This window comes from Nocardiopsis endophytica (assembly GCF_027706725.1).
GTDB lineage: Bacteria > Actinomycetota > Actinomycetes > Streptosporangiales > Streptosporangiaceae > Nocardiopsis_A > Nocardiopsis_A endophytica.
On record NZ_JAQFWQ010000033.1, the window covers coordinates 1 to 57252 of the forward strand.

Annotated in this window: 52 protein-coding genes (1 of these 52 only partly in view); 29 read left to right on the plus strand and 23 right to left on the minus strand. The window is 71.3% G+C overall.

Annotation, left to right across the window (positions count from 1 at the left end; genetic code table 11):
• Positions 1-48: 48 nt before the first annotated feature.
• The 6 genes from pgl to tkt form a co-directional block, all read right to left on the minus strand.
• Entirely contained in the window at positions 49-834 is a 786-nt protein-coding gene (gene pgl / locus O4J56_RS13370; RefSeq protein ID WP_270686080.1) for a 6-phosphogluconolactonase, read from the minus strand.
• Complete coding sequence (locus tag O4J56_RS13375; RefSeq protein ID WP_270686081.1) at positions 831-1808, minus strand: glucose-6-phosphate dehydrogenase assembly protein OpcA; 978 nt, start codon at positions 1806-1808, stop codon at positions 831-833. Before O4J56_RS13375 ends, pgl begins: the two co-directional genes overlap by 4 nt.
• A 37-nt stretch (positions 1809-1845) precedes the next feature.
• Positions 1846-3375: a glucose-6-phosphate dehydrogenase gene (gene zwf, locus O4J56_RS13380; protein ID WP_270686125.1), complete on the minus strand. Its 1530-nt coding sequence runs from the start codon at positions 3373-3375 to the stop codon at positions 1846-1848.
• A gap of 53 nt (positions 3376-3428) precedes the next feature.
• Positions 3429-5069 carry a glucose-6-phosphate isomerase gene (locus O4J56_RS13385; protein ID WP_270686082.1) on the minus strand — a complete coding sequence of 547 codons (1641 nt, stop codon included), beginning with the start codon at positions 5067-5069 and terminating at the stop codon, positions 3429-3431.
• Positions 5070-5159: 90 nt separating this feature from the next.
• On the minus strand, positions 5160-6266 hold the full coding sequence (tal, locus tag O4J56_RS13390; protein ID WP_270686083.1) for a transaldolase: 1107 nt from the start codon (positions 6264-6266) through the stop codon (positions 5160-5162).
• 77 nt (positions 6267-6343) lie between these two features.
• Complete coding sequence (gene tkt / locus O4J56_RS13395; protein WP_270686084.1) at positions 6344-8437, minus strand: transketolase; 2094 nt, start codon at positions 8435-8437, stop codon at positions 6344-6346.
• 432 nt (positions 8438-8869) lie between these two features.
• Between tkt and O4J56_RS13400 the strand changes: the two genes are divergently transcribed.
• The 3 genes from O4J56_RS13400 (at position 8870) to O4J56_RS13410 (ending at position 12536) form a co-directional block, all read left to right on the plus strand.
• A complete protein-coding gene (locus O4J56_RS13400; protein ID WP_270686126.1) occupies positions 8870-9829 on the plus strand; it encodes a heme o synthase in 960 nt (319 codons plus the stop codon).
• Positions 9830-9969: 140 nt separating this feature from the next.
• Positions 9970-11331, plus strand: a complete 1362-nt coding sequence (locus O4J56_RS13405) for a PrsW family intramembrane metalloprotease (protein ID WP_270686085.1) — start codon at positions 9970-9972, stop codon at positions 11329-11331.
• A gap of 137 nt (positions 11332-11468) precedes the next feature.
• Positions 11469-12536, plus strand: a complete 1068-nt coding sequence (locus tag O4J56_RS13410) for a COX15/CtaA family protein (protein WP_270686086.1) — start codon at positions 11469-11471, stop codon at positions 12534-12536.
• A gap of 377 nt (positions 12537-12913) precedes the next feature.
• On the opposite strand, the gene O4J56_RS13415 is transcribed toward O4J56_RS13410, so the two are convergent.
• Positions 12914-13270 carry a hypothetical protein gene (locus O4J56_RS13415; RefSeq protein ID WP_270686087.1) on the minus strand — a complete coding sequence of 119 codons (357 nt, stop codon included), beginning with the start codon at positions 13268-13270 and terminating at the stop codon, positions 12914-12916.
• The gene (locus tag O4J56_RS13420; protein ID WP_270686088.1) at positions 13270-13641 is read right to left on the minus strand and encodes a hypothetical protein; all 372 of its coding nucleotides are present in this window, start codon (positions 13639-13641) and stop codon (positions 13270-13272) included. The genes O4J56_RS13415 and O4J56_RS13420 overlap by 1 nt, the downstream gene beginning before the upstream one ends.
• Before the next feature lie 238 nt (positions 13642-13879).
• Between O4J56_RS13420 and O4J56_RS13425 the strand changes: the two genes are divergently transcribed.
• The 6 genes from O4J56_RS13425 (at position 13880) to O4J56_RS13450 (ending at position 18901) form a co-directional block, all read left to right on the plus strand.
• Positions 13880-14725 (plus strand): helix-turn-helix domain-containing protein, encoded by an 846-nt coding sequence (locus O4J56_RS13425; RefSeq protein WP_270686089.1) that lies wholly within the window; start codon positions 13880-13882, stop codon positions 14723-14725.
• Between the two features lie 9 nt (positions 14726-14734).
• Complete coding sequence (locus tag O4J56_RS13430) at positions 14735-14926, plus strand: DUF397 domain-containing protein (protein ID WP_270686090.1); 192 nt, start codon at positions 14735-14737, stop codon at positions 14924-14926.
• A gap of 41 nt (positions 14927-14967) precedes the next feature.
• Entirely contained in the window at positions 14968-15168 is a 201-nt protein-coding gene (locus O4J56_RS13435) for a DUF397 domain-containing protein (protein WP_270686091.1), read from the plus strand.
• 349 nt (positions 15169-15517) lie between these two features.
• Complete coding sequence (locus O4J56_RS13440) at positions 15518-17089, plus strand: TROVE domain-containing protein (RefSeq protein ID WP_270686092.1); 1572 nt, start codon at positions 15518-15520, stop codon at positions 17087-17089.
• A 312-nt stretch (positions 17090-17401) separates the two neighbouring features.
• A complete protein-coding gene (locus O4J56_RS13445; protein WP_270686093.1) occupies positions 17402-17974 on the plus strand; it encodes a DUF1062 domain-containing protein in 573 nt (190 codons plus the stop codon).
• Between the two features lie 177 nt (positions 17975-18151).
• Entirely contained in the window at positions 18152-18901 is a 750-nt protein-coding gene (locus O4J56_RS13450) for a hypothetical protein (RefSeq protein ID WP_270686094.1), read from the plus strand.
• A 90-nt stretch (positions 18902-18991) separates the two neighbouring features.
• Here O4J56_RS13450 and O4J56_RS13455 read toward each other — a convergent pair whose 3' ends face one another.
• The 3 genes from O4J56_RS13455 to O4J56_RS13465 all read right to left on the minus strand — a co-directional run bounded on the left by O4J56_RS13455 (position 18992) and on the right by O4J56_RS13465 (position 21098).
• Positions 18992-19681, minus strand: coding sequence for a maleylpyruvate isomerase N-terminal domain-containing protein (locus O4J56_RS13455; RefSeq protein ID WP_270686095.1), 690 nt, complete (start codon positions 19679-19681; stop codon positions 18992-18994).
• 104 nt (positions 19682-19785) lie between these two features.
• Positions 19786-20961, minus strand: coding sequence for a methyltransferase domain-containing protein (locus O4J56_RS13460; RefSeq protein WP_270686096.1), 1176 nt, complete (start codon positions 20959-20961; stop codon positions 19786-19788).
• Entirely contained in the window at positions 20958-21098 is a 141-nt protein-coding gene (locus tag O4J56_RS13465; protein ID WP_270686097.1) for a hypothetical protein, read from the minus strand. Before O4J56_RS13465 ends, O4J56_RS13460 begins: the two co-directional genes overlap by 4 nt.
• A 198-nt stretch (positions 21099-21296) precedes the next feature.
• Here O4J56_RS13465 and O4J56_RS13470 point away from each other — a divergent pair, with 198 nt between their 5' ends.
• The 4 genes from O4J56_RS13470 to O4J56_RS13485 all read left to right on the plus strand — a co-directional run bounded on the left by O4J56_RS13470 (position 21297) and on the right by O4J56_RS13485 (position 23363).
• Positions 21297-21524: a hypothetical protein gene (locus O4J56_RS13470; protein WP_270686098.1), complete on the plus strand. Its 228-nt coding sequence runs from the start codon at positions 21297-21299 to the stop codon at positions 21522-21524.
• Between the two features lie 206 nt (positions 21525-21730).
• Positions 21731-22576: an SAM-dependent methyltransferase gene (locus O4J56_RS13475; RefSeq protein WP_408639115.1), complete on the plus strand. Its 846-nt coding sequence runs from the start codon at positions 21731-21733 to the stop codon at positions 22574-22576.
• A gap of 119 nt (positions 22577-22695) precedes the next feature.
• Positions 22696-23109 (plus strand): hypothetical protein, encoded by a 414-nt coding sequence (locus O4J56_RS13480; RefSeq protein WP_270686099.1) that lies wholly within the window; start codon positions 22696-22698, stop codon positions 23107-23109.
• A 2-nt stretch (positions 23110-23111) separates the two neighbouring features.
• A complete protein-coding gene (locus O4J56_RS13485) occupies positions 23112-23363 on the plus strand; it encodes a helix-turn-helix transcriptional regulator (protein WP_270686128.1) in 252 nt (83 codons plus the stop codon).
• Here the strand turns inward: O4J56_RS13485 and O4J56_RS13490 are convergent.
• Together O4J56_RS13490 and O4J56_RS13495 are read right to left on the minus strand one after the other, a co-directional pair.
• Positions 23315-24028, minus strand: a complete 714-nt coding sequence (locus O4J56_RS13490; RefSeq protein WP_270686100.1) for a DUF4386 domain-containing protein — start codon at positions 24026-24028, stop codon at positions 23315-23317. The two genes, O4J56_RS13485 and O4J56_RS13490, sit on opposite strands and share 49 nt — an antisense overlap.
• Positions 24029-24157: 129 nt before the next feature.
• Positions 24158-25951 carry a stealth family protein gene (locus O4J56_RS13495; protein WP_270686101.1) on the minus strand — a complete coding sequence of 598 codons (1794 nt, stop codon included), beginning with the start codon at positions 25949-25951 and terminating at the stop codon, positions 24158-24160.
• Positions 25952-26338: 387 nt separating this feature from the next.
• Between O4J56_RS13495 and O4J56_RS13500 the strand changes: the two genes are divergently transcribed.
• From O4J56_RS13500 to O4J56_RS13520, 6 genes are all read left to right on the plus strand, one after another.
• The gene (locus O4J56_RS13500; protein ID WP_333563797.1) at positions 26339-29215 is read left to right on the plus strand and encodes a LamG-like jellyroll fold domain-containing protein; all 2877 of its coding nucleotides are present in this window, start codon (positions 26339-26341) and stop codon (positions 29213-29215) included.
• A complete protein-coding gene (locus O4J56_RS32040; RefSeq protein ID WP_333563798.1) occupies positions 29200-29763 on the plus strand; it encodes a LamG domain-containing protein in 564 nt (187 codons plus the stop codon). The genes O4J56_RS13500 and O4J56_RS32040 overlap by 16 nt, the downstream gene beginning before the upstream one ends.
• Positions 29764-29923: 160 nt before the next feature.
• Positions 29924-36379 (plus strand): RHS repeat-associated core domain-containing protein, encoded by a 6456-nt coding sequence (locus O4J56_RS13505; RefSeq protein WP_270686102.1) that lies wholly within the window; start codon positions 29924-29926, stop codon positions 36377-36379.
• Positions 36380-36386: 7 nt separating this feature from the next.
• A complete protein-coding gene (locus O4J56_RS13510) occupies positions 36387-36932 on the plus strand; it encodes a hypothetical protein (protein ID WP_270686103.1) in 546 nt (181 codons plus the stop codon).
• A gap of 195 nt (positions 36933-37127) precedes the next feature.
• Positions 37128-37379 (plus strand): hypothetical protein, encoded by a 252-nt coding sequence (locus tag O4J56_RS13515; RefSeq protein ID WP_270686104.1) that lies wholly within the window; start codon positions 37128-37130, stop codon positions 37377-37379.
• Positions 37380-37700: 321 nt separating this feature from the next.
• Entirely contained in the window at positions 37701-38099 is a 399-nt protein-coding gene (locus tag O4J56_RS13520) for a hypothetical protein (RefSeq protein WP_270686105.1), read from the plus strand.
• Positions 38100-38163: 64 nt separating this feature from the next.
• Here the strand turns inward: O4J56_RS13520 and O4J56_RS13525 are convergent, their stop codons facing one another.
• Positions 38164-39147 (minus strand): EamA family transporter, encoded by a 984-nt coding sequence (locus O4J56_RS13525; RefSeq protein ID WP_270686106.1) that lies wholly within the window; start codon positions 39145-39147, stop codon positions 38164-38166.
• A 122-nt stretch (positions 39148-39269) separates the two neighbouring features.
• Here O4J56_RS13525 and O4J56_RS13530 point away from each other — a divergent pair, with 122 nt between their 5' ends.
• Positions 39270-40502: an arginine deiminase gene (locus tag O4J56_RS13530; protein WP_270686107.1), complete on the plus strand. Its 1233-nt coding sequence runs from the start codon at positions 39270-39272 to the stop codon at positions 40500-40502.
• Here O4J56_RS13530 and O4J56_RS13535 read toward each other — a convergent pair whose 3' ends face one another.
• From O4J56_RS13535 to O4J56_RS13550, 4 genes are read right to left on the minus strand one after another with little or no spacing between them, the layout of a single operon-like run.
• Positions 40503-40718: a type II toxin-antitoxin system HicB family antitoxin gene (locus O4J56_RS13535; protein WP_270686108.1), complete on the minus strand. Its 216-nt coding sequence runs from the start codon at positions 40716-40718 to the stop codon at positions 40503-40505.
• Positions 40715-41110: a hypothetical protein gene (locus O4J56_RS13540; RefSeq protein WP_270686109.1), complete on the minus strand. Its 396-nt coding sequence runs from the start codon at positions 41108-41110 to the stop codon at positions 40715-40717. Before O4J56_RS13540 ends, O4J56_RS13535 begins: the two co-directional genes overlap by 4 nt.
• Before the next feature lie 3 nt (positions 41111-41113).
• Positions 41114-41908 carry an ABC transporter permease gene (locus tag O4J56_RS13545; protein ID WP_270686110.1) on the minus strand — a complete coding sequence of 265 codons (795 nt, stop codon included), beginning with the start codon at positions 41906-41908 and terminating at the stop codon, positions 41114-41116.
• On the minus strand, positions 41905-42849 hold the full coding sequence (locus O4J56_RS13550; RefSeq protein WP_270686111.1) for an ABC transporter ATP-binding protein: 945 nt from the start codon (positions 42847-42849) through the stop codon (positions 41905-41907). The genes O4J56_RS13545 and O4J56_RS13550 overlap by 4 nt, the downstream gene beginning before the upstream one ends.
• 266 nt (positions 42850-43115) lie before the next feature.
• Here O4J56_RS13550 and O4J56_RS13555 point away from each other — a divergent pair, with 266 nt between their 5' ends.
• The 8 genes from O4J56_RS13555 to O4J56_RS13590 are packed head-to-tail and all read left to right on the plus strand — an operon-like array spanning position 43116 to position 49754.
• Positions 43116-43898 carry a helix-turn-helix transcriptional regulator gene (locus tag O4J56_RS13555; RefSeq protein ID WP_270686129.1) on the plus strand — a complete coding sequence of 261 codons (783 nt, stop codon included), beginning with the start codon at positions 43116-43118 and terminating at the stop codon, positions 43896-43898.
• A complete protein-coding gene (gene sufB, locus O4J56_RS13560) occupies positions 43898-45310 on the plus strand; it encodes a Fe-S cluster assembly protein SufB (RefSeq protein WP_270686112.1) in 1413 nt (470 codons plus the stop codon). Before O4J56_RS13555 ends, sufB begins: the two co-directional genes overlap by 1 nt.
• On the plus strand, positions 45310-46479 hold the full coding sequence (gene sufD, locus O4J56_RS13565) for a Fe-S cluster assembly protein SufD (RefSeq protein WP_270686113.1): 1170 nt from the start codon (positions 45310-45312) through the stop codon (positions 46477-46479). The genes sufB and sufD overlap by 1 nt, the downstream gene beginning before the upstream one ends.
• On the plus strand, positions 46472-46801 hold the full coding sequence (locus O4J56_RS13570; protein WP_270686114.1) for a non-heme iron oxygenase ferredoxin subunit: 330 nt from the start codon (positions 46472-46474) through the stop codon (positions 46799-46801). The genes sufD and O4J56_RS13570 overlap by 8 nt, the downstream gene beginning before the upstream one ends.
• Before the next feature lie 12 nt (positions 46802-46813).
• Positions 46814-47581 carry a Fe-S cluster assembly ATPase SufC gene (gene sufC / locus O4J56_RS13575; protein ID WP_270686115.1) on the plus strand — a complete coding sequence of 256 codons (768 nt, stop codon included), beginning with the start codon at positions 46814-46816 and terminating at the stop codon, positions 47579-47581.
• The gene (locus O4J56_RS13580) at positions 47578-48867 is read left to right on the plus strand and encodes a cysteine desulfurase (RefSeq protein WP_270686116.1); all 1290 of its coding nucleotides are present in this window, start codon (positions 47578-47580) and stop codon (positions 48865-48867) included. The genes sufC and O4J56_RS13580 overlap by 4 nt, the downstream gene beginning before the upstream one ends.
• A 12-nt stretch (positions 48868-48879) precedes the next feature.
• Positions 48880-49377, plus strand: a complete 498-nt coding sequence (sufU, locus tag O4J56_RS13585) for a Fe-S cluster assembly sulfur transfer protein SufU (protein ID WP_270686117.1) — start codon at positions 48880-48882, stop codon at positions 49375-49377.
• Positions 49374-49754 carry a metal-sulfur cluster assembly factor gene (locus O4J56_RS13590; RefSeq protein ID WP_270686118.1) on the plus strand — a complete coding sequence of 127 codons (381 nt, stop codon included), beginning with the start codon at positions 49374-49376 and terminating at the stop codon, positions 49752-49754. The genes sufU and O4J56_RS13590 overlap by 4 nt, the downstream gene beginning before the upstream one ends.
• 741 nt (positions 49755-50495) lie before the next feature.
• On the opposite strand, the gene O4J56_RS13595 is transcribed toward O4J56_RS13590, so the two are convergent.
• Both O4J56_RS13595 and O4J56_RS13600 read right to left on the minus strand, forming a co-directional pair.
• On the minus strand, positions 50496-52550 hold the full coding sequence (locus tag O4J56_RS13595) for a hypothetical protein (protein ID WP_270686119.1): 2055 nt from the start codon (positions 52548-52550) through the stop codon (positions 50496-50498).
• A gap of 332 nt (positions 52551-52882) precedes the next feature.
• Entirely contained in the window at positions 52883-53353 is a 471-nt protein-coding gene (locus O4J56_RS13600) for an SseB family protein (RefSeq protein ID WP_270686120.1), read from the minus strand.
• 347 nt (positions 53354-53700) lie between these two features.
• Here O4J56_RS13600 and O4J56_RS13605 point away from each other — a divergent pair, with 347 nt between their 5' ends.
• On the plus strand, positions 53701-54684 hold the full coding sequence (locus O4J56_RS13605; RefSeq protein WP_270686130.1) for an SGNH/GDSL hydrolase family protein: 984 nt from the start codon (positions 53701-53703) through the stop codon (positions 54682-54684).
• A gap of 183 nt (positions 54685-54867) precedes the next feature.
• On the opposite strand, the gene fabF is transcribed toward O4J56_RS13605, so the two are convergent.
• The 3 genes from fabF to O4J56_RS13620 form a co-directional block, all read right to left on the minus strand.
• A complete protein-coding gene (gene fabF, locus O4J56_RS13610) occupies positions 54868-56106 on the minus strand; it encodes a beta-ketoacyl-ACP synthase II (protein ID WP_270686121.1) in 1239 nt (412 codons plus the stop codon).
• Between the two features lie 117 nt (positions 56107-56223).
• The gene (locus O4J56_RS13615; RefSeq protein ID WP_270686122.1) at positions 56224-56466 is read right to left on the minus strand and encodes an acyl carrier protein; all 243 of its coding nucleotides are present in this window, start codon (positions 56464-56466) and stop codon (positions 56224-56226) included.
• A gap of 101 nt (positions 56467-56567) precedes the next feature.
• Positions 56568-57252: the 3' portion of a beta-ketoacyl-ACP synthase III gene (locus tag O4J56_RS13620; RefSeq protein ID WP_270686123.1), read on the minus strand. The gene runs 287 nt beyond the window's last position; 685 of the gene's 972 nt are visible here — the last part of the coding sequence; its start codon lies off the right edge, out of view — the gene reads right to left on this strand; its stop codon occupies positions 56568-56570.

Sequence of the window (57252 nt, forward strand, 5' to 3'; positions counted from 1 at the left end):
CTACTTCGCTGGCATTGGGCCGCCGTGACGGGACGGTGCGCCGGGGCCCTACAGCAAGCCCTGGCCGCTGATGCCCTCGGGGAGCTTCGCTGCCGCCGCCCTGTCCAGCAGGAACAGCGTCCTCGAACGGCCCCGGGCGCCTGCCGCCGGGACCTGTACCTCTCCGGCCTCGGGGGACAGGGCCAGGCGCACCGCCTCGGCCTTGCCCTCGCCGGACGCCAGCACCCACACCTCCTTCGCCGCGCGGATGGCGGGGAAGGTCAGCGACACCCGCGTCGGAGGCGGCTTCGGTGCGCCGTGCACGGCAACCACCGTGCGCTCCTCCTCGTACAGCGCGGGCTGCTCGGGGAACAGCGACGCGACATGGGTGTCCGGGCCGATGCCCAGCAGGCACACGTCGAACGCCGGGACGTCGGAGTGGTCCTCCGGGCGGGACGCCGCGCGCAGCGCCTCGGCGTAGCGCTCGGCACCCGGCTCGGGCACCGCGCCGTCCGGGCCGTCCGGGGCCGGCATCGGGTGCACCCGCGCGGGGTCCACGCCCACGTGGTCCAGCAGCGCCTCGCGCGCCTGGGTCTCGTTGCGCTCGGGGTCGCCGGTGGGCAGGAACCGCTCATCGCCCCACCACACGTCCACCGCCGACCAGTCCACGGCGTCGCGCGCCGGGGCCTGGGCCAGCTCGGACAGCACGGCGATGCCGATGCCGCCGCCGGTCAGCACGATCGACGCCGACCCGGTCGCGGCCTGGGCGTCCACCAGGCGGGTCACCACCCGCGCCGCGGCCGCCTTGGCCAGCAGCCCGGCGTCCGGGTGGACCAGGACGGACGGTGTGCTCACTGCGCCCCCTCCGCCGACGGCGCCGCCTCCGCCGTCCGCGCCGCGCGCTGCCCCGGCGCCTCGCCCCGCTCGGTCATGTCCTTCAGGAATGTCGCGGTCCTCTCGTACATCAGGTCCGGGTCCAGCCGCCGCAGCTCCTCGGCCAGGGCCTCGGAGGCGCGCCGCCGGGCCAGGGCCACGGTCTGGTCGGGCTGCCCCGGCCGGGACAGGGTGGCCACCCGCCCGTCCTGGCGGCGCAGGGCGATGTCCCCGCCCTCGGTCACCAGCCGGGTGCCGGTGATGCCCGGCCCGTTGGACACGGTCCGCGTCACCTCCACGTCCAGCTGGTGGGCGAGCCAGGCCGCCAGCAGGTCGGCGCTGGGGTAGTGGTCCTCGGCGGTCACCTCGGCCGCGGTCACCCACCCCGACGGGTGGTCCATGGTGCTGGCCAGCATCGACCGCCACGGGGTGAGCCGGGTCCAGGTCAGGTCGGTGTCGCCGGGCCGGTAGTTGCCGATCCGCCCGAGCAGGTCGGCCATCGGGTCCGGCGCCCGCAGCGCGTCGGTGATGCGCCGGTGCGCCAGCCGCCCCACGGGGTCGGCGGCCGGCTCGGCCGGGCCCGCCCCCGGCCACCAGGCCACCACCGGTGCGTCCGGCACCAGCAGCGGGGTGATGACCGAGTCGGCGTGCTCGCCCAGCGGCCCGTACAGCCGCAGCAGCAGCGCCTCGCCCGGCCCCGAGGTGCCGGGGCGGCGGATCTCGGCGTCGATGGCCGGCTCGGCGTCCGGGTCGCGCCGGATCACCGCGATGATGCGCGAGGGGTGCTCGCGTCCGGCCTCGGTGGCGGCCCGCACCGCGTCGTAGTGGTCGGCCTCGTCGGTCACGATCACCAGCGTCAGCACCATGTTCATGGCCCCGCCGCCGATGCTGTGCCGCTCCTGGGCCAGCGCCTCGGTGATCTGCGAGGTGTCGGTGCGCGGAAGGTACATCGTCATCGGTGGTCCTCCGTCCTCGGGGGCGCCCCCGGCGCCGTCACGGGCGCCGCCACTGGCGCCCCTCCCGGGCGAGCATGGCGTCGGCCGACTCCGGCCCCCACGTCCCCGACTCGTAGGGCTCGGGCCGCCCCTCCTTGGCCCAGTACTCCTCCACCGGGTCCAGGATCTCCCACGACAGCTCGACCTCCTGCTGGCGCGGGAACAGCGGCGGGTCGCCGATGAGCACGTCCAGGATGAGCCGCTCGTAGGCCTCCGGGCTGGCCTCGGTGAACGACTGGCCGTAGGTGAAGTCCATGGTCACGTCGCGCACCTCCATGGCCGCCCCGGGCACCTTGGACCCGAAGCGCATGGTGACGCCCTCGTCCGGCTGGATGCGCAGCACCAGCGCGTTCTGCCCCATGTCCTCGGTGTCGACCTGGCTGAACACCTGGTTGGGCGTGCGGCGGAACACCAGCGCCACCTCGGTGACCCGGCGCCCCAGCCGCTTGCCGGTGCGCAGGTAGAACGGCACCCCCGCCCACCGGCGGGTGTTGACCTCCAGGCGCAGCGCCGCGTAGGTCTCGGTGACGGAGTCGTCGGGGATGCCCTTCTCCTCCAGGTACCCGCAGACCTCGTCGCCGCCCTGCCACCCGGACGCGTACTGGCCGCGGGCGGTCCCCGAGGCCAGGTCGTCGGGCAGCCGCACCGCCGAGAGCACCTTCTCCTTCTCGGTGCGGATGGCGTCGGCCGAGAACGACACCGGCTCCTCCATGGCCACCAGCGCCAGCAGCTGCAGCAGGTGGTTCTGGATGACGTCGCGGGCCGCGCCGATGCCGTCGTAGTACCCGGCCCGGCCGCCCACCCCGATGTCCTCGGCCATGGTGATCTGCACGTGGTCCACCAGGTCGCGGTTCCACATCGGCTCGAAGAGCGTGTTGGCGAACCGCAGCGCCATGATGTTCTGGACGGTCTCCTTGCCCAGGTAGTGGTCGATGCGGAAGACCGACTGCGGCGGGAAGACGTCGTCCACGACCGCGTTGAGCTCTTTGGCGCTCTCCAGGTCGTGCCCGAACGGCTTCTCGATGATCACCCGCCGCCAGGCGTCCTCCCGCTGGTCGGCCAGCCCGGACCGCCTGAGCTGCTTGACCACGGTCGGGAACAGCTTGGGCGGCAGCGAAAGGTAGAAGGCGTAGTTGCCGCCGGTCCCGCGGTCGGCGTCCAGCTCGCGCACCGTGTCGGCGAGCCGGTCGAAGGCCTCGTCGTCGTGCAGCTCGCCCTGGACGAACCGGACGCCCTCGCTGAGCTGGCGCCACACGTCCTCGCGGAAGGGGGTCCGGGCGTGCTCGCGCACCGCCTCGTAGGCCTCCTTCGCGAAGTCCTGGTGCTCCCACTCCCGGCGGGCGAAGCCCACCAGTCCGAAGCCGGGCGGCAGCAGCCCCCGGTTGGCCAGGTCGTAGATGGCCGGCAGCAGCTTCTTGCGGGCCAGGTCGCCCGTGACCCCGAAGAGCACGAGCACGCTGGGCCCGGCGATCCTGGGCAGGCGCCGGTCCAGCTCGCTGCGCAGCGGGTTCGGGGTCGCCCCCGGCATCACCGGCTCTTTCACGTTGAACTCCCCTGTGGTCGGGCCGTGTTCTCGGGCCGTCAGGCGCGCACCCGGGCCAGCGCCCGGCGGATCTGCGCCAGGCCGGCCGCGCGGTCGAGCAGGTGCAGGCGCACGGCGGGGCGCCCGCGCGTGTCCAGGGCTCCGAAGTCGCCCAGCGCCTGGGCGAGCTGGAGCCGTCCGAAGGAGTAGGGGCGGCCGGGCACCGGCAGGTCCTCCGGGTTCTCCCCGGTGATCTGCAGGAACGCGCCCGCGGCGGGCCCGCCCTTGTGGTACTGCCCGGTGGAGTGCAGGAACCGCGGCCCCCACCCGAAGGTGGTCTGGCGCCCGGAGGCGTCCGCCAGCTCGGCCCGCAGCCCCGCCGCCGGGGCGTCGGCGACCCGGTCCAGGTAGGCCATGACCGCCAGGTAGCCGCGCTCGGGCACCGCCTCCAGCAGCGCGCGCAGCGCGCCCTCCAGGCCGCTCTCCCCGTCCAGGCGCAGCGCCCGGGAGGCGCGCACCTCCACCGCCCCGTCGGTGAACAGCGGGTCGGCCTGCGGCAGCGGGCCCTCGCCCGCGCCGTCCAGCAGCGCCTTGGTGTTGTCCTTGGACTCCTGCACGTTGGGCTGGTCGAACGGGTCGATGCCCAGCAGGCGCCCGGCGACGGCGGTGGCGTACTCCCAGGCCAGGAACTGCGCCCCCAGCGGGCCGGTGACCCGCACCAGCGCCCCGCCGTCGGGGGAGGGCCCCGCCTCGGAGAACGACGTGGGCAGCGCGTCGGGCGCGTCGGCGAACCCGGGGGCGTTGGTGCCCTCGGCGACGACCGGCAGCAGCCCGGTGCCCTGCTTGCCGGTGGACTCGGCCACCAGCTGCTCGATCCAGTCGCCCAGCCCCACCGGGGTGGACCCGGCCAGCACCAGCTTGTCCCGCCCGGCCGCGCCCATGGCGGCGCCCAGCAGCAGCGCCGGGTTGCCCGTGTCGACCTTGAGCGAGGGCGCGAGCGCCTCGGCCTCGTCCAGCAGCGCCTCCACGTCGACCCCGGCCAGCGCCGCGGGCACCAGGCCGAACGCCGACAGGGCGCTGTAGCGGCCGCCCACCTCCGGGTCGGCCAGGTAGGTGCGGTAGCCGCGCTCGGCGGCCAGCGCGGCCAGCGGCGACCCGGGGTCGGTGACCACGGTGATCCGCTCGGCCGGGTCGATGCCCGCCTCGGTGAAGGCCTGCTCCAGGGCGCGGCGGTGGCTGTCGGTCTCCACGGTGCCGCCGCTCTTGGAGGAGACCACGGCGGCGGTGCGGTGCAGCCGGTCGTCCAGGGCCGCCCGCACCTGCGCCGGGTCGGTGGTGTCCAGGGTGGTCAGCTCGGCCCCGCGGGTGGCGGCGATGACCTCGGGGGCCAGCGACGAGCCGCCCATCCCGGCCAGCACCACCCGGTCCACCCCGGCGGCGCGCAGCGCGCGGGCGTGCTCGGCCAGCTCGGGCAGCAGCTCCCGGGAGGTGCGCGGCAGGTCCAGCCAGCCGAGCCGGATGGACGCCTCGTCCCGCGCGTCCGGACCCCACAGGGTGCTGTCCTTGGCGGCCAGCGCCGAAGGCACGCCGTCCGCGGCCAGAACCTTGACGGCCTCGGCGGCGGCTTCTGCGGCGGCGCCGGTGACGCGCACACTCAGCCCGGCGCTCGCGGCCTCCTCGACTCGGGGTTGCGTGCTCAACTCGACGACCTCATTCCCGTGTGTTCCAGGTGTCCCATGTCCGAGAGGAGAGAAGAAGGGCCGGGGCGCTCCCGCGCCCCGGCCCCGTACTCACGCGGATCCGCCGAGGGCGGACCGCACCCGGTCCAGCAACTGCTCCCAGGACTTCTCGAACTTGGCGACGCCGTCGTCCTCCAGCAGGCGCAGCACGTCCGCGAAGTCGACCCCGGCCGCCTCGATGGCGTCCATGTCCGCGCGCGCGGAGGCGTACTCCCCGCGCACCGTGTCGCCGGTGATCCGCCCGTGGTCGGCGACGGCCTCCAGGGTGGCCTCCGGCATGGTGTTGACCGTGTCGGGGGCGACCAGCTCGTCGACGTAGCGGGTGTCCGGGTAGGCCGGGTCCTTCACGCCAGTGGAGGCCCACAGCGGCCGCTGGCGGCGCGCCCCGGCCGACTCCAGCACGCGCCAGGCCTCGTTGGCGAAGAACTCCTCGTAGGCCTCGTAGGCCAGGCGCGCGTTGGCGATCGCGGCCCTGCCCTTGAACTCCTTGGCCTCGGGCGTGCCGATGGCGTCCAGGCGCTTGTCGACCTCGCTGTCCACGCGGCTGACGAAGAACGACGCCACCGAGTGGATCTTGGTCAGGTCCAGGCCGTTCTCCCGCGCCCGGGCCAGGCCGTCCTGGAAGGCCTGCATGACGGCGCGGTAGCGCTCCAGCGAGAAGATCAGCGTGACGTTGACGCTGATGCCCTCGGAGATCGCCTGCGTGATGGCGGGCAGGCCCTCCAGCGTCGCCGGGATCTTGATCATCAGGTTGGGCCGGTCGACCAGCCACCACAGGGCGCGGGCCTCGGCGACGGTGCGCTCGGTGTCGTGCGCCAGGCGCGGGTCGACCTCCAGCGACACCCGGCCGCCCACGCCGTTGCTGCGCTCATAGAGCGGGCGCAGCACGTCGGCGGCCCACCGGATGTCGTAGCCGGTCAGCGCGCGCACCGCCTCGTCGACCGAGACGCCGCGGGCGGCCAGGTCGCGCAGCTGGGCGTCGTAGGCGTCGCCCTCGCCGAGCGCCTTCTCGAAGATGGTCGGGTTGGAGGTGACCCCCACGACGCTGCGGGTCTCGACCAGGTCCTGCAGGTTGCCGGTGCGCAGGCGGTCGCGGCTGATGTCGTCCAGCCAGACCGCGACGCCCTGCCCGGAGAGCTCAGTGAGCGGGTTCGTCATCGCTTCTCGTACTCCTCGAAGACTTCTGGGTGCCCGACGCGCACAACACGCGCCGGGCCGGTGGCGTTCCCTCCGGGCTAGGAGGCGTTGGCGACACTCTTCTCGGCGGCGGCGACCACGGCGTCGGCGGTCAGGCCGAAGTGCTCGTAGAGCTCGCCGTAGGGCGCCGAGGCGCCGAAGTGCTCCAGGCTCACGGACTCGCCCGCGTCGCCGGTGAACTCGCGCCACCCCATGGCGATCCCGGCCTCCACCGAGACCCGCGCGCGCACCGACGCCGGCAGCACGCTCTCCTTGTAGGCGGCGTCCTGCTCGCGGAACCACTCCACGCACGGCATGGACACCACGCGGGTCGGCGTCCCGGCGGCCTCCAGCCGCTCACGGGCCTGCAGGGCGATGGCGACCTCGCTGCCGGTGGCGATCAGGATGGCCCGCGGCGCACCGCCGGAGGCCTCCGCCAGCACGTAGCCGCCCTTGGCCGTGCCCTCGGCCGAGCCGAACTCCGAGCGGTCCAGGGTGGGGACGTTCTGCCGGGTCAGGGCGAGCGCAGAGGGGCGGTCGCCGTTCTCCAGCACGGTGCGCCAGGCGACCGCGGTCTCGTTGGCGTCGCCGGGGCGGATCACGTCCAGCCCGGGGATGGCGCGCAGCGACCACAGGTGCTCGACCGGCTGGTGCGTGGGGCCGTCCTCGCCCAGGCCGATGGAGTCGTGCGTCCACACGTAGGCCACCGGCAGCTTCATCAGCGCCGCCAGGCGCACCGCCGGGCGCATGTAGTCGCTGAAGACGAGGAACGTGCCGCCGTAGGGGCGGGTGGGGCCGTGCAGCGCGATGCCGTTGAGGACCGAGCCCATCCCGTGCTCGCGCACGCCGAAGTGCAGCACCCGGCCGTACTCGTTGCCGGGGAACATCTCGCTGGCGGCCTTCTCCGGAAGGAAGGACGGCTGGCCCTTGGGGGTCGTGTTGTTCGACCCGGCCAGGTCGGCCGACCCGCCCCACAGCTCGGGCAGCTCAGGGGCGATGGCGCTGAGCACCTCGCCGCTGGCCTTGCGGGTGGCGATGCCCTTGGCGTCGGCGTCGAACACCGGCAGGGCCTTCTCCCAGCCCTCGGGGAGCTTGCCCGCCTCCAGGCGCTCGAAGAGCTCGGCGCGCTCGCCCGCCCCGGCCTGCCAGGCCTCGAAGCCCTTCTGCCAGGCGGCGCGGGCCTCGCGGCCGCGCTCCAGGGCCGCACGGGTGTGGTCGAGGACCTCCTGTGGCACATCGAAGCGCGCGTCGGGGTCCAGGCCCAGCACCTGCTTGGTGGCGGCGACCTCCTCGGCGCCCATGGCGGCGCCGTGGATCGCCCCGGTGTTCTGCTTGTTGGGCGAGGGCCAGCCGATGATGGTGCGCAGGCGGATGAACGACGGCTTGCCGGTCTCGGCGCGCGCGGCCTGGATCGCCGCGTACAGCGCCTCCACGTCCTCGTGGTAGGAGCCGCCGGCGATCCAGTCGACGGTCTGGACGTGCCAGCCGTAGGCCTCGTAGCGCGCGGCGACGTCCTCGGAGAAGGCGATGCGGGTGTCGTCCTCGATGGAGATCCGGTTGTCGTCCCAGATCAGCACCAGGTTGCCGAGCTCCTGGACGCCCGCGAGCGCGCTGGCCTCGTGGCTGACGCCCTCCTCGACGTCGCCGTCGGAGCAGATGGCGTACACGAAGTGGTCGAACGGGCTCTCGCCCTTCGGGGCCTCGGGGTCGAACAGGCCGCGCTCGCGGCGGGCGGCCATCGCCATGCCCACGGCGTTGCCGATGCCCTGGCCCAGCGGGCCGGTGGTGGTCTCGACGCCGGCGGTGTGCCCGTACTCCGGGTGGCCGGGGGTGAGGCTGCCCCACTGGCGCAGCCGCTTGAGGTCGTCCAGCTCCAGGCCGAACCCGGCCAGGTAGAGCTGGATGTACTGGGTCAGGCTGGAGTGGCCGGCGGAGAGCACGAAGCGGTCCCGCCCGACCCAGTCGGGACGGGCCGGGTCGTGGCGCATCACCTTCTGGTACAGAAGGTAGGCCGCGGGGGCCAGACTCATCGCGGTGCCGGGGTGCCCGGAGCCGGCCTCTTCGACGGCGTCCATGGCCAGCGCACGGACCACATCGACGGAGCGGCGGTCGAGGTCCGACCACTCAAGGGAATTCGAGCTGCCGATGTTCACGCGGGCTCAGGGCTCCTTTCGCGCGTTCGCGCATTCGACCGGCGCCCGGCACTGGGGGAGCCCGGGTGCGGTGAATGTGAGGTTGTGCATGCCGGATGCGGCCGGACCTCCGCCACCGCGCCCCGCGTGGCCCCGGGGCCGGTCACGGCAGGTTTGACCGCCTACGAGCCTATCGCCCCGGGCCGGGCGCGGGCGCGCCGCCACACGCGCCGGGTCACGTGGCGCTCGTCGCCCTCCACGGCGGGAATGCGCGGTGACGCGCCGCAGGGGGCGCCCCGGTCAAGCACGCGCCCGGGGGAGTACTACAGTAAGTCGTCGACGGGGTTTTACCGGCTCTTGGCGGGTGCTGGAGAACGGTTCCGGCCCCGGCGTGGCGAGCAGAAACATCCCGATCTTCCTCCGAGGTTCAGCGTGTCGTTGTCCGTAGAGCGGATGTCCCCCGCGCCGTCGTCCCCCACCGGAGACGAGAGCGGCGACGGGCCGGGGCGCCGCGCCTCCGTGGGCGCCTATGTGCGGGCCTACGTCGCGCTGTCCAAGCCCCGGGTCATCGAACTGCTGCTGATCACCACCATCCCGGTCATGTTCGTGGCCGCCCAGGGGGTGCCCCCGCTGTGGACCGCGGCGGCGACCCTGGTGTTCGGGACCATGTCGGCGGCCAGTGCCAACGCGCTCAACTGCTACATCGACCGGGACATCGACAAGGAGATGCGCCGTACCCGGCGCCGGCCGGTGGCCATGCACCAGGTCACCCCGCGCGGGACGCTCGTCTACGGGCTCGTGCTGGCGCTGGGCTCCACCGCCGGGTTCGCGCTGGCGGTGAACTGGCTGTCGGCGGCGCTGTCGGCGTTCGCGATCCTGTTCTACATCTTCGTCTACACGCTGCTGCTCAAGCGGCGTACCGCGCAGAACGTGGTGTGGGGCGGCATCGCGGGGTGCATGCCGGTGCTCATCGGCTGGGCCGCCATCACCGAGCGCCTGGACTGGGCGCCGTTCGTGCTCTTCCTCGTCGTCTTCTTCTGGACCCCGCCGCACACCTGGGCGCTGGCCATGCGCTACCGGGAGGACTACGCGGCCGCGCAGGTGCCGATGCTGCCGGTGGTGGCCACCGACCGGCGGGTGCTGCTGGAGTGCGTGCTCTACAGCTGGGCCACCGTGGCCACCTCGGTGCTGCTGTGGCCGGTCGCCGGGACCACCCTGTTCTACCTGGCGGTCGCGGTGGTCCTGGGCGGGCTGCTGCTGGTGCAGGCGCACCGCCTGCTGGCGCGGGCCCGGGCCGGGGTCTCCGGCGCCCAGCTCAAGACCATGGGGTTCTTCCACCTGTCCAACGCCTACCTGGCGCTGCTGTTCACCGCGGTGACCATCGACCCGCTGCTGGCGGGCTGGCTGGCCTGACGGCCCGGGGCGGCGCCGGGGGCGCGGCCCGCCCCTGAGCCCCGCCCGGCCTTTCCCGAGATCAGCGCCAGGGCGCCCGGGGCCGCGGAATGCGCGGCGGCTTCGGCCCCACGGCCCGGCAACCGCTACGATCGGGCACCATGTCGGGTCTGGACACCAAAGCCATCCTGGAAGGCCGCCGCCCGGGCAGGCGCTCGATCGGCCTGTTCGTGGGCATCTTCGTCAGCGTGCTGTGCACCCTGGCCATGCTCGGGTACCTGCTGCTGGCCGGGCTGGCCACCGGCGGCGTGGCCGGGGTGGCCGGGTTCCTGATCGCCCTGCTGGCCGCCGTCGTCCCGGTGGCCATCCTGGTGCCGCTCATCCTCATGCTGGACCGGCTCGAACCCGAGCCGCGGTCCATGATGCTCTTCGCGTTCGTGTGGGGCGCCGGCGTCGCGGTGGGGGTCTCCTTCATCCTCAACACCGCCGGGATGGAGCTGTGGGCGGTGCCGCTGTTCGGCGCCGACTTGGGCGAGGTCATCACCACCACCGCGGTGGCCCCCATCGTGGAGGAGAGCGCCAAGGGGCTGGTCCTGCTGGTGCTGCTGTGGCGGCGCCGGTACGAGATCGACTCCTACACCGACGGCGTCACCTACGCGGCGATGGTGGCCACGGGCTTCGCGTTCACCGAGAACGTCCTGTACTTCCTGACGTCCTACTTCGAGCAGGGCTTCTTCGGGCTGGCGTTCACCTTCGTGCTGCGCGGCCTCATCGGGCCGTTCGGGCACCCGCTGTACACCGCGATGATCGGCATCGGCGTGGCCTACGCCGCCATGCACCGCGGCGCCGGGCGGTTCTTCGCCCCGGTCGCCGGATGGGTCGGCGCGGTCCTGCTGCACGCCCTGTGGAACGGCTCCACCGTGTTCGGCTGGGCCGTGGTGGGGGCCGCCTACGGGATCCTGTTCATCGTCCTGGTGGCGATCATCGCCATCGCGGTACAGGACCGGCGGCGCCAGGTGGGGGCGATCTCCTACTACCTGCCGCAGTACGTGCCCACGGGGCTGGTGACCCCGGCCGATATCCGCATGCTCAGCACCATCAAGGGGCGCCGGGCCGCACGCGGGTGGGCCCAGCGCAACGCCGGCGGGCGCGGCAAGGAGGCGATGAAGGACTACCAGCTGGCCGCCACGGAGCTGGCGCTGCTGCACCAGCGGCTCGACCGGGGCGTGGCGCGGCCGGAGTGGGAGAAGAGGCGCGACTCGTTCCTGGCGCTGATGCACGTCGCACGGGAGGCCTTCCTGGGCCGGGTGGCGCGTCCGGCGGCCCCGGCGTGGGCGCCGTCCCCCACCGACTCGGGCTTCCTGAAGCGCGCGGACTTCCAGCACGTGATCACCCAGGCCCAGGCCAAGCGCGGCTTCAGCGACCGCCCGGGCCAGCCGCCCCAGGCCCCGCCGCCGGGTCCGCCCCAGGGCCCGTTCCCACCCCAGGGACCGCCCCCGGGCAACTACCCGCCGCGGGGCTGACCCCCGCGGCGGGCGGCCGCCCCGGCAGCGCGGGCGTCCTCCTCGCGGAGGAGGCGTGCCCAGGGCGGACGCCGTGAATCGGGGATGATCCGCGCCCTGGTTCGAGGTGGCGCCGGTCCAGTACTACGCTGTGTCGTATGCTTCCTCAGCCTGGTCCGGCGGCGCTGGCGGCCGATGACATCGAGATCCTCTCCCTGCCCCTGTGGGCGTGGCAGGTGGCCTTCGCCGTCGCCGGGGTGGTCGCGCTCGTGCTGCTCGCGCGCACCATCTGGCACCCCACCACGCGCACCCTGCGGTGGTGGGCGCTGGGAAACGTCGTCGTCAACGCCGGGATCGCCGTCACCGGCGCCACCGTGCGCGTCACCTCCTCCGGGCTGGGGTGCTCGGAGTGGCCGCGGTGCACCGAGGACAGCTTCGTCCCTGTGGACACCGGGCACACCGCCTGGCAGGCCGCCATCGAGTTCGGCAACCGGACGCTCACCTTCCTGGTGCTGGCGGTCGGCGTCATCGTGCTGGTGGCCGTCCTGCGCATGCGCCCGCGCCGGCGGGACCTGACCGCGCTCGCCGTCGCCATCCCGCTGGGGGTCATGGGCCAGGCCGTCGTCGGCGGCATCACCGTGTGGAGCGGACTGCACCCGGCCTCGGTGGCCGCGCACTTCCTGCTGTCCATGGTGGTCGTCGTGCTCACCATTGCCTTCTACGTGCGCTGCCGCGAGCCGCAGGGGGACCTGCGGCCCACCGTCGGCCCCGCCGCCCGGCTCCTGGCCACCGCGCTGGTGCCGCTGGGATTCGTGCTCTTGATCGCCGGGACCGTGGTCACCGGGACCGGTCCGCACGGCGGCGACATCGACGCGCCGCGCTGGGGCTTCGACATGGTGATGGTGGCCCGCACTCACTCGCTGCTGGCGTGGGCGACCAGCCTCGGCGCCGTCGCCATGGCGGTCATGACCCGTAAGGGCCCCTCCGTCGCCCGGCGGCAGAGCCTTCTGCTGATCGCCGCGATCGCCGCCCAGGGAACGATCGGATACGTCCAGTACTTCACCGGCCTGCCCGAGTGGCTGGTGGTTCTGCACGTCCTGGGCTCGGCGGTGGTGTGGATCGCGATCCTGCGCCTGTACTTCGCCACCGCCGAACGCGTGGCCCCCGATGGGGAAGCGCAGAAGCAGGACACCGCCCGACTCGACGAGGCCACCGCGAAGGCCTGAAGCCGGTTGGAGTCCGTCCCCGAGGGGGTGCACGGGCGAGGATCGTGCCTCGGCCCCTGAAGAGGCGCCCCTCGGGGCGCCTGGGCCATCGCTCTGGAAACCGTCCGTAGGACGCCGCGTCCGCCTGCGCCGGACGCGTTCGGGATCAGTAGGCATCCCCACCGCCCGCTCCTGTGCTCCTTGAAGGCGCCCGGGCCCACCCACCCCCTGAAGTCGGCGGTGGTTCCGCGCCGCGCGGGGCCTTGCGGCGGGATTCACTTGAGCCCGCCCGGGAGGCGTCGCGCTGCGTCCCGGGCGGGGTGACCGCCCATCCCCTCAAGGGCGGTCTGGGAGCCGCCGACCCGGATTCCCCGGGGCGGCGGCAGGTACGGTCGCGGTCACCGGTCCGCGTGGCCCATGCCTGGCGGAGGCAGCGTGTCGGGGTGGTTCACCAGGCGCCGTGCGGCGTTGATGGTGTGGATGAGCCGTTGAAGATAGGCGTACTGCAAGTCGGCGCGGGCGTGACGGCCGCGCCGCAGGACCACGTGGACGCCTGGCGCCAAGGTCAAGACGAGTTCGTCGTCGGTGGAGGCCAGCGCCGTCATGCCCGGAGCCGGGTCGGTGATGCGCACCTCCACCTCGCCGTGGCGGTCCTCACGCCAGTGCAGGTGATGGCCCTGCGTCGCTGCGGGCGGCGGGCCGACGGCGTCGGGGGAGCGGTCGTCGCGGAACGCGTCTCCGAGGAGGAACCCCATCACGGCCCCATCCCCTGTGAGAGGACGTGGTGGATCTCGGCCCGGCCGAGGCGGGTGGACAGGTCCATCAGAGCGGCCACGTCTCGCGCCTCGCGGGCGGCGTGCGCGCGCTCGCGGGCGACGAGGTAGGGACGCACCCGCTCGCGTGGAGTGTTGGCCACGCATCGGTCGAAGCGCGCGATCAGGTCGGCGAAGGTGCCCAAGTCGTGGCAGGCCAGGCCGACATCGTGAGCCGTGTGCGCGGCTGTGAACATCAGGCGCCGTCCATCGTAGGTGTAGCCCATCCCCCACCGCGGGTGGGCGAGGGCGAGTTCCACGAACGTCGCGTAGTCGTCGCCTTCGAGGCGCGGCGCAGAGTAGGAGATGGTCATCACGGCACCTCTGGCGGCCGGTGGCGGACGGGCGGGCAGGGCGCGCCGGGCGGAGCGCCCGAGGTCGGAGTGGTCATGGATCCCCCAGGGGTCGAGCCGCCGGATGGGGCGGCTAGCCTATGTGACTCTCATCATGCGACAACGAAGATGTGATTATCAAGATGCGATTCACATCTGAGTGTTATGTCTGCTTTCGTTGTGAGGGCCTATGATCAGGCTCGCCAGGAGGTGACACAGGGTGGCCGACAGCCGATACAGCCCGAGCGTCAGAAGGAGGCGGCTCTCCGCGCTACTGCGGAGGCTGCGGGAAGAGCGCGGGCTGAAGATCGAGGACGTGAACCGGCGCCTGGAGTGGGCCTCCGGAAAGCTCTCGCGCATGGAGCGCAACGAGTGGAAGCGGCCCTCGATCAGGGACATGCAGGACCTCGCCGAGGTGTATGCACTCAGCGGGGAGATGAAGGATGCGATCGTGTCGTTGGCACGTGAGGCACGCACCCGTGGATGGTGGGTCGACTACAAGGACATCCTGCGCGGGGGACTGGCCGACTTCGAGGTCGGCGCCTCGATGATCCGCAACTACGAGTCCGTTCTCGTCCCAGGGCTGTTGCAGACCCCTGAGTACGCGTCGGCCATCCTGCGCAGCGGGCGCGTACTCGGAGACGAGGAGATCAAGCGCAAGGTCGCCGCGCGTATGCAGCGGCAGCAGATTCTCGAACAGGCGAGCCCGCCTAGGCTCTGGGCGGTGGTCGATGAGGCGGCCCTGATCAAGAATGTGGGCGGCGCGGACGTGATGCAAGGCCAGCTCCAGCACCTCATCGACATGGCCCGGAAGCCGAACATCGACATACAGGTGGTCCGTCAGGAGGTCGGAGCCTACGCCGCCATGGACGGATCATTCGTCATCCTGGATTTCCCGACCCCCGAAGACCTTCCCTTGGCGTACATCGAGACGGCCACCGAGGACCTCTATGTCGAGGACCCGGAGGCGATCCAGCAGTACGTCAGCATCTTCGGCCATACCTGCGGTGTGGCTGAAACACCGGAGGAAAGCGCAGCCTTCCTCCAGTCCCTTGTCAACACCTGAAGGATCGACATGCACTCCACCCCCGAACTCGACTTCCGTAAGAGCAGCTACAGCGGCTCCGGAGACAACTGCGTCGAGGTCGCCGACCTGCCGACCGGTGCTGCCGTCCGGGACTCCAAGCATGTGGCCGAAGGGCACTTCGTGATCCCGTCTAGAGAGTGGGCGGCGTTCCTCGACGCCGTGCGCGACGGCGGGCTCTGACCGGCCCTCCGCTGAAGCGGATCATCAACGAATGAGGCACGGTGCAGACTACGCGCTCATCCACTGACCTGAAGTTTCGTAAGTCCAGCCACAGCGCCGGGGCCTCGGAGTGCGTCGAGGTCGCCGACCTGCCGACCGGTGCTGCTGTCCGGGACTCCAAGCATGTGGCCGAAGGGCACTTCGTGATCCCCTCCAGGGAGTGGACGGTGTTCCTCGACGCCGTGCGCGACGGCGGGCTCTGACCCGTCTGCGGGAAAAACCGCTTCCTCCGCGCATGGGGCCGCTGTTAGCTTCTGAGGGCACCTCCCGGTGCGAAGGTGACGGGTACTTCTGGCGAAATCGCGCGGGCTTGAGGTGCCCGTAGGCCCGCAGCATCACCGCGGGTGAAGCCGTCACCGCCATTGATCTCGGGAGGGGCCAACTTCAGAAGGGGCGCCCGGTGCGCAGACGGCGGTTACTTCGGGTTCGATTCCTGGCATCGGCGTGTCCGGTGCGGCTCTCATAGGTGAGCAATTCTGTGCCCGCTGTCGCCTTTGACCTCGGGCGTTCCTTCTGAATACGGCTCCTCCCGGTGTGGAAGGAGCCTTTTCCATGGCCAAGTTCAACGGGACCGGAGCCCGCCCCGTCGGGCGCGGCCCCATCGCCTCCGAGCAGGTCCCCTCAGGCCTCACCCACGAGGGCGCCCCCGGCTACGCCCGCGATGCCAAGAGCGAGCTGTTCCTCCTGGCCGTGTCCAACATGGTCGGCGAGCAGGACTTCTACGAGGACGCCGATGAGCGTGACGCGCGCTTCCGGTCCCTCGTGCACAGCACCGCGGTCGACGACCCCGACTGGTTCGCCGGCTTCGTGCGCTGGCTGCGCACCGAGGCGAACATGCGCAGTGCCGCGCTCGTGGCCGCCCTCGAAGGCGCCCGCGCGCGCGTCGAGGCGGGGGAGCACGGCCGTTCCCGCCAGATGGTCGACGCCGCCATGGCGCGCGCCGACGAGCCCGGCGAGGCCCTGGCCTACTGGACCGGCCGCTACGGCCGCGCCGTGCCCAAGCCCGTCAAGCGCGGCATCGCCGATGCGGCCGCCCGGCTGTACAACGAGCGCTCCCTGCTCAAGTACGACACCGCCTCCAAGGGGTTCCGCTTCGCCGACGTGCTGGAGCTGGTGCACGCGTCCCCGGCGGCCGACAAGCCCTGGCAGGGCGACCTGTTCAAGCACGCCATCGACCGGCGTCACCAGGCCGAGGCCCCGATCCCCGAGGGGCTGGGCGTCCTGAACCGGAGTGCCGCCCTGCGGAGCCGGGCCGACGCCGACCCGGAGCTGCTGCTCGACCCCGAGGCGCTGCGCAGCGCCGGTATGACGTGGGAGAACGCGCTGTCGCTGGCGGGGGACCGGGTCGACAAGGCCCGCCTGTGGGAGGCGCTCATCCCGTCGATGGGCTACATGGCCCTGCTCCGCAACCTGCGCAACTTCGACGAGGCCGGTGTCTCGGACGGTGTCGCCGAGCGCGTCGCCGCCAAGCTCGCCGACCCCGGCGAAGTGGCGCGGTCCCGCCAGCTGCCCATGCGGTTCCTGTCCGCCTACCGCGCGGCCCCGTCCCTTCGGTGGGCGCACGCCCTGGAGAAGGCGCTCGGGCACTGCCTGGAGAACGTGCCGCGCCTGGACGGGCGCACGCTCGTCCTGGTCGACCAGTCCTACTCGATGGGGGTCCGCCTGTCGAAGCGTTCCGACCTGTCCCGGGCGCAGGCCGCGCAGATCTTCGGCGCGGCCCTGGCCCTGCGGTGCGCCGACGCCGACCTCGTCCAGTTCGACAACACCAGCGAGGCGGTGCCCGTCCGGCGCGGGGACGCCATGCTGAAGGTGGTCGAACGGTTCTGGGGCGCGCGCGGCGGAACCGAGACCGCTCAGGCGGTGCGCGACCACTTCGGCGGGCACGACAGGGTCGTCATCGTCACCGACGAGCAGGTGTGGGGCGGCTACAGGGGCCAGGAGCCCCTCAAGGCGGTTCCGCCGCAGGTCCCCGTCTACACCTGGAACCTCGCGGGCTACCGGTACGGCCACGGCCCGAGCGGCGAGTCCGGCCGGCACACGTTCGGCGGGCTGTCGGATGCGGCCTTCCGCATGATCCCGCTGGTCGAGGCGGGCCGGTCCGCCGACTGGCCGTGGGCGCGTTAGCCGCTCGCCGCTGAAGGAGGGCCCGGCAGATCGCTGGGCCCTCCGGCGTCCGGCCCGTCGGGCCGCCCAAGGGCGCGAAAACCACTTGCCCCTCGGGTGCCGGCTCCCGTAGCTTCCCTGCGGCCCTGTCGCACCGAGGACGAAGGACATAGCGCTTGACCCCGCCTGCTCTTTAGACCTGACACCTTTCACCGCTCACCTGTAAGCCGACGCCGCTCTGCCGTCGGCTCCGCCGGGCTGCCCGCGCGCGCCCGGTCACGCAGCGTTCGAGGCCGCGCGTAATCGGCCTCGTGTCAGGTCTTAGAGAGCTCTATGTCTTCACACCTCAATATCGTGCTGCCCTGGGGCGTCCGCCGGACCGGGCTGCCCCTGCTGTCGATGCGGTGCCCGGACTGCCGGTCGGAGTCGGCCACCACCGGCGACGGCAGGTTCCGCGTCAACGCCAACGGCAAGCTGCTGGACGTGTGGCTGCTGGTCCGCTGCACATCCTGCGATCGGACGCACAAGCTCACCGTGCACGACCGCGCGCCGGTCAGGTCCCTCGATCCGGCCGACCTGGACGGCTACCACATCAGCGATCCGGACCTGGTGGCGTCGACGCTGCTCGATCCGCAGCTCGCCCGGCGCAACCGCTTCACGCTCGACTGGTCGGGGGCCTGGCGGCTGGACGTGTCGTCGCCCTGGCTCGACGAGCCGTGGCCGGTCGACGTGGAGGTGGAGTTCGAGGACCCGGTGCCGTTGCGCCCGGAACGGCTCATCGCCCAAGGGCTCGGCCTCAGCAGGAGTGAGGTCCTGCGCCGGGTCAAGAGCGATGTCCCGCTGCGCCGCCCGACGACCACCGGATTCGCCTTCACCGTGATGCCGACCGTGGTGCCGAAGGAATAGGCGCTCCCAGGCACAGTGCGGTGTCTGCGGCCCACCGTTCCGTCCGACGACGGCGATGGGCCGCAGATCCCGGCCGGGACCGAAGGAACGGGCACCGGGAACGGGGCGTCCAACCGTGCGTTCGACCGTCGCCCAGCCGTGCGCCCGAGAACGGTGCGCCCGAGGAGGAGCCTCCCCATGCCCCACGACAAGCGCGACTTCCATCATCCGGGCCGGCCGTCGGACCTCCCGGCTCCCGGGATGCTCTGGGCCCACGGCGTGATCGAGCACGGCGCGCGCCGGATCGCGCCGGACCGCCCATGGTCCGAGTTCTCCTTCGGGCCCGAGGGCATGCACCACGTCAACCTGGGAGGCTGCTGGTGGCAGCTGACCTGGGTGGAGGGGGACCGGGCCGTCCTCACGGGCTACGAGCCCCTGGAGGACACGATCGACGCGGAGGTCGACCTGTTCGGCGGCGGGCCGGACTGGCTGCCGTGGGAGTGGCTCGACGCGCACTTCGCCCGGTACAGGCGCGACGACATGGGGGTGTCCTTCCTCTACTGGTGGGACGGGGCCTGGGCGCGCACCGACTACCCCGCGGAGATCGAGGACGACGGCCTGGTCACCGTGGGGGGCTTCGGTACCCCGGAAGGCCTCCTCGTCCCGGAGCAGGACCTCCTCGACGGCGATTCCCCGTTCCGGGTGGAGGAGCGCGCCCTCGCGCTGGGCGGTGAGCTCATGGCGTGTGTCGCCGACCGTGACGGGGAGCGCGCGTGGGAGCTCTTTCTCGACCTGCTCCGCACCGGCGGTGCCGAATACCTGATCTACGGCGCCGGCTATGAGCCCGACGCTCCCCACGTGGACGTCGACGCCGCGCGGGACGGGCTGGGGGCCGACTGGTTCACGCGGCGTGCGACGCTGCCCGCCGGGGCCCAGCCGACCGCTTGACCGGGCAATCGTCGACCGTAGGGCCCAGCCGCTGTGAGGACGTCGAGGACGCCGTGGGGGGCCGGGCCCACGCCCCGTCCACCGACCGCCTCAGCCCCGGGGAGTGCCGTCCCACCGCCACTTGGTCGGGCGCGGACGACCCGGAAGGTCGGCCCGCCCGGTCGCCCACAGTAGCGTGACCCAGGGGCCGGACTCCGCGTCGTCGCCGGGGGCCGGGGCGTCGGGGAACAGGCGCGCGAGCACGCGCGCGCACAGGTCGGCCGGGGGATCCCACTCCAGCCCGAAGCCTTGTGCCAGGTCGTGCGTGTGCACGAGGGTCTCCACGACCCCCATCGCGGCGAACCCCTCCGGGTCCGAGATGCCGAACGGATGGTAGGCGCGGGTCAGGGGAGAGGCCGTGCGCACCATGGCGACCAGCAGCGCGCCGCTCGCCTCCACGGTCTGCAGCAGGCCCGCGGGACCGGCCTCCCTGTCGGCGTGGACGGCGTTGTGCGGGCCGCCGGGCCTGCGGCTCTCCCATATGAACGGCACCTCGCCCTCAAGCGGCGGGTTCCTGGGGCCGAGCTGGACGGCGTAGGCGAACAGGTCGTCGCCGAGGTGTTCGCAGGTCTCCCAGCAGGTCCAGTCCAGCGCACCGGCCTTGCCGTCCCACCCGTCGTCGGGGGCCTCGCGGAGGGCGGCCAGGGCCAGCTGTACGGCGTGGTCGACGTCGTCGGCGGTGACGGGGCCGACGGTGACAGGGCCGATGGGGTCGGGGGATTCTCCGGTCGATCTGGGCACCGCACGACCGTACCGCGCAGGAGGGGAGGGCCGCGCCCTCGGTCCGCACGGGAAGCGGCGCGTCCTCCGGTTCCCGGTCGCGATCCCGGGCGGCCGGAGACCGGTCACGGCGCCAGCACCCGCTCCGGCGTGTCCACCCACAGGGTCTGGCCTCCGTCAGGGGCGACCGTCAGCCCGAGCCGTTCCCGGCCCGGGCCCCCTGCCCGCTGCCACACATCCCAGGCCCGCCCGATCTCCTCCCACAGGTCCCTCGGCCCGCACGAAGCGGTCTCCCACTCGGAGCGGTGCGGCTCGTACTCGCCCAGTGCCCACGACCCGCTCGCGGTGCCGCGGTCGTAGACGAACACGCTCGCCTCACCGGAGGAATCCTTGGCCTCGAAGGACGCGAAGTCGACCCCGGGGACCAGGTGCCCGGCCACCAGGCGCCAGCCCTCATCCCGGTGGGTGATCCACCGGGGGTTGGTGCGCGTGCTGCCGGGCCGCGCGGCCGGGTCGTCCTCGTCGACGAACCGCGACCATTCGCCCGCCGGGTCGGCCGAGCGGTGCGAGCGCATCATCATGAAGGCTGCCGTCCCCAGGAAGCGCCCGCTCGCCGTACCGTCGGCGCACACCTCCAACCGGAGCAGGGAGCCGGGAGCGAACCAGGTCGACCACGGTGTCACCACCGTTCCTCCCCGCCGGGTCTGCCCGATCCAGGCCGGGGGCACCCGGTGGACCGCCACCGTGGACAGCACCCGGTCGAACGGGGCGCGCTCCGGCACCCCCGCCTCCCCGTCACCGGTGACCAGGAACGGTTTGAACCCCTGACCTTCCAGCGCCGTACGGGCGCGGGCCGCGATACCGTCGTCGACCTCGACCGAGGTGACCGCCCCGTCGCCGAGCCGGGCCGCCAGCAGGGCGGTGTTCCAGCCGGTTCCGGTGCCGATCTCCAGCACGGTGTCGCCGTCCTCGGCCCCGGTCGCCTGGAGCATGGCCACCACGAGCGACGGCTGGGAGACGCTCGAGGTCGGGAGCCGCCCCCATCCCTCCCCGCCCGCGGGAACGCCGTCGTCGACCTGGGTGACCAGTGCGAAGTCCGAGTCGACCCAGCGCGCGTAGTCCGGATCCTCCCGAGTGACGGGCACGTTCCAGTCGGGGTGCTCCTTGGAGCCGACCCACACCGTGTCGGGGACGAACGGCCCCCGCCCGACGGCGAGAAGCGCGCGGTGCCAGGCCGGATCGGTGATCACGCCGCGTGCGGTGAGCTCACGCGCCAGTTCGGCGCCGGGGGCGCCGGTCACCGCTCGGGCTTCTGTCCGTCGGCGCCCGACTCGGGGAAGCGCTCCGAACCGTGGTCGTTCGGCTGGTCGCCGTCCGTTCCCGCGCTCCCGCCCGAGCCGCCGTCCCGGGGTGCGTCCTCGTCCCTGTGCCTGCCCATGCGGCCCCTCCTGCTCGCGCCGTCCGCCGGGTCGAAGGTAACCCGGCGATCGCCCTGCGTCACGATCATGGCCGTATGCGGTCGGTGGACTGCGAAAACCCGGAAAACCCGGTGTCCGGGCGGCAACCTCCCTCCGGCCGCCGTTCGTCTTCCCCAACACAGATCCTCACCGAAGGTCCCGTCCTCCGGAGGTGCGGCATGTCCGTCGAGCCCTACTCGGTCCAGCTGGACGCCGGCAACGGCCACTGGGTCATCAAGTCCGGCACGCGCAGCCTCGTACCCCGGCAGCGCGGGGCCTCGCGGTACGAGTACTCCCCGACGGTGACCCTGAGATGCTGCAACTGCACCCGGGTGCACCTGGACGTCCCGCACGACCTCGCCGAAGACCTCTTCGACCGGCACGCCGAGGACGTGGCCGGGGCCTGATCGCCGACCACGCCGACCGCGCCGCCAGGCACTGTCCCCCTTCGCGCGGTCCCGCCCTCCGACCCGCCGGACCGTCCCCCGCGCGGTCCGCGCCCCACATGGCCGATGCCGGTCGCCCCGTAGGGCCGAACGTCCCCTTCGCCGTGCGTCGTGAGTCCCTAGGATTCCCGGGACCGCCGTGATGCCCCCGACCGGAACGGATCCCCATGACCGACGGCCCCGCGTGGATGAAGCCCGCCCCCGGCGACGAAGGGGCGCCGACCGGCCTTCCCGCCGGGATCGACACCTCCGTCGCGCACCCGGCCCGCATCTGGAACTACTGGCTCGGCGGCAAGGACAACTTCGCGGCCGACCGGGAGACGGGCGACCTGATCCTTGAAGCGATCCCGGACATGGCGGCCAACGCCCGCGCCGACCGGGCCTTCCTCGTGCGGTCGGTGCGCTGCATGGCCGCCGAGCACGGCGTGCGCCAGTTCCTCGACGTCGGGACGGGCATCCCCGGCCCCGGCAACACCCACGAGGTCGCCCGCGACGTCGACCCGTCCGCGCGCGTGGTCTACGTCGACAACGACCCGGTGGTGCTGGCCCACGCCAACGCCCTCATGGGCGACGACGGGTCGGGGGCCACCGACTACGTCCACGCCGACCTGCGCGAACCTGGAACTGTGCTCGACGCCGCGCGCAACACCCTGGACCTGGACCGCCCGGTCGGGGTGATGTTCCTCGGTGTCCTGGAGTTCGTTCCGGACAACCGGCAGGCCAAGGAGATCATCGACGCCTTCATGGACGCGGTGCCGTCGGGGAGCCTGCTGGCGCTCGCCCTGAGCACCAACGAGGTGCGCAGGGAGAACGCCGAGAAGGGCGCCCGCATCTGGAACGAGGGCGGCTCCACGCCCCTGCTGCTGCGCTCCGCCGCCGACATCGAGGCGATGTTCGCGGGCCTGGAGCTGCTCGAGCCGGGCGTGGTCTCGTGCACCGACTGGCGCCCTGAGGGCATCGTCCGCCCGTCGGACCGGGTGGCCCAGTACTGCGGCCTGGCCCGCAAGCCCTGACGGACAGGGACGCCCGGTCCGGCCGCTCGGCGCGATGATGTCAAAAATAGTTGACAATCCTGCCGCTCCGTGCTTTCGTGGCGCCTCCGGCCGGGAGTGACGGCGATCGGGAGGCGGCCATGCCCTTTGAGGAGCGGCGCACATGGGCCTACCTCGCGACCGCGCTCATCGTCCCCGCCGGCTATCTCCTGGTGCTCGTGACCGGGCTCGGCGGCCTCTCCGCCTCCCCGGCCGAGGGCGGGTTCCAGGTGCCGCTGCTGGTCGCCGTCGGCACGGGGATCGTCGCCAACATGTTCTTCGTCCGGCCGCCCCGCAAGGGGCGGGACCGCCGCGACGAGCGGGACGCCGAGATCGGCCGAAGAGGGGAGCGCGTCGGCTTCATCGTGCTGGGGGCGGCGATGATCGTCCCGTTCGCCCTGGTGATGGCCGAGGCGGCGTACTTCTGGACCGCCCACGCCATGTACCTCGCCTATGTGGCGTCGGCGGTGGTGTCCTCGGCGGTCAAGCTCGTGCTCTACCGTCGGGGGCTGTGACCATGGGCAAGCCCACCAAGGTGACCAACCGGATCCGTGACCTGCGGTTCGCCAACGGCCGGATGACCCAGGCCGAGCTGGCGGACCGCATCGAGGTGACCCGCCAGACGGTCATCGCGATCGAGCAGGGGCGGTATTCGCCGTCGCTGGAGACGGCCTTCCAGATCGCGCGGGTGTTCGGCGTGCGGATCGACGACGTGTTCGCCTACCCCGACAGTGCCTCCCCTGACGCTGCCTCCGCCGACGGTGCGTGAGCCCGGGCGGGCAGGACGACGCGGGGCCCTCGGGTGAGCAGCCAGACGATGAGGGCGATCTCGCCGACGAAGGTGAACAGCGCCGCCTGGAAGGCGTAGCCGCTGAACAGGATGGGCCCCAGAGCGTCGGCGAGGTAGCCGGTGCCGGCCGCGGCCAGGAGCACGCCGAAGGCCGTGTGGATGAAGTCCGCCTTGACGGCGAGCCAGCCGAGGACGAGCAGGTGGACGCCGAAGACGCCGAGGCCCAGACCCCAGACGGAGTCGAAGGCCTCAGTGGCGGCGAGCATCCTTTCGGGATCGTCGAGGTGGTCCAGTGCCAGGGCGAGATGGCCGGTCGAGGCCGCGAGGACGGCGGCGTAGGCGACCCGGAACCACGCCGCGGCGGTCGCCACGGCGCGGTTCACGCTCTCGAACAGGGAGTACAGGGCGGCGGCCACGACGATGTCGAGCACGGCGACGGCCAGCATGGCCGCCACCCCCGCACGGAAGAGGGGCTCCGACGCGGCGATGCCGGCGGCGGTGCGGTCGGCGTCGCCGGGCGCGACGAGCCCTTGGAGGACCACGACGCTGCCGAAGACACCGAGGACGCCCATGAGGAGCAGGGCGAGGCCGGCGGTGAGGGACGGTGCGCGCAGGGTCCGCGCGGAAGCGGGAGGTGCGTACATGGGATGCCTCCACTGGCAGGGGCGGGGGATACTCGTCAATGTAAAGCATCATTGACATGATGTCCAAGATTCTTTACATCCCTGCCCGGCTCCGGCCACCGGCCGCAGCCTCCTCCCGGCGCTCCGCCCTTACCGCGTCCCCTCCTTCTCCCAGGGCGAGGGGAAGGGGAAGTACTCCTCCAGGAAGCCGCGCACCATGGTGTCGACCTCCTCCCGGCGCTCCGGCGGGGTGTCCACGTCGTTGAGGCAGAAGAAGTCGTGCCCCCGCCTCGTACGCAGCTCCTCCAGGCGGTCCCGGGCGTCGTCGGCGCCCACGTCGACGTAGCGGAGCCGGTACCGGGCGGGGACGCCGCGCCCGGTCAGCAGCGCATGGTGGTGGTGCAGCGTCGCGGCCATCCCGATGTCGCCGGTCGACCGGAACCGCGAGGCCGCGGTCGCCGCCACCTCCTCGGCGAACGTCCTCTCCAGGTCGCCCATCACCTCCCTGATCTGCGGGTGCGGAACGTGCTTGAACTTGTTGGTGATGAACCGCCCGTGCTCGGCCTCCACGAGCCTGCGCGCGTTCTTGCCCGCCGAGTTGGGGGCGGGCTCCTCCGGATGCGGCTCCCCGAGCCCGAACTGGAAGGGGGAGAAGGGGAGTCGGGCGATGCCGTTGGCGTGGAAGAAGTCCTCGGCGGTGGCCGTGCGCCCGAAGAAGACGTCGTCGTTCAGGTACAGGTACCGCTCGCTGAGCCCGGGGATGTGGTGGAGCTGCGTTCCGATGGCGTGCGAGTTGAACACGGGCAGCACCGAGGGGTCGGCGAACACGTCCCGGTGGTCGACGACGCTGATCCCGCCCGCCGACGTGTCCAGCCAGGAGGGCCTCTGGCGGTCGGTGACGATGTAGACGTGCCGGATGAACGGCGCGTAGGTGTGCAGCGACCGGAGCGCGTACCGGAGCTCGTCGCGGTCGGTGTACCGGGATGCGCCGGTCTCGCGCGCCGCGATCACGCCTGAGCGCCCGCGGTGGCGCTCCCGGTCGGCCGCCAGCACGGGGTCGTCGCCGTCCACCCAGGTGAAGACGGCGTCGACGGGGAAGGCGACCTGGTCGGGGCGCAGGCGGGTGAACGGGGCGAAGGTGGGGTGCTCGCGCCCGTCCACGAGCCGTGTCGCCGGGATCCGCTGGTCGGCGGGCAGGACGTCGGCCACCTGGTTGCGGCGCGGCGCGACCCAGGAGGAGGCCAGCACCTCCTTCGGAGCCTGGACCCGCAGCCGGGCGTACTTGTCCGTGTGGCCCCCGTCGGCCGGGAAGGACTCACCGTCGCGCCAGAACTCCACGTCGCACCCGTGTTCCAGGCCGGAGAGGAGCCGGCCGTCCGGGCCGAGGAGGTGGCGGCCGAAGCGGATGACGGAGCTCTTCTTGACCTCGCCGGGCAGGGCGCCCTCGGCGTAGAGGGCGGGACCCGCGGCGAGTGCTCCGCCCGGGGCGGGCTTGGCGGCGTAGACGGACGCACCGCCGTACAGCGCGCGCATGGCCTCCAGGAATGCCTTCTTGTCGGCGCGGCGCAGGCCCACCGCATGGCGGGTGCGCGAGCGGCCGGGGACGAGGAAGTAGTCGGCGCCGGCGCGCACGGCGGCCTCGGTGACCAGGCGGAGATTGTGCGCGGAGGCCTCGCGGGAGGTGAAGGAGTCGGCGAGGCGGCCGATGAGCTCCTGCCCGCCGGGACCGGTGAAGGTGCGGAGGCGCTGGTCGGAGGCGAGCAGCGCCCGGCGCTTGAGGACGATGCGCTCGGCGCGGTCACGCTCCTCGGCGGCCTTGCGCTCGGCCCGCCTGTGCTTTGCGGCGGCCTCGCGCTCGCGGCGGCGCCGCTCTTCGATGCGGGTCCGGACGTTGGGCGGGAGGAGGCGCTTTCCCGCTCGTGTGATGCGCGCTGTGACGCCCATGCGACGTTCCTTCCGGAGGCGGAGCGGGGGCGCCTCGACGTATCACCTGTTGCACCCGGAATCCGGGCATGACTGCTGTGGCCTGCGGAAATGCGGCCAACCGGACGGTACGTCGCGAAAGTGAAGCGGCCATAACGGACATAACAAGACGATTGCGGCCGTGGCCGGACACGGACACAGGATTCCCAGACGAGCCCCGAAAAACCTGAATGGATTCTCAGGTTTGCAGTGCACGGCGCTACGCAAAGTCAGGAAGGAAACTTTTGTGATCCGTGTCACCGGTTGAGCCGGGTGCGGCGAACGCCTACGTTTAGCCGCGTTTTACGCACGGCCTGCCGCACCCGCTCCAGGTGGGCTCATCCCCCGTCCTGGAACAGGTGTGTCCGAATGCTGTCCGGAAGACCTGCGGGTGCCGCATCGGCCTCACTGGGCCTGCTGCTGACCGCGTCGCTGCTGGCCGCCCCGGCCGCCGCCGAGCCGAGCGACCTCTCCTTGGAGGAGGAGGCCGCCGAGCAGGCCGCCTCCTCGGGCGAGCGGGTGGAGATCGAGGCCTTCACCGACGAGACCACGCAGGTCTTCGCCGAACCGGACGGCTCCTTCACCATGGAGAGCTCCCCGGTCCCGCAGCGCGTGCGCACCGGCGACGGGTGGTCGCCGGTCGACACCGACCTGGTCGCCGCCGGTGACGGCACGGTGCGGCCCAAGGCGTCGGCGGCCGAGGTCGCCTTCTCCGGCGGCGGCGACGGAGCGCCGATGGCCCGCGTCGGCATCGGCTCCAACGCCGTCGAGCTGGACTGGCCCGAGCCGCTGCCCGAACCCGAGCTGGCGGGCGCGCAGGCCACCTACCCGGAGGTGCTCCCGGGCGTGGACCTGGTGCTGACCGCGTCGGTGGACGGGTTCAACCAGGTGCTCGCCGTCAAGACCCGCGAGGCGGCCGAGCAGGACGCGCTCGCCCAGGTCGAGATGGCCCTGGCCACCCAGGGCGTGACCATGCGCGAGGACGCGGCCGGGAACCTGAGCGCGGTCGGCGACAACGGCGGCGAGCAGGTGTTCACCGCGCCGGCGCCGGAGATGTGGGACTCCTCGGGCAGCGAGGAGATGAGCGCCGAAGAGCAGGCCGTCGCGCCGAAGGCGGGGGCGCGGGTCGAGCAGGTCGAGGCCGACGTGGAGGTCGACCGGCTGCGCCTGAGGCCCGATGCGGACATGCTGGCCGACGAGGACACCGAGTTCCCCGTCTACATCGACCCGTCGGTTTCGGTGGCGCGCCACTCCTGGGCGTACGTGAACAAGCGCTTCCCGACGACGAGCTACTACAACTCCTCCGACTCCGACACCGGCGTGGGCTATGAGCCGCAGTACGGCAACACCAAGCGGGCGTTCTGGCGGTTCAAGGTCTACGAGCGCACCAAGAAGTCCGGGACGGTCATCGACTCGGCGACCATGCGCTTCGAGGTCTCGCACGGGTTCGCCTGCACGGACGCGACCTTCGAGCTGTGGCGCACCCGGTACCTGAAGTCCAGCACGACCTGGAACAACCAGCCGGAGAAGCTGACCAGGCAGGACAAGGTCAACGTGGACATCGGCCGGCCGCAGTGCGGGGGCTCGGGTGTGGAGTTCGACGCCACGCAGGCCTACAAGTCGGCCGCCGCCTCGGACAACCAGACGGTGACCTACGGGCTGTACGGCAACGAGAGCACGTCGGGGAGCAACTGGGACTGGCGGCGCTTCAAGAAGGACCCCAAGCTGGTGGTCCGCTACAACAACAAGCCGTCCAAGCCCTCGACTGCGAAGATGTCGGACTCGCTGGGCGGGGTCTGCGCGACCGACCCCGAGAACCCGCGGCTGATCAACTCCACCTCGCCGGTGCTGCGCGCCTACGCGCGCGACTACGACACCAAGTTCGCCTCGCAGAAGGTCAAGGCGCGCTTCGAGTGGAAGGCCGGCGGCGAGGGCGATGCGCTCGGGCAGGCCGACTCGACCTACGCCGACCCCGAGCCCTACCCGGACGGGATCTACCGCACCGCGACGGCGAAGGCCCTCCCGGAGAACCAGCTCATCGGGTACCGGGCGAAGGTCTACGACGGGCAGCACTGGGGAGCCTGGTCCGGCTGGTGCTGGATCGAGGTCGACACCAGCAACCCGGACACCGGTCCGGCGGTGGCCTCGCAGGACTACCCGGAGAGCGACGAGGCGGTCGAGGGGGTGGGGCGTCCGGGCGACTTCACCTTCTCGGCCAACGGGGTGGAGGACGCGGTCGCGTACCACTACAGCGTCAACGACGCCTCCTGCTCCACCAAGGTGGAACTCGACGAGCCCGGGGCCGATGCGACGGTGACCATCACCCCGCGCGACTCCGGCCCCAACCTGATCCACGCGCGCACCGTGGATGCGCACGGGAACTCGTCCGGGTGCGTGCTGGTGCACACCTTCACCGTCGCGCCGCCGAGCACCCCGGTCGCCCACTTCGCCTTCGACGAGGGCGGCGGTGACGCCGCGGCCGACAGCATCGGCGACGGACGCACCGCCCAGGCGTCGGGCGGCGTGGAGTGGACGCGCGGGCGCGTGGGCGAGCGCCACGAGCTCGAGGGCGCGGCGATCGCCACCGACGGGAGCGGGGGCCACATGGCCACCGACGGCCCGGTCGTGGACACCTCCGGCGCGTTCAGCGTCTCGGCGTGGGTGAGGTTGGACGACAAGAGCGGAAACGTCGCCGCCGTCACCCAGGACGGCGACGTGCACAGTGCCTTCATCCTCGGCTACCAGTCCACGTTCGACCTGGACAACTGGGTGCTCAAGATCCCTTCGGCGGATGAGGAGGGCGCCACAGGGTGGACCCGGGCAGTGTCCGACCAGCCCGCCCAGACGGGCGTGTGGACCCACCTGCTGGGGGTCGTCGACCCGGAGAACGACGAGGCGACGCTGTACGTCGACGGGGTGCGCCAGCAGACCACCGAGACCATCGCCCAGCCGTGGAACGGCATGGGAGACCTGGTCATCGGCGGCGGCAAGTTCGAGGGGGCGCGCACCGACGCCTGGAACGGCGCCATCGACGACGTGCGCGTGTGGGACCGGGTCGTCATCGGCGACCGGCCCACCGACGACCCCGAGGAGCGCTCCGAGCCCTGGCGTCTGGCCAATCAGGTGGCTCTCGAAGGCCGCTGGCAGCTGGACGAGACCGAGGGGACCACGGCTGCCGACTCCTCTGACCACGGGTTGGACGCTGCATTGCACGGGGACCCGGAGATGGTGTGGAGCGGGCGCTGAACGACGTCACCTTCTCCAGCGGTGCCACCCTCAGCGGCCGGGACGAGCGCTTCACGACGTCCGGCCCGGCGATCCGCACCGACCGCAGCTTCTCCGCGGCCGCCTGGGTGCGCTTGGACGAGACCGGGACCAACTCCACGGCCCTGTCCCAGGACGGGCAGGCGCACTCCGGCTTCTACCTCGGCCACCAGAACACCTATGACTGGGACCAGTGGGTGCTCAAGATGGCGCCGGAGGACGAGATCGGCGCCTCGGGCTGGCCGCGCGCCATGTCGGAAGGTTCGCCCGAGCTGGGTACGTGGACGCATCTGGCCGCGACCTACGACCATGCCACCGGCGAGATGACGCTGTACGTCGACGGAACGAAGCAGGGCACCGATGTGCAGGAAACGCCCTGGCACGCCGCTGGCCCGTTGGTCATCGGTGCGGCCCGGTTCGAGCAGCACCTGACGGGGGCGTGGAACGGCGACATCGACGACGTGCACGTCTACCAGGGCGTGCTCAGCGAATCCGACGTCGGAGCGGCGTACCTCGGAGCCGTCCCATGACATGAGGGACAGCGCCTGAGCCGCGCCACGGTACCCCTTGCACGCCCACTGCGCTGCCCGGCCTGCCCGGCCGGGTGGGAGGTCTGCTGTGTCCGAATCCCCCGCTTCCGTGTCGAAGAGCCGCTCGCGAACCTCGAGGCCGGCTGTCAAGGGAACCGCGATGGTCCTGGTGGCCGGTTCGCTGTTCTCCGTACCTGCGTCGGCATTGATGTTCAACGACAGGCCCGGTGTCGAGGACGACCGGTCCATCGACGGCCGTGCCGCCGTTCAAGAGGCCATCGCCGAGGACGACACCGTCGACAAGGCTGCGGTGACCGGGCTTGATGCGGCCGAGTGGCCGGAGCCCGAGAGTGTGGCGATCGCGCTCGACGGGCAGCAGGAGATGCGTTCATTCAGCGCGCCCGCTGACGGCGAACAGCAGGACGAAGGTGAGGGGAAGGCGGTGAGCCTCGGACCGGTCGAGGCTACGGAAACCGAGGAGTGGGAGTCGCCGCTGAAGGGCGCCGGAGCCGAGAAGGAGGCCGACCGGGTCAGCGAGCGTCGGCTCCCCAGCGAGCCGCAGGAGCCGGAGTCGAGTGCCTCGTCCGGCCCGCCCCCATCGCCCGATCCCTCCACCAGCCCCTCCCCGGACGGCGAAGGGCAGGAAGGGACACCCGCCCCCGAGCAGGGGCAGGACGGGCAGGAGGAGTCCACTGAGCAGGAACGGCCCGAAGAGGAGCCTGCCGAGGAAGAGCCGGAGGAAGCCCGGGCCCCTGAACATCTGGAAGAGGCCGCGCTGGAGGTCCTTAGCAGGGACCAGGCCGATTCCCTCGGCGTGGACGGCCTGCTGCTGCGCCTGAAGCGCACCGACGGCGGCAGCGAGCACGCCCCCGTCCGGGTCGAGGTCGACTACTCCGATTTCGCCACCGCCTTCGGCGGCGACTACGGGAGCCGACTGGAGCTCATCGCGCTCGACGCCTGCGGCGAAGGGGCCGACCCCGATTGCGTCGCCGCCGTCGACCTGGACTCCGAGAACGACACCGAGGCCCAGACCCTGAGCGCCATCGCCCCCGCCACCGCCGGCGAGGGCACCCTGCTTGCCGCGACCGCCGATACGACCAGCAAGGGCGGCGACGGCGACTACGCGGCCACCAAGCTCCAGGCCTCCTCCAAATGGAACGTGGGACCCCAGACCGGCGGGTTCTCCTGGTCCTACCCGATCGGCACACCCCCGGTGGCCTCCGGCCTGACCCCCGACATCGCCCTGGGCTACTCCTCTCAGAGCGTGGACGGGCGCACCGCATCCTCCAACAACCAGACCTCCTGGGTCGGTGAGGGTTTCGACTACCACCCCGGCTCCATCGAGCGCCGCTACAAGCTCTGCCAGGACGACGGCCACGAGGTCGCCGACCAGTGCTGGGAGCGCGAGAACGCCACCCTGTCGCTGAACGGCATGTCCTCGGAGCTGATCATCGACTCCGATGGGGAGTGGCACCTCAAGAACGACGACGGCTCCAGGATCGAGAAGCTGACCGGCGCGAAGAACGGCGATGACGACGGCGAGTACTGGAAGCTGACCACGCCCGACGGCACGAAGTACTTCTTCGGCCGCAATCGCCTGCCCGGCTACACCAGCGGCGATGAGGAGACCGAGGCCGCCTGGACCCAGCCCGTCTACGGCGACGACCCGGGCGAGCCGTGCCATGAGTCGTCCTTCGAGGATTCCTGGTGCCAGCAGGCCTACAAGTGGAACCTGGACTACGTCGAAGACGCCCACGGCAATGCCATGGCCTTCTACTACAACGCCGAGGGCAACCACTACGGCCGCAACCTGGAGTCCACCGCCACCCCCTACGACCGGGGCGGCTACCTCGAGCGCATCGAGTACGGGCTGCGCTCGGACGACGTGTACGGCACCGCTCCGGCCAAGGTCGAGTTCGGCGTGTCCGAGCGCTGCCTGCCCACCGACTCCTTCTCCTGCGAGGCCGGCGACCGGACCGAGGACAACGCCGACCACTGGCCGGACGTGCCCATCGACCGCGAATGCGGAGACGGGGAGGACTGCACGGGCAACCACTCCCCGGCGTTCTTCTCCACCAAGAAGCTCGACAGCATCACCACCAAGGCCCACGGCGGCGAGGGCTACGCCACCATCGACTCCTTCGAGCTCGAGCACAAGTACCCCGAGCCGGGGGACGGCACCGACCCGGCCCTGTGGCTGGACTCCATCACCCACACCGGCCACACCGGCAGCGGAGACCCGCAGGCCTACCCCTCGGTGACCTTCGGCGGCACTCCGATGGTCAACCGGGTCGACTCCACTTCCGACGGCCTGGCCGAGATGTACAAGTGGCGCGTCACCGCCGTCTACACCGAGACCGGTGGCCAGGTCGACGTCTCCTACTCGCAACCGGAATGCGAGGCCGGCCAGACGCCGAAGCCGCATGAGAACACCAAGCGCTGCTACCCGGTGATCTGGACCCCCGAGGGCGAGGAGGAGCTCACCGACTGGTTCCACAAGTACACCGTCACCCAGGTCGCCGAGATCGACCTGGTCGGCGACCAGCCCGACGTCATCACGTCCTATGACTACGAGGGCGGCGCGGCCTGGGCCCACGCGACGCCCGACGGCATCACCCCCGAGGAGAACCAGACCTGGTCGGTATTCCGCGGCTATGAGACCGTCAAGGTCCGCACCGGCCACCCCGAGGCGTCGCAGAGCGAGGAGGAGCACCTCTTCTACCGGGGCATGGACGGCGACGAGCTGCCCGACGGCGGAACCCGCTCGGTGACCATCACTGACTCCGAGGGCAACGAGGTCGCCGACGACGAGCAGTTCAACGGCCAGACCCGCGAAGTCCTGACCCGCAACGGACCCGACGGGCCGGTGGTGTCCAAGACCATCAGCGAGCCCTGGAAGAAGAAGACCGCCGAGCGCGACTACTCCTGGGGCACCCTCCAGGCCCACATCATCAAGACCAAGTCCAGCGAGACCTACACGGCCCTGGGCAAGGACGGCGCGGACGGCTGGCGCACCACCCGCACCACCAACACCTTCGATGATCGCGGATACGTCGTCCAGACCCACGACGAGGGCGACACCGGCGACCCGGGCGACGACCGGTGCACGCTGACCACCTACAACCGCAACACCGATGCGTGGATCATGGAGACGGTCTCGCGGGTGCAGACGCTCGACGTGGCCTGCGCCGATACCGATACGGCCGACAAGCCCGGCGACGTGATCAGCGATGTGCGCACGCACTTCGATGGCAAGGCCTATGGCGAAGCTCCCACCAGGGGTCTGCCGACCTCCAGTGAGCGTGTGGACGACTACGCGGACGGCAAGCCGCAGTACCAGGTCACCGGGGAGACGACCTACGACTCCTACGGGCGTCCGCTGACCGTTACTGACGCTCTCGGAAACGTGACGACCACCGAGCACACGTCGAGCGTTGCGGGCGGTACCCCGACCAGCACGACGGTGACGAACGCGCTCGGACACACCAAGGAGACCGAGCACGACCTGCGCGGGAACCCCGTCGCCGAGACCGATGCCAACGGCAACCGCGCAGATCTGACCTACGACGCCTTCGGCCGACTCACCCAGGTGTGGCTGCCGGACCGGCCCAAGGCCAACAACCCCCGCCCGAGCATGGCCTTCGCGTACCACGTGGCCAAGGACGCACCGGCGCAAGTGGTCACCAAGACCCTCAACGCCGACGCTGAGTACATCACCTCGTACGAGATCTACGATGGCCTGCTCCGCAAGCGTCAGACGCAGTCGCCGGCGACCGGCGGAGGGCGCCGGATCACCGACGTGTTCCACGACAGCCGTGGCAACACGGTGATCGAACGCGACACTTACTTCAATGAGCAGGACCCTTCGGGAGACCTGTTCATCGTCAATAACCACGACGAGATCCCCCGCCAGACCGAGACCAAGGTCGACGGCGCCGGGCGCGTCACGGCCTCCGTACATGTTTCCCGTGGTGAAGAGCGGTGGCGCACCAGCACCGCCTACCTCGGGGACCGGACGCTGGTTACCGAGCCCGAGGGCGGCACCGGTACGACGACGATCACCGACGCGCGTGGGCGCACGGCCGAGAAGCGTACCCACCACGGCCGCGAGCCGGTCGGTGAGTACGACGCCACCACCTACACCTACGCCAAGAACGACGAGATCGCCTCGATCACCGATCCCGGCGGCAACACCTGGGAGTACACCTACGACCTCGCCGGTCGAAAGGTCGAGGAGGTCGACCCCGACACCGGCCGGACCACCTTCACCTATGACGCGGCCGACCGGCTGGTGACCACGACCGACGCGCGTGGGCGCACCCTTTACACCGGTTACGACGCGCTCGGCCGGGAGACCGAGCGCCGCGACGACGGCCCGGACGGGGCGCTGCGCGCGGAATGGACCTACGACACCGTGGCCAAGGGGCAGCAGACCTCCGCGACGCGTTACATCGAGGGGAACGCCTACACGACGAAGATCCTTGGTTATGACCGAATGAACCGTGTCCGGGCCAGGGACATCACCATCCCTGGGACAGAGGAAGGTCTGGCAGGGACATACCGCTATCTCTACGCCTACAACCCGGACGGGAGCCTTCGTTCGACGCGGATGCCTGAGGTCGGCGGGCTCTCCATGGAGGTCGTCCAGACCGGATATGACGACATCGGACAGGCCGACACGCTCAGCGGGTCGTCCAGCATCGTCCAGGAGGCGTTGTACTCCAAGACCGGCGACCTGCTTCAGCGTGCGTTCGACCGTGGCACGAGCGGATCAGAGTCGAGCTGGGTCACCCGTGTCTACGACGAGGCGACCGACCGACTGACGAAGGCCAGCATGGTCCACGAGGTCGGGGCGGGATCGCTGACCACGCAGTTCTACGACTACAACGACGCGGGCAACATCCTGTCCATCCGCGATGAGCCCACCGACGAGGAGCGGCCTTCGGATGTGCAGTGCTTCCAGTACGACCACCTGCAGCGTCTGACCGAGGCGTGGACGCCGAACGCCACCGGGGAGACCGCCTGTGCTCAGACACCGAGCACCGACACCCTCGGCGGCGCGGCCCCCTACTGGGATTCCTACACATACGACGAGTCCGGGAACCGGGTCAGCGAGACCAAGCGCACGCCTGGCGGGACCACCGACAGGGCTTACACCGGTACGGCGGAGACCGGGGGCCCGGGGCACGGTGTGACGCGGGTCGACCAGAGCGGCCACAACGGGGAGAGCGTCTCGACGTACGAGTACGACGAGGCCGGCAATATGGTGCGCCGCGACTCTGAGGACGGCGACCAGCAGCTGACCTGGGACGCCGAGGGCAACCTGGCGAGCGTGACCGGAGGCGCTGCCGAGACCGACTACGTGTACGACGCCGACGGTGAGCGGCTGATCCGCCGTCAGGGGCCGGAGTGGACGCTGTACCTTCCTGGCCAGGAGGTCGCGTGGACGTCGGGCGGGGATGGGACCGAGGCGACCCGGTACTACGAGCACGCCGGAGAGACGGTGGCCGTGCGCGACGGGGAGGGGATGCACTGGCTGTTCTCCGACCACAACGGTTCTTCGCAGCTCGCAGTGGACGCGCGGACCGGTGAGACGGTGCAGCGAAGGTTCTCCCCGTTCGGTGAACTGCGCTCGTCGTCGGCGAGTTGGCCGAGTGGGAAGGGCTACGTCGGCGGAACGATCGACGAGGCGACGGGTCTGACCCAGTTGGGGGCGCGGGCCTATGACGCAGCGATCGGCCGGTTCATCTCGGTGGACCCGCTGATGAAGCCGGACGACTCTCAGCAGATGCACGGCTATGCATACGCAGACAACAGCCCCGTAGCCTCCAGCGACGCGTCCGGCCTGCTGAAGATGGGCCCGGGAGGGTGCGGGTGTACGTCGAGCCCTCCGCAGGGGCTCAACGACTTCACCCGGATCAAGCAGGAGGCGATGTGGACCCGGCAGGGGCGGAACGTGTCGCGTATGCGGCAGGGGAGCGGTGTCTACCAGCGGCCGTACTACCAGAACTCCCGGAGCTCGTTTTACACGGGCGCACGTGGCTCGGCGCCAGCACCGACCTACATCGATCCCTACGACAATGACTCGTACAAGGAAGACCCGACAACATCGGCCCTCGACAAGGCGAAGAGCTGGGCTGCGGAACGCTGGGGCACGTGGGATTCCGATCAAGGGTTCATGGAGAATCTGAAAGGGATGAACTGGGTGAACATACTCGGCGACGCGGCCCTTGTCGGTGGGTTGCTTTGCGCGGTCTGTGCTGGAGTGGCGGCAGGGGTGAGCGTGGGGCTAGGTGCCTACAAGATTATAAACGGAAATGCGAAAGACGGGATCTGGGACTTGGCGGGATCACTGCCGTTTGGTATTGGAAGAGCCTCTAAGCTGGTAACGCGAGGGAAGATTAGGGGGGCTGCTAAGGAATACTTTGACTACAAGTCGATCAAGAAAAAGAAAGGTAGTAAGGCTGTCCGTGACAGGTTTGGCTCCCTGCAAAGCCGGATCGGCGGACTGCGGGGACAAGATTATGTAATTCAGGATACGACAAATCTTGTGGGTGACGTGCACGCTGGTGTCAGTGCAGCGCGCACGGTACAGGACCCTTCGTGGGGATGGTGAGTCTTCCATGTTGGGCGACGATTTCTATGAGAGAAAAGATCAAGGGCTATTCGGCCGTATTGTACATGGTTACGGAGAAATTCGTTGGATGGAGCGGCTTCTGGTTGAATTCTTTCCTTGTTCACGGAGAATGATCGCCCTCTTCGTGTTGGAAAGAAAAAGGATTAGGAATGGACGTCAAAGTGCGTGGAGAGTAATGCAGTGGAACTTTGTCGATGGCTGGGTGACTGTTGCCTACATTATCCCAATTGGGATTGTTGCCGAGGTGGTATCGCGAGTAAATCCTGCTTCGGGGCAAATCGCCTACTTTCTCGCTGGGTTAATCGCGCTTCCGGCGGCGATATCCGGCGTCCTTGGGATGATTGAATCCGTGCGTGGGCAGATAATCGGAGTGCTCCGGAAATGGTCGCATCAGATGCGTGTGCTCCCGCTGCGCTTGTGGAGGATAGTGCATGGCGCAGCGACTTTGGCTGGATGGGTACTAGCCACCTACAATTCTGAGTTGTTCAGTGGTTTCAAATCCGATTCTGTGTGGTTTTTGGGTCATTTGTGAGGGTTGGCATTGTAATTATTCAGAAACCTCGGGTGATTTTTGAAACGGGGAGTGATCCAGGCCTTCAATCGCGTATTCTCGAGTCTTGTGCTGGCGTTCATGGGGGTGATGAGCACGGGGAGTGCCTGGGTCGGCCTGTTCATTTCCGTGGTCTGACTTCCGTGATGGTGCTGGCGGTTGAAAGGCGGTGCGTCCGTGCTGTGGCAGGGGCTGGGCATGCTCCTGATGGGAGCCGTCTCCCTGGGCGGGGCATACCTCATGTTCGCCAAGTGGGATTCATTGAACAGATTCTTCCTGCTGGGAGCCCCTTTCTTCCTGAGGGCGTACGAAAGGAACAAGAAGGGGCAACTCGACCGCATGAGCCGCATCTGCGCGACGGGGTTCTTCCTTTTTATGGCAAGTGTCATGTTTTATGGAGGGATTCTCTTCGTGGTGAATGCCGAGTGATCGAATGAACTGACCGGTGAAGATGGGGCGACGCGTGGCTTCGAGGCCCTCGGCATGAGTGCCGCCGAGTTGGAGGTCGACCTGGTGGGCGGCTGTACAGGGCAGGTCAGGGTGCTCCTCTATGCGGGGCTTGGTTATCGCGTCATGGAACGTCAGCGCTACGGGAGTTGATCGAGGTGTTTTGTGGACTCAAATAGGAAGATCCTTCGCAGCAGGCCCACGTATGTCATCGGCGTGGTCATCGCCTGCGGGACTCTCTGCATCTGCGGACTAATGATGGTGGAGACGAGAGCGAGTGGGAACGCGTCGCTGGGGAACGCGTTGTTCATCTCCGTCTTCTCAGCGGTCGCGATGTGGTTCATCACGAAGATGCTGGTCCTGCCCAGGTTCGAGTTGTGGGACGACGAGCTGCGGATCTACAACCTCCTCTCCGTCGCCCACATCCCGCGTGGGGCGATCGAGGCCGTCGGCAACCTCTCCCGGCCTACAGTGCTGGTTGCCGGAGGCAAGGAGTACTGGAGCGCGCACCTGACCCCGTCGCTCATCGGGGCGCTGACCGGGTACCCGACGCATAAGCGCGTCCTCGACGAGCTGGCGCGGTACTCCGCGAACACCCGCGGAGGCAATGCCGTCGGGGCGGGAGTGCGTGTGCGTCCCTACTTGGGACTGCGGATCCTCATCCCGACGTTCGCCGGGTTCTTCCTCGGTGTGATGCTCTGAGCCGCACTCGCCGAGGCCTCGACGTGCACGCAGGCGTGAAGGTCCCTTGAGTTGAGGCGCCCGGCTACTCGGGGGCGTCGGCGTCCTGTCGGTCTTCAGCCGGCCGTGCGCGCCTCTCGCGCTTCTGTTGGGACCTCGTCGCCCCCGCGCTCGCCGCCACCACGCACAGCACGGCCGCCCACTGCCACACCGTCAGCATCTCCCCGAGCAGGGCCAGGCCGACCAGCGCGGCCGCCGCCGGCTCCAGGCTCATCAGGATGCCGAACACCCTCGGCGGCATCCTCCGGAGGGCCTGCATCTCCAGCGTGTACGGCACGACCGAGGACAGCAGCCCGACGACCAGCCCGAAGAGCAGGAGGCGCGGGTCGAGAAGGGCGGTTCCCCCTTCAGCGATGCCCGCCGGGGCCACCAGCACCACGCCCACCATGCTCGCGATCGCCAGCCCGGACGTCCCCGAGAACCGGCGCCCGGTGGCCGCGCTCAGCAGGATGTAACCCGCCCAGGCGACGGCGGCCAAGAGGGCGAAGAGTACGCCGACGAGCGTCACCGTGCCCGAGCCGTCGTCCCGGCCCAGCAGCACCACGCCCGCCGCCGCCAGCGCCACCCACACCACGTCGGTCTTCCGCCGCGACCCGGCGATCGCCACCGCCAGCGGCCCCAGGAACTCGATCGTCACCGCGATCCCCATCGGGATGCGCGCGATCGCCTGGTAGATGGAGAAGTTCATCAGCGCCAGCGCCGCGCCGAAGCCGACCACCACCATCCAGTCGGCGCGCGTGCGCCCGCGCAGTGCCGGGCGGGCCAGCACCAGCAGCACCACCGCCGACGTCAGCAGCCGCAGCCACACCACCGCGCTCGGCGGCAGCACCGCGAACAGGTTCTTCGCCACCCCGGCCCCGGCCTGCACCGAGACGATGCCCACCAGCACCATCCACGTCGGCGGGATCGACTCGCCGAGCGCGCGCAGCCGCCCGGCCGCGAAGGGGTTGGCGAACCGGGGAGCGCTGGGAAGTCCGCCGGGGTGCTCGGCGGCGGCGTCGGTACTCACGTCCCACCATCCTAGGTATCCCGCCGACCTCCCGGTCTTCTGGGCCCAGGACGCGGGTTCCGGGCGCCCGAGCGGGGGAATGCAGCCTGCGTCGGAACTCCGGAGACGGGAGGCGCGTACGCATGGTGTTCCGCGTGGACTCGGAGGTCGGCCGCCTGCGCCAGGTCATCGTGCACCGGCCCGACCTGGAGCTCCGGCGCCTCACCCCCTCCAACAAGGACGACCTGCTCTTCGACGACGTGCTGTGGGAGCGGCGCGCCGAAGAGGAGCACGACGCCTTCACCGACCTCCTGCGCGAGCACGGCGTGCGCGTCCACTACTTCCACGAGCTGCTGGAAGAGGTCCTGGCCGTCCCCGACGCCCGCGCCCACATCCTCGCCGAGGTCGTCGACGAGCGCTTCCACGGCCCCCAGGCCGCGGGCCCCATCCGCGCCGCCCTGGACGCCATGGACGACACCGAGCTGCGGCGCTTCCTCATCGGCGGCATCACCAAGGCCGAGATCCGCGAGCGCATCGACGACCCCGCCTCGCTGTGGCTGCACTCGCTGGCCGACGACGACTTCGTCCTCGACCCCCTGCCCAACCACCTGTTCACCCGCGACACCTCGGCGTGGCTGTACAACGGGGTCTCCATCAACGCGATGCGCAAGAAGGCCCGCCGCCGGGAGACCATCCACTACGAGGCCGTCTACCAGTGGCACCCGATGTTCGCCCAGGGCGGCTTCGAGGTGTGGAACCGCGGCCGCTCGCACGCCCCCGCCACGATCGAGGGCGGGGACCTGATGCCGATCGGCAATGGGGCCGTGCTCGTGGGCACGAGCGAGCGCACCCGGCCCCAGGCGGTGGAGCTGCTGGCGCGGGAGATGTTCGCCCGCGGCGGCGCCGAACGCATCCTGTGCCTGCGCATGCCGCACGCGCGCGCGGTGATGCACTTGGACACCGTCATGACCGAGGTCGACTACGGCGTCTTCACCAAGTACGCGGGCCTCGGGATGCTTCCGTCTTCGACCCTGGAGCCCGGGGACGGCGGAGCCGACGGGGGCAAGGAGCTCAAGGTGACCGACCACCCGCCCGAGGACATGCACCGCGCGATCGCCCAGGCGGCCGGGCTGGACGAGATCCGCGTCCTGACGCCCACGCAGGACGTGTTCTCTTCAGAGCGCGAACAGTGGGACGACGGCTGCAACGTCTTCGCGCTGGAGCCCGGCGTCGTGGTGTCCTACGAGCGGAACGTGACCACGAACGCCCACCTGAGGGCCAACGGCGTCGAGGTCCTGCCCATAGCAGGCGGAGAGCTGGGCCGGGGGAGAGGCGGCCCCCACTGCATGACCTGCCCTATCCAGCGGGATGCCTGATCAAGCGGCGTCGACCTCGGTACTCGCGACGGTTGAAGGCGCAGGGACGGGAAGACCCTCCTCGCGGAGGCCGTCGATGTGGAAGCGGATCGCTCCGCGCATCTCTTCGATGGTCTCCGAGACCGTGTCACCGACGGCGACGCAGCCGGGCAGGTCCGGGCACCAGGCCCCGAAGCCGTCCTCGCTCTGTTCGATGAGGATCACGTAACGGCTCATCGGCGACGCCCCTCGGACTGCGGCTGATCGGCCTCTTCGAAGAGCATCTCATCAGGAACAGAGGGATCGGAGGAACTCCGGAGGTCTGCCGAGCGCTTTCCGGCGAACACCGCCCCCAGCATCAGCAGCCAGGCTCCTAGCACCAGCGCCGGCTGGATCAGGGTCATGATGAACCCGATCAGCGTCGTTCCCCCGATGCCCACTGTCGCCTGGAGGAGCAGCCACACGTAGGGGAGTGCGGCGGCCCCCAGGTTCACCCCCACCGCCGCCCATACCAGGCCGGGGCGCGACGGGCGCCTGCGGCGGATCAGGTAGGCCGCCACCGCCAACAGCACCAGCGGCGGGGCGAGCGAGCGCACGAGCTGGTACGCCGGGACCCCGATCAGCTCCAACGGCTACTCCCAGCGGAAGAACCGGGCCGCCAGGGCCGCGCCGACCGCCGCCCACACGGCCAGCACCAGCACGGGCAGCAGCGACGGCGCCGCGCCGTCGGCCAGCACCGACCGCAGCCCTCCCGCCAGCGCCGTGATCGGCAGCGCCTCCACCGCCGTCCGCACCGCGCCGGGGAAGCGGTCGGTGGCGAAGATGACGCCGCCGAGCCCGAGCATCACCACGTACACCAGGTTGGCCGCCGCCAGCGTCGCCTCGGCCCGCAGCGTGCCCGCCATGAGCAGCGCCAACGAGCTGAACGCCGCGGTGCCGAGGAGGACGAGGAGCACCGCGTAGGCGAAGGCGACCGGCCCACCGTGCGGATTCCACCCCAGTGCGAAGGCCACCGCGCTCAGCACGGCGATCTGGATCGCCTCCACCGCCAGCACCGCCAGCGTCTTGGCCGCCAGCAGCCCGAACCGCGACAGCGGGGTCGCCCCCAGCCGCTTGAGCACCCCGTATCTGCGCTCGAACCCGGTGCCGATGGCCTGCCCCGTGAAGGCGGTGGACAGCACGGCCAAGGCGAGGATTCCCGGGGTCAGGAAGTCCACCCGCGGCCCGTCGCCCAGCTCCACCACGTCCACCGTGCTGAACCCCGCCAGCAGCAGCACGGGGATGACCATGGTCAGCAGCAGCTGCTCCCCGTTGCGCAGCATGATGCGCAGCTCCATGCCCGCCTGTGCGGCGACCATGCGCGCCATCGGCGCGGCGGCCGGGGCGGGGCTCAGGTCCAGGGCGGGGCGGGCGGTGGTCTCGGTCATGAGCGGAGTTCCCGGCCGGTGAGTTCGAGGAAGACGTCTTCAAGGGTGCGGCGCTGCACGCGCAGCCCCTCGGGGTGCACGCCGTTGGCCGCGCACCAGGTGCCGACGGTGGCCAGCATCTCCGGCCCGATCTCCCCGCCGTCGGCGCGGGCGATGGCGCACCCCGGCGCCTGCCCGGCGGTCGCGGGCCGGGCCTCGACGCGGACGCCCGACGGCAGCGCCTCGCGCAGCGCCTCGGTGTCCACCGCCTCGCGGCACTCGAACCGGAGCTCCTGCCCGGCGGAGGTCAGCTCGCCGGTGGCGCCGTCGGCCACCACCCGCCCCCGGTCGATGATGACCACGCGGTCGGCGAGGTTCTCGGCCTCCTCCATGTGGTGCGTGGTCAGCACCACGCCCACACCGGCGCCCCGCAGCTCGGCCACCAGGTCCCAGGTGGCGCGGCGGGCCTGCGGGTCGAGACCGGCCGTGGGCTCGTCGAGGAACACCAGCTCGGGACGTCCGATCACGGCGGCGGCCAGCGACAGCCGCTGCTGCTGGCCCCCGGACAGCCGGCGGAAGGGGGTGCGGGAAGCATTCGTGAGGCCGAGGCGTTCCAGCAGCGTGTCGGCGGACAGGGGGCGGGCGTGGAACGAGGCCATCAGGCGCAGCCACTCGCCCGCGCGCGCTCCGGTGGGCACCCCGCCGGACTGCGGCATCACCCCGACCCGGGGCTTGAGCGCCGCGGCGTCGGCGGCCGGGTCCAGGCCGAGCACGCGCACGGTGCCGCCGTCGGCCCGGCGGAAGCCCTCGCACACCTCGACGGTGCTGGTCTTCCCGGCGCCGTTGGGGCCGAGCAGCGCCGTCACCGCCCCGCGGGGCGCGGTGAAGGACAGGCCGTCGACGGCGGTCGTCGCGCCGTACCTCTTCACCAGGTCGGTGACCTCGACCGCGGCTGTCTCCATGGCCTCAGAGTCTATGGCCGCCCGGGCGGGTGCCCGCACCGGGTGCCCGGTGGCGGGCGCGCCGCCGACGGGGCGGGCGTCCGGATGCCAATACCCGTGTCTCGCGATACGAGCGGGTAGCCGAACCCGCACGCGCGTGCGCGGAGCCGGGCGAGGCTACCGTACCGCGAAACCCCTGAAAGGTAAGGCTTGCCTGGGTGATCAATGGCATGCATCACGGTTTGCCCGCACGGAAGCATTTACGCCACACTGATGTTGTGAAAAAGGTGAGCAGCGGACAGCAGCCGACCGGGGGCACCGCGCCCGGCGTCCCGCGTGCGCCTGCGCCCGACCTGGGCGCCGAGACCGGGACGCGCGCGCGGGTGGCGCGCCTCATCCTGGAGCAGGGACCGATCACCGCCTCCACACTCGGCGAGCGGCTCGGGCTCACACCGGCGGCGATCCGCCGGCACCTTGACAACCTCATGGGCGAAGGGCTCGTCGAAGCCCGCGACGCGCGGCCCCTGGGCCGCCGGGGCCGGGGCCGCCCGGCCCGGGTCTTCGCGATCACCGAGGCCGGTCGCGACGCGTTCGTGCACGGCTACGACGACCTGGCCTCCAGCGCTCTGCGCTTCCTCGCCGAGCGGGCCGGACCCGGTGCCGTCACCGAGTTCGCCCGGCGGCAGGTCGCCGAGCTGGAGGAGCGCTACCGCCCCCTGCTGGAGGGCGTGCCCCCGCAGCAGCGGGTGCGCAAGCTCGCCGAGGCGCTGAGCAACGACGGCTACGCCGCCGCCGCCGACCGGGCGCCCGCGCCCGGCGGGGGCCAGCAGCTCTGCCAGCACCACTGCCCGGTCGGGCACGTGGCGGCCGAGTTCCCCGAGCTGTGCGAGGCCGAGGTCGAGGCCTTCGCCCGGCTGCTGGGCACCCCCGTGCGGCGGCTGGCCACCATCGCCCACGGCGACGGGGTCTGCACCACCCATGTGACCCCGACCGAACCCGCAGGCGCTGCAGAGGGCGCCGAGGACAGCACCAACGAATCAGGACGTCTGAGTCCAGGAGGATCCGCGTAATGACGTCTATCGCGCACCCCGAGCTCGAAGGGCTCGGCAACTACGAGTACGGATGGGCCGACCCGGACACGGCCGGCGCCTCCGCTCGGCGTGGACTGAACGAGGAGGTCGTCCGCGACATCTCCGGCAAGAAGGACGAGCCGGAATGGATGCAGAAGGCCCGCCTCAAGGCGCTGAAGCTCTTCGACAAGAAGCCGATGCCCTCGTGGGGTGCCGACCTGTCCGGGATCGACTTCGACAAGATCAAGTACTTCGTCCGGTCGACCGAGCAGCAGGCCGCCTCCTGGGAGGACCTGCCCGAGGACATCAAGAACACCTACGACAAGCTGGGCATCCCCGAGGCCGAGAAGCAGCGCCTGGTCGCCGGCGTCGCCGCCCAGTACGAGTCGGAGGTCGTCTACCACCAGATCCGTGAGGACCTGGAGGAGCAGGGCGTCATCTTCCTCGACACCGACACCGCGCTCAAGGAGCACCCCGAGCTCTTCCAGGAGTACTTCGGCACGGTCATCCCCTCCGGCGACAACAAGTTCGCCGCGCTCAACACCGCGGTGTGGAGCGGCGGGTCCTTCATCTACGTCCCCAAGGGCGTCCACGTGGAGATCCCGCTGCAGGCCTACTTCCGGATCAACACCGAGAACATGGGCCAGTTCGAGCGGACCCTGATCATCGTCGACGAGGGCGCCTACGTCCACTACGTCGAGGGCTGCACCGCGCCGATCTACAAGACCGACTCGCTGCACTCGGCGGTCGTGGAGATCATCGTCAAGAAGAACGCGCGCTGCCGCTACACGACCATCCAGAACTGGTCGAACAACGTCTTCAACCTGGTCACCAAGCGTGCCGTCGCCTACGAGGGCGCCACCATGGAGTGGATCGACGGCAACATCGGCTCCCAGGTCACCATGAAGTACCCCGCGGTGTACCTCATGGGCGAGCACGCCAAGGGCGAGACGCTCTCCATCGCCTTCGCCGGCGAGGGCCAGCACCAGGACACCGGCTCCAAGATGGTGCACTGCGCCCCCAACACCTCCTCCACCATCGTCTCCAAGTCGGTGGCCCGGAGCGGGGGCCGCGCCTCCTACCGGGGCCTGGTGCAGGTGCAGGAGGGCGCCGACCGCGCCAAGTCCACGGTCAAGTGCGACGCGCTGCTGATCGACACCATCAGCCGCTCGGACACCTACCCCTACAACGACATCCGCGAGGACGACACCGAGCTCGGCCACGAGGCCACGGTGTCCAAGGTCAGCGAGGACCAGCTCTTCTACCTGATGAGCCGCGGCCTGGACGAGGACGAGGCCATGGCGATGATCGTGCGCGGGTTCGTCGAGCCCATCGCGCGCGAGCTGCCCATGGAGTACGCCCTGGAACTGAACCGGCTCATCGAGCTGCAGATGGAAGGAGCGGTTGGTTAATGGCCGGCCCGAACCTCGGAGTCAAGGAGCACAGCCACGGCGGTGAGCTCCCGATCTCCAAGCTGGACGTCCACGGGTCCTTCGACGTGGACGCGTTCCCGGTCCCCACGGGCCGGGAGGAGGAGTGGCGCTTCACGCCGCTGCGCCGCCTGCGCGGGCTGCACGACGGCCGCGACATCAAGGACGGCGTCGTCTCGGTCGAGGTGACCGCCCCCGAGGGCGTCACCCACGAGACCGCCGCCTCGGGCGACCCGCGGCTGGGCACCACCTTCCTGCCCACCGACCGGGTGTCGGCGCTGGCCTTCCGCGACTTCGGCACCTTCGGCGGCGCCACCGTGGTGACCGTCGCCAAGGACGCCCAGGTCGCCGAGCCCGCCTACATCAAGGTCACCGGCGAGAACCAGGGCGACGCCTACGGGCACATCCTGGTGCGCGCCGAGGCGCACTCCAAGGCCACCGTGGTCCTGGAGTACGCCGGCGAGGCGGTCTACGCCGACAACGTCGAGTTCATCGTCGAGGACGGCGCCGAGCTGACCGTCATCAGCCTGCAGGACTGGGGCCGCGACGCGGTGCACGTGGGCCACCACTACACCAAGGTCGGCCGGGACGCCCGGTTCAAGAGCTTCGTGATCACCCTGGGCGGGGACCTGGTCCGCATGTCGCCCAAGGTCGGCTACACCGCCCCCGGCGGCGACGCCGAGCTGCACGGGCTCTACTTCACCGGCGACGGCCAGCACCACGAGCACCGCTCGCTGATCGACCACAACGTCTCCCACACCCGCAGCCGCGTCGAGTACAAGGGCGCGCTGAGCGGCGAGGGCGCGCACGGCGTGTGGATCGGCGACGTGATCATCGGCGAGGGCACCGAGGGCACCGACTCCTACGAGTACAACCGGAACCTCGCGCTGACCGACGGCACCCGGGTGGACTCGGTCCCCAACCTGGAGATCTTCACCGGCGAGGTGGAGGGCGCGGGCCACGCCAGCGCCAGCGGGCGGCTCGACGAGATCCACCTGTTCTACCTGCGCTCCCGCGGCATCCCGGAGGACGAGGCCCGCCGCCTGGTCATCCGCGGCTACTTCGCCGAGCTCATCGGCCGCATCGACGTGCCCGAGCTGCGCGAGCGGATCATGGCCGAGGTCGAGGAGAAGCTGGCCGAGCATGAGTGAGGGCACCTTCACCCGGGTCTGCGCGCTGAGCGACCTCCCCGACGAGGGGGCGCTCGGCGTGGAGGTCGGCGGCACCCCGGTGGCGGTGGTGCGCAGTGAGGGCGAGGTGTACGCGATCAGCGACATCTGCTCGCACGCCGAGGTCAACCTGTCGGAGGGCGAGGTCGAGGACGGCACCATCGAGTGCTGGCTGCACGGCTCCTGCTTCGAGCTGACCTCCGGCAAGCCGATCAACCCGCCCGCCGTCCAGGCGGTGCCCACCTACGCAGTCAAGATCGACGGCGACGACGTCCTCGTCTCGCTGGACACGACGAATTCCTGAGGCTTGAAACAGATGACGAAGTTCGAAATCCGCGGGGTGCGCGCCGACGTCCTGATCGGGGCCGACGAGCGCCAGGAGATCCTCAAGGGCGTGGACCTGACCATCGACTCCGGTCAGACCCACGCGATCATGGGCCCGAACGGGTCCGGCAAGTCCACCCTGGCCTACGCCATCGCCGGCCACCCCAAGTACGAGATCACCGCGGGCGAGGTCCTCCTCGACGGCGAGAACGTGCTGGAGATGAGCGTGGACGAGCGGGCCCGCGCCGGCCTGTTCCTGGCCATGCAGTACCCGGTCGAGGTCCCGGGCGTGTCCATGTCCAACTTCCTGCGCAGCTCGGTCACCGCGGTGCGCGGCGAGGCGCCCAAGCTCCGCCAGTTCTCCAAGGAGCTGCAGGGCACCATGAAGGACCTGTCCATCGAGGCGTCCTTCGCGGCCCGCGGCGTCAACGAGGGCTTCTCCGGCGGCGAGAAGAAGCGCCACGAGATCCTCCAGCTGGAGCTGCTCAAGCCGAAGATGGCGATCCTCGACGAGACCGACTCCGGCCTCGACGTCGACGCCCTCAAGGTGGTCTCCGAGGGGATCAACCGGGCCAAGGCCAACAGCGACGTGGGCATCATGCTGATCACCCACTACACCCGCATCCTCAACTACGTGAAGCCCGACTTCGTGCACGTCTTCGCCGACGGCCGCATCGCCGAGTCCGGCGGTCCGGAGCTGGCCGACCGGCTGGAGAACGAGGGCTACGAGCGTTTCGTGAAGGCAGGCGCTGAGCAGTGACCCGAGGCGAGCACGCGCCGCTCGACGCGGAGGCGGTCCGGGGGGACTTCCCGATCCTGTCCCGGACCGTCCGCGACGGGCGCCCCCTGGTCTACCTCGACTCCGGGGCCACCTCGCAGAAGCCCCGCCAGGTGCTCGACGCCGAGCGGGAGTTCTACGAGCGCCACAACGCGGCGGTCCACCGCGGCGCGCACCAGCTCGCCGAGGAGGCCACCGACGCCTATGAGGCGGCGCGGTCCACGATCGCGTCCTTCGTCGGCGCCGGCGCCGGGGAGGTGGTGTTCACCAAGAACGCCACCGAGGGCGTCAACCTGGTGGCCTACGCCATGGGCAACGCGGCCACGGCCGACGAGCCCTACCGCCGCTTCTCCGTGGGCCCGGGCGACGAGGTCGTCGTCACCGAGATGGAGCACCACGCCAACCTGGTGCCCTGGCAGGAGCTGTGCCGGCGCACCGGCGCCACGCTGCGCTGGTTCGGGCTGACCGAGGACGGCCGGCTCGACCTGTCGGAGCTGGAGGACCTGGTCAACGAGCGCACCAGGCTGGTGGCGCTCACCCACCAGTCCAACGTGCTGGGCACGGTCAACCCGGTCCGGGAGGTCACCGCTAGGGCCCACGAGGTGGGCGCGCTGGTGCTGCTGGACGCGGCCCAGTCGGTCCCGCACATGCCGGTGGACGTGCGGGAGCTCGACTGCGACTTCCTGGTGTTCTCCGGGCACAAGATGCTCGGGCCCAACGGCATCGGCGTGCTCTACGGGCGCGCCGAGCTGCTGGCCGCGATGCCGCCGTTCATCACCGGCGGTTCGATGATCGGCGTGGTGCACATGGACCACAGCACCTGGGCCGAGCCGCCGCAGCGGTTCGAGGCCGGGGTGCCCATGGCGCCGCAGGCGGTCGGGCTGGCGGCGGCGTGCGACTACCTGTCGTCGATCGGCATGGAGCGGGTGGCCGAGCACGAGCACCGGCTCACCGAGTACGCGGTCAAGCTGCTGGGCGGTATCGACGGGGTGCGCATCGTCGGGCCCACCGACACCGTGGACCGGGGCGGCGCGGTCTCCTTCACCGTCGAGGGCATCCACCCGCACGACCTGGGGCAGGTGCTCGACGACGAGGGCGTGGAGGTGCGCGTGGGGCACCACTGCGCCTGGCCGCTGCACCGGCGCTACCAGGTGCAGGCGACCACCCGGGCCTCGTTCTACCTGTACAACACGCTCGCGGACGTGGAGGCGCTGGCCGAGGCCGTGCGCACCGCGCAGCGGTTCTTCGGGACCGCCGAGGCGCGCTAGGAAGGGCGGAGCATGCGCTTGGACGCGATGTACCAGGAGATCATCCTGGACCACTACCGCAACCCGCACAACAAGGGGCTGCGGGAGCCCTTCGAAGGGGAGGCGCACCACATCAACCCCACCTGCGGGGACGAGGTGACGCTGCGGGTGCACCTGGCGCCCGGCTCCGGCGAGGGGGGCGCGGCGAAGGTCGCCGACGTGTCCTACGACAGCATGGGCTGCTCCATCAGCCAGGCCAGCGCGTCGGTCATGACCGACCTGCTGATCGGGCGGACGGTGGACGAGGGCTTGGAGATGCTCGACGCCTTCAACGAGCTCATGCACTCCAAGGGCCAGGGGGAGCCGGACGAGGACGTCCTGGAGGACGCGGTGGCGTTCGCCGGGGTGTCGAAATACCCTGCCCGTATCAAGTGCGCCCTGCTCGCCTGGATGGCGTGGAAGGACGCGACCGTGCAGTCCCTGGGAAGCGACCCCCGCTCGGGCGGGGATGGACCGGAGGGTGTCTCATGAGCGAGAACGAGACCGCGGCCCCGGCCCCGGAGCAGGCGGCCGCGGGCGGACCGGGTGAGGGCCTGAGCCAGGAGGCCCTGGCCGAGGAGATCAGCGAGGCCCTGAAGGACGTCATCGACCCCGAGCTGGGCGTCAACGTCGTCGACCTGGGCCTGCTGTACGGGGTGAACGCCGACGAGGCGAGCATCACCCTGGACATGACCCTGACCAGCGCCGCCTGCCCCCTGACCGACGTCATCGAGGACCAGGCCACCAGCGCCCTCGACGAGTTCGGCCGCGAGGTCAAGATCAACTGGGTCTGGATGCCCCCGTGGGGCCCGGACAAGATAACCGAGGACGGCCGCGACCAGCTGAGGATGCTGGGCTTCAACGTCTGAGGCCCACCCCTCGCCGGTCGGTGCCCGGACACCTCGGAACAGCGACAAGGGCCGGGACGCCGAAAGGCGCCCCGGCCCTTCCTCCTGCCCAGGGCCAGAGGAGGGGGACGACAGAGGCCGGCGGACCGAGCGGCAGCGCGGTCGAGTGGCAGGCGTGTGCGTGGTCGCCGTGGTCGGCGGCGACGGAGTGAGCCGGGCGGTTCCCCGGCCCCGTCTGCCGGGCGCGAGGCCCCTGCCCCCTCCTCGTTGATCTCGGGGAAGTCGGGCTTATCGTGTCCGGTTTAACCCCGAGTTCCCCGAGATCATCGCGGGGAGGACCGTCCGGGTGGCGCATACCGGGCATACCGGACGGCGGGTGGAGGGGTTGGGCATCCTGCGTCGTGAAATCGACGCTTTCATGCAGATCGGGTGTCGATTTCACCACCCAAGATGACCCCAGGCCGCTCGAGGCGCCCAGAAGGCGGGTTCCGGTCGAGCCGCTACCGTCCCGGCGTCCGATTTGTCTGGGCTCCCGGGGGGCTGAGGTCCCTCCCGCGTCCTGCCGCCGCCCTCTCCGGCCACCATCCGCACGCGCCGCACCCGACGACGCCGCAGGTAGGGCCGCTGACCTTTGTCGTCGCTGCCATCGACCCCACACCCCGCTGGCCCGCCGCCCGGCCGGGGCCTTAAGCGGGGGACCTGCTGACCCGCCCCCCCCCGGCCCCGGGGGATTCCCTTCCTCGTGAACGTGGGCTGCCCCCGTCAGTGCGGGGTGGCCAGGCTCTGGCGCAGTTCTTCGGCTATGTCCTCGTCTCCGCGCTGGGAGAGCATCTCCAGCAGCTTCCGCGGGTCCGGCTCGGGGTTCTCCTCCTCGGTGATCCGGCGGGCGATGATCCGGAGCGCCTCGTCGGTCGGGGCCGGGGCGGTGTAGCCGATCAGGTGCAGCGCCCTGCCCGTCGGGCCGTGGCCGCCCAGGTCGGCGGCGGGCAGGCGGCGGGCGTCGAGGCGGTCGCCCTCCACGGTGATGAACACCCGGTCGCCCGGCTGGGCCGACAGCCGCCGCAGCAGCGGCCGCAGGGAATCGAAGGCCGCCTCATCCCGCCACACCAGCACCAGCAGGTCGGCACCGGGGGCGGTCAGGCACAGCAGCCGCCCCGGCTGCAGCCCCAGGTGGGTCGCGTACCCCGGCGGCACGGTCACCGGGGCGCCGTTGAGGTGCTCCGGGCCGATGTCCACCCGGTGCCACCAGCGCCCGTCGGGCGCGCGGAAGCACCGCGGCGAGGTGGCCACCCCCGGCGGCGGGGGCGCGGCGGCGGGCGCGCCCGCCGCCTCCGGCCGGGGCGCTCCCGCCTCGTGCGCGGCGCCCGGACGCCGGCGGATCGGTAGCCCGCCCGCGGTGGTCGAGCCGTCCTCCTCCGACAGCTCCGACCGGCCGCCGAACGCGGGCGCCGGTGCGGGCCCCTCCGGCGGCAGCGACGGGTCGATGAGCACCCGCCCGTCGCGGATGTCGATGCCCGGCGTGCTCTGCAGCCATGCCCGCAGCGACCGGCGGCGGATCCCGATCCGGTCCAGCCGCACGGCCGCGTCGTCCAGGGTCGGCGCGTCGCCCAGCATCTCCCGCGTCTGCCAGCGCATCCGCTCCGGGTCGTCGGCCACCAGCCACCCGTTGTGCAGCCGCCGGTCGGTGAAGAAGGTGATGAGCACCCGCCACAGCGGCGCCTTCAGCGACGGCACCGTGACCGGGTGGTCGGGGTGGGCCCCGATGAGCGTGTCGATGGTCGTGGCCGCGCCGAGCTCCTCCGACAGCTCCCGCAGGTGCCGGGTGACCGGCTCGCCGCCGGACGAGGACAGCCACTGCAGCAGCCGCTCCTCCACGCTGCGCTGGGCGTTGCGGATGTCGCCGATGTCGGCGCCGATCTGGTCGGCGAGCAGCCGGATGCTGATCGGGTCGGCCGCGAACAGCCGCTCGGCGGCGACCGTCCGCTCCAGCGGGCTCCACCCGCGCAGGAACTCCTCCAGCAGGTCCACCATCGGATGGGCGCCCAGCTCGGAGCCGTCGCCGCCGTGGCCTCCAGGCCGCTCGGCCCCGTGGTCGTGCCCCTGCCCCTCCCCCTGCTCCTGCTCACGGGCGTGCTGGTTGCGCAGCGCGCGCAGGGTGCGGATGGCGCGCGTCGCGGCGCTCTGCGGCACGTCGGCCCTGCCCTGCGGGGGCGAGGTCACCGCCTCCGGCGGCGGCCCCTCCTCCAGGTCGGCTCCGGTGGCCGCGGACAGGTACCCCAGCGCGCGGCGGACCCGGTCCGGGGCGCTCTCCGGCAGCCAGTGGGCGACCGTGCGCACCGCCTCGATCATCAGCGCGGGGGAGGGCAGCGGCCCGGTGCGCGCCTCCTCACCGCAGAACGGGCGCAGCGCCTGCCAGGCGGCCGACCCGATCACCTCGACCGGCCCGCAGTCGGCCGGGAAGGGCCAGTCGGCCACGGCCGAGGGCGGCGCCCCGATCAGGGTCGCCCAGTCGCCCGCCGTGGCCAGGAGGGCGCCGCGCACCGGTTCGGCGACCTCGTCGAGGTCCACCGGCAGCGCGCGCAGCACCGGCAGGAAGTCGCCGACGGGAACGTGGTCCCAGTACTCGGACATGAGCAGCGCGAGGTTGTGCGCGAGCCACGGAGGCCCGGCGATGTCCAGCGCGCGCGGCAGCGGCAGCGACCGCCACCAGCCGTCGACCAGGCGGCTGTGCCCCAGGTAGGGCGTGAGGTCCTCGGGGCGGCTCCAGCGCAGCGCCGGAGCCAGGTCGGTCAGGCAGATCGGGGAGATGGCGTTCATCCGCGGTGGACCTCGACCTCCAGGGGTACGGCGCAGGGACGTGGGCCGCCGCAGGTAGCGGAAGCGGTCGGCCGGTGTTCCACTTTATGCGCCCTTGCCGGATTCGGTGCCCGCTGTCCTACGACTGCCTGGGCCGGCGGGGACACGGGCGCCCAGCGCGCCCGCGGGTGATCGTACGTCGGCGCGGCGCAGAAGGGTAGGGCGCGGCCGCCGGGCGGCCGCATCCACGCGGGGATCCCCGTGAAGCCCCTGCGGGGATCCCTGCGGATTTCCCACGAGAGGCTTCAGGACACGGGCGGGGAACGGCCCGGAGGCGCCTCCGGGCCCCGGGGTCACTCCCCGGCCAGAGCGGCGACCATCTCCGCCGGTACCGGAACGCTCGGCTCGTTCCCGGGGTTGACCGCCAGGCCCACCCCCTCGGGCAGCGCCGAGGCCAGGTCGCGCACGGCCAGCACCGCGCACGGCACCTCCGCGCTCCGCTGGTCGTACTGGGAGCGGGAGGTGAACACGGGGATGTACACGCGGCCCTCCAGCTCCAGCGACGGCAGGGCGATGGACCCGTCCTCCTGGGTCCCCGACCCCTGGGGCACGGGCACCCAGACGCTGCCCTCCGCGAAGGCGGAGAGGAACGCCCGCACGGCTCCGCCCTCCGCCGCACCGCTCCGGCCGGCGCCGTCGGCGCCCCCGGAGGCCTCGGTGGTCTCGGCGTCGGCCGGGGCGTCCCGCAGGGCCCGCCCCAGGGCCTCCTCGACCGGGTTGGCGGGGAACCCGGCGTCGGTGTCTGCGCTGTCGTTGCTGGTCATGGGGTAACGAACCCGTCTGTAGTCGGCTGGGCCGCCGGGGGGCGGGGCCAGGTCACGGTCGGGACCTTTGCCGGTCTCGGTCAGGCGTCGTCCCGGCCCGGCGTCGGCGGTCGGCGGTATGCTTGTCGGGCACGCCGTACCCCTGCCTTTCTCCTTTGACACGTGCTCGTCGGTGTTGCGAGAGGCACACGTGGCGGTCCTTCGCAACCGCGTGCCCCGTCCCGGATCCCGACGCGGCGTGCCGCGCGTCAACGCCCGAGTCCGCATGATAGGTGGAAGTGACTGACCTGCAGATGAATCCCCCTGGAGGAGAGCGGGCGGAGGGACCGGCGGTCGTCCGCTCCTACATGGCCATCGGCGACAGCCTGACCGAGGGGCTGGAGGACGTCGCACCCGACGGGGGCTACCGGGGTTTCGCCGACCGCCTGGCCGAGCACCTGTCCGCGGACGAGCCCCGGTTCCGGTACGCCAACCTCGCGGTGCGCGGCCGGCGGATGCGCCACATCACCGGCGAGCAGCTCGACCGCGTGCTTGAGGAGCGCCCCGACCTGGTGACCGTGCACGCGGGCGGCAACGACGTGCTGCGCCCCGGCACCGACCTGGACGCCCTCGCCGCCCAGCTGGAGGAGGCGGTGCTGAGCATGCGCCGGGCCGGGGTCCGTGTGGTGCTGCTGTCCGGGCACGACACCGGCTGGGTGCCGGTGCTGCGGATCTACCGCGGGCGCATCGCGGTGTTCAGCATGCACCTGCGCGCCATGGCCGAGCGCACCGGCGCCGACATCGTCGACCTGTGGTCGATGGAGGCGCTGAACGACCCCCGGGCCTGGAACGAGGACCGGCTGCACTTCAACGGCGACGGCCACCGGATCGTGGCTGCCCGCATCGCCGAGGTGATCGGGCAGCCGATGGGCCCGCGCGAGCTGTGGGCGCGGCCGTGGGACACCCCGGCGGTGCGCCTGCCCCGGATCCTGCGCCGCCGTGAGCACATGCGCTGGGCCCGCGAATACCTGGTGCCGTGGCTGGGGCGGCGGGCCATGGGCCGCTCGTCCGGCGACGGCCGCGAGCCCAAGCGCCCGGAGCTGGAGCCGTTCCAGCCCCCGCCCTGGGCCGAGCGCGGCCCGGGGGAGACGGTGGACGGCGCCCGGCCCGAGGAGGCGGGCGCGGTCGGCGGGTCGGCCAACGGCGCCCCGTCGGCCAACGGCGCCCCGCCGACCAACGGGACCCCGTCGGCCAACGGCGCCGCGCGGTTCCACGGCACGGCGCGCGTCCCCGGCACAGGCCCGGAGGAAGGGGCGGCCCCGGTGGACGCCTCCGAGGCCACCGAGGCCTGAGCACGGCCCACCCGATGGTGAGTGCCTTGGTGACGGGCACCTCGGGCACCGCCGAATCCGCCGCCGGAGATGCGGAACCCGGAGATGCGGAACGCCGCCGGAGACACGGAACGGGGCCCACCGGTCGCATGTACCGGTGGGCCCCGTCGGCGCTACACGGGACGTGCTCGTCCCCCCGCCGCCTCAGGCGCGGCGGAAGGCCACGGCGATGTTGTGGCCGCCGAAGCCGAAGGACTCGTTGATCGCCCCCACCGCGTCCGCCGGCAGGTCGCGGGCCTTGTCGCGGACGATGTCCACGGACACGCCCGGGTCGAGCTCCTCGATGTTGATCGTCGGCGGGATGCGGCCCTCGTACAGGGCCAGCACGGTGGCGATGGACTCCACCGCACCGGCGCCGCCCAGCAGGTGGCCCGTCATCGACTTGGTGGAGGTGACCGCCACCCGGTCGGCGGCGGCGTCGCCCAGCGCGCGGCGGATCGCCAGGGTCTCGCCCACGTCGCCGGTCGGGGTGGAGGTGGCGTGCGCGTTGATGTGCGCCACGTCCGCCGGGCCCATGCCCGCGTCCTCCAGCGCCATCGTGATGGCCCGCGCCTGCCCCTCGCCCTCGGGCTCGGGGGCGACGATGTCGTGCGCGTCGTCGGAGTACCCGGCCCCGGCCGCCACCGCGTACACGCGGGCGCCGCGGCGCGCGGCGTGCTCGGCCGACTCCAGGACGACGATGCCCGCGCCCTCGCCCATGACGAAGCCGTCCCGGTCGGTGTCCCAGGGCCGGGAGGCCGCCTGCGGGTCCTCGTTGCGGGTGGACAGCGCCCGCATGGAGGCGAAGGAGGCGATGTTCAGCGGGTGGATCGCGGCTTCCGTGCCGCCCGCGATGACCACGTCGGCGCGGCCCGAACGGATCATCCCGATCGCGTCGGCGATCGCCTCGCTGCTGGAGGCGCAGGCGCTCACCGGGGCGTGCGCCCCGGCGCGGGCGGTGAACTCCAGGGCGACCGCCGCCGAGGGGCTGTTCGGCATGAGCATCGGCACCGTGAACGGCGAGACGCGCTTCCAGCCCTTCTCGCGGAAGGTGTCGTACTGCTCGAGGATCGTCAGGATGCCGCCGATGCCGGAGGAGACGACCGTGCCCAGGCGCACCGGGTCCACATCCGGGGCCCCGGCGTCCTGCCAGGCCTCCTGCGCGGCGATCAGCGCGAACTGCTGGGTGCGGTCGAGCCGGCGCAGCCGCTGGCGGGGGAGCTTCTCCGACGGGTCCTGGACGGCGCGCCCGGCGATGCGGGCGGGCAGCTCCTGCGCCCAGTCCTCGGTGATCTCGCTGATGCCGGACCGACCTTCGAGGAGGGCGGACCAGGTCGTGGAGACGTCACCCCCCAGCGGGGTGGTGGCGCCCAGGCCAGTGACGACGACTTCGGTGCTGTTCATCGGCCTTTCGCCCTTCGCGTCATGGTAGGTCGTACCCGGCGGCGCGCCGGGGCATGTGGAGGCGGATGCGCGGATGCCCCGGCGGCGGCGCGGTGGCGCCGCCGCCGGGCGGGCGCGCTACTTCTGGATGAAGTTGATGACGTCCTGGACCGTCTTGAGGTCCTTGAGCTGGTCGTCGGGGATCTCGACGCCGAACTTGTCCTGCGCCGCGACCGCGATCTCGACCATGGAGAGCGAGTCGATGTCGAGGTCGTCGACGAAGCTCTTCTCCGGCGTGACCTCGGCGGCGGGAACCCCGGCGATCTCGTCGACGATCTCGCCGAGGCCGGCCAGGATCTCCTGCTCGGTGTGCTGCGCCATGGTGTGGTTACTCCTTCTCGGTGCGCCCCGGAGCCTTCCGGGGCCGTGTGCGTCGCCGTCGCGGCCCGGTCACGCGTGACCGTGCCGCGGCCGTCCGGCCTCTAGGGGATGCGCAGGACCTGCGCCGCGTAGGTCAGTCCGGCGCCGAATCCCAGGGTGAGCACGGTGCTCCCCGACGGCAGCTCGCCCCGTCCGCCCATGCGCGCGATGGCCAGCGGGATGGACGCGGACGAGGTGTTGCCAGCGGAGACGATATCGCGGGCGATGAGCGCCTGCGGCGCCCCCAGCTTGCGCGCGATGGCCTCCACGATGCGCAGGTTGGCCTGGTGCGGGACGAACGCGGTGAGCTCGGTGGGGTCGACCCCCGCCCGCTCCAGGGCCTGCAGTGCCACCTTGTGCAGCTCGGTGGTGGTCCACCGGAAGACCGCCTGGCCCTCCTGGTAGAGGTAGCGGTTCTCGCGCAGGTAGATCTTGTCGGCGCGCTCGCCGGAGCTGCCCCAGACCACCGGCCCGATGCCGTTCTCCTCGGCGGGGGCGGCGCCCACCACCGCGGCGCCGGCGCCGTCGGCGAAGATCACGCAGGTGGACCGGTCGTCCCAGTCGACCCAGTCGGAGAGCTTCTCCGAGCCCACCACCAGCACGTTGCGCGCCGAACCGCCGCGCACGGCGTCGGCGGCCAGGCCGGTGGCGTAGCAGAACCCGGCGCAGGCGGCGTTGACGTCGAAGGCGCCCGGCGCGGTGATGCCCAGCCGCGCGGCGACGGTGGCGGCGGCGTTGGGGATCTGG

Bases quoted from the DNA above. Each gene is read 5' to 3' on its own strand.
- O4J56_RS13410 (WP_270686086.1), top strand. From the start codon at position 11,469: ATGCTTCCTCAGCCTGGTCCGGCGGCGCTGGCGGCCGATGACATCGAG.
- O4J56_RS13440 (WP_270686092.1), top strand. From the start codon at position 15,518: ATGGCCAAGTTCAACGGGACCGGAGCCCGCCCCGTCGGGCGCGGCCCC.
- O4J56_RS13530 (WP_270686107.1), top strand. From the start codon at position 39,270: ATGGTGTTCCGCGTGGACTCGGAGGTCGGCCGCCTGCGCCAGGTCATC.
- sufB (WP_270686112.1), top strand. From the start codon at position 43,898: ATGACGTCTATCGCGCACCCCGAGCTCGAAGGGCTCGGCAACTACGAG.
- O4J56_RS13490 (WP_270686100.1), bottom strand. From the start codon at position 24,028: ATGTACGCACCTCCCGCTTCCGCGCGGACCCTGCGCGCACCGTCCCTC.
- O4J56_RS13485 (WP_270686128.1), top strand. From the start codon at position 23,112: ATGGGCAAGCCCACCAAGGTGACCAACCGGATCCGTGACCTGCGGTTC.
- O4J56_RS13445 (WP_270686093.1), top strand. From the start codon at position 17,402: ATGTCTTCACACCTCAATATCGTGCTGCCCTGGGGCGTCCGCCGGACC.
- O4J56_RS13430 (WP_270686090.1), top strand. From the start codon at position 14,735: ATGCACTCCACCCCCGAACTCGACTTCCGTAAGAGCAGCTACAGCGGC.
- O4J56_RS13450 (WP_270686094.1), top strand. From the start codon at position 18,152: ATGCCCCACGACAAGCGCGACTTCCATCATCCGGGCCGGCCGTCGGAC.
- O4J56_RS13510 (WP_270686103.1), top strand. From the start codon at position 36,387: ATGTTGGGCGACGATTTCTATGAGAGAAAAGATCAAGGGCTATTCGGC.
- O4J56_RS13570 (WP_270686114.1), top strand. From the start codon at position 46,472: ATGAGTGAGGGCACCTTCACCCGGGTCTGCGCGCTGAGCGACCTCCCC.
- O4J56_RS13505 (WP_270686102.1), top strand. From the start codon at position 29,924: ATGGTCCTGGTGGCCGGTTCGCTGTTCTCCGTACCTGCGTCGGCATTG.
- O4J56_RS13470 (WP_270686098.1), top strand. From the start codon at position 21,297: ATGTCCGTCGAGCCCTACTCGGTCCAGCTGGACGCCGGCAACGGCCAC.
- O4J56_RS13375 (WP_270686081.1), bottom strand. From the start codon at position 1,808: ATGACGATGTACCTTCCGCGCACCGACACCTCGCAGATCACCGAGGCG.
- O4J56_RS13615 (WP_270686122.1), bottom strand. From the start codon at position 56,466: ATGGCGCAGCACACCGAGCAGGAGATCCTGGCCGGCCTCGGCGAGATC.
- fabF (WP_270686121.1), bottom strand. From the start codon at position 56,106: ATGAACAGCACCGAAGTCGTCGTCACTGGCCTGGGCGCCACCACCCCG.
- O4J56_RS13550 (WP_270686111.1), bottom strand. From the start codon at position 42,849: ATGGAGACAGCCGCGGTCGAGGTCACCGACCTGGTGAAGAGGTACGGC.
- O4J56_RS13605 (WP_270686130.1), top strand. From the start codon at position 53,701: ATGGCCATCGGCGACAGCCTGACCGAGGGGCTGGAGGACGTCGCACCC.
- zwf (WP_270686125.1), bottom strand. From the start codon at position 3,375: ATGCCGGGGGCGACCCCGAACCCGCTGCGCAGCGAGCTGGACCGGCGC.
- sufD (WP_270686113.1), top strand. From the start codon at position 45,310: ATGGCCGGCCCGAACCTCGGAGTCAAGGAGCACAGCCACGGCGGTGAG.
- O4J56_RS13405 (WP_270686085.1), top strand. From the start codon at position 9,970: ATGTCGGGTCTGGACACCAAAGCCATCCTGGAAGGCCGCCGCCCGGGC.
- O4J56_RS13495 (WP_270686101.1), bottom strand. From the start codon at position 25,951: ATGGGCGTCACAGCGCGCATCACACGAGCGGGAAAGCGCCTCCTCCCG.
- sufC (WP_270686115.1), top strand. From the start codon at position 46,814: ATGACGAAGTTCGAAATCCGCGGGGTGCGCGCCGACGTCCTGATCGGG.
- O4J56_RS13500 (WP_333563797.1), top strand. From the start codon at position 26,339: ATGCTGTCCGGAAGACCTGCGGGTGCCGCATCGGCCTCACTGGGCCTG.
- O4J56_RS13415 (WP_270686087.1), bottom strand. From the start codon at position 13,270: ATGGGGTTCCTCCTCGGAGACGCGTTCCGCGACGACCGCTCCCCCGAC.
- O4J56_RS13590 (WP_270686118.1), top strand. From the start codon at position 49,374: ATGAGCGAGAACGAGACCGCGGCCCCGGCCCCGGAGCAGGCGGCCGCG.
- O4J56_RS13535 (WP_270686108.1), bottom strand. From the start codon at position 40,718: ATGAGCCGTTACGTGATCCTCATCGAACAGAGCGAGGACGGCTTCGGG.
- O4J56_RS13480 (WP_270686099.1), top strand. From the start codon at position 22,696: ATGCCCTTTGAGGAGCGGCGCACATGGGCCTACCTCGCGACCGCGCTC.
- O4J56_RS13400 (WP_270686126.1), top strand. From the start codon at position 8,870: ATGTCCCCCGCGCCGTCGTCCCCCACCGGAGACGAGAGCGGCGACGGG.
- O4J56_RS13465 (WP_270686097.1), bottom strand. From the start codon at position 21,098: ATGGGCAGGCACAGGGACGAGGACGCACCCCGGGACGGCGGCTCGGGC.
- O4J56_RS13420 (WP_270686088.1), bottom strand. From the start codon at position 13,641: ATGACCATCTCCTACTCTGCGCCGCGCCTCGAAGGCGACGACTACGCG.
- tal (WP_270686083.1), bottom strand. From the start codon at position 6,266: ATGACGAACCCGCTCACTGAGCTCTCCGGGCAGGGCGTCGCGGTCTGG.
- sufU (WP_270686117.1), top strand. From the start codon at position 48,880: ATGCGCTTGGACGCGATGTACCAGGAGATCATCCTGGACCACTACCGC.
- O4J56_RS13595 (WP_270686119.1), bottom strand. From the start codon at position 52,550: ATGAACGCCATCTCCCCGATCTGCCTGACCGACCTGGCTCCGGCGCTG.
- O4J56_RS13475 (WP_408639115.1), top strand. From the start codon at position 21,731: ATGACCGACGGCCCCGCGTGGATGAAGCCCGCCCCCGGCGACGAAGGG.
- O4J56_RS13545 (WP_270686110.1), bottom strand. From the start codon at position 41,908: ATGACCGAGACCACCGCCCGCCCCGCCCTGGACCTGAGCCCCGCCCCG.
- O4J56_RS13600 (WP_270686120.1), bottom strand. From the start codon at position 53,353: ATGACCAGCAACGACAGCGCAGACACCGACGCCGGGTTCCCCGCCAAC.